The 44,503-nt window shown below is 63.4% G+C and carries 42 protein-coding genes and 1 tRNA gene; 22 read left to right on the forward strand and 21 right to left on the reverse strand.

The window, feature by feature from the left end; all coding sequences use genetic code 11:
• Positions 1–492: 492 nt before the first annotated feature.
• Positions 493–663 carry a hypothetical protein gene (locus P1U55_RS09540; RefSeq protein WP_301047346.1) on the reverse strand — a complete coding sequence of 57 codons (171 nt, stop codon included), beginning with the start codon at positions 661–663 and terminating at the stop codon, positions 493–495.
• A gap of 127 nt (positions 664–790) precedes the next feature.
• Here P1U55_RS09540 and P1U55_RS09545 point away from each other — a divergent pair, with 127 nt between their 5' ends.
• Positions 791–1,180, forward strand: coding sequence for a metalloregulator ArsR/SmtB family transcription factor (locus P1U55_RS09545; RefSeq protein WP_301047347.1), 390 nt, complete (start codon positions 791–793; stop codon positions 1,178–1,180).
• Entirely contained in the window at positions 1,177–2,244 is a 1,068-nt protein-coding gene (arsB, locus tag P1U55_RS09550) for an ACR3 family arsenite efflux transporter (protein ID WP_301047348.1), read from the forward strand. Before P1U55_RS09545 ends, arsB begins: the two co-directional genes overlap by 4 nt.
• Before the next feature lie 288 nt (positions 2,245–2,532).
• Here arsB and P1U55_RS09555 read toward each other — a convergent pair whose 3' ends face one another.
• Positions 2,533–3,090 (reverse strand): TIGR00730 family Rossman fold protein, encoded by a 558-nt coding sequence (locus P1U55_RS09555; protein WP_301047349.1) that lies wholly within the window; start codon positions 3,088–3,090, stop codon positions 2,533–2,535.
• A 117-nt stretch (positions 3,091–3,207) separates the two neighbouring features.
• Between P1U55_RS09555 and P1U55_RS09560 the strand changes: the two genes are divergently transcribed.
• Entirely contained in the window at positions 3,208–4,386 is a 1,179-nt protein-coding gene (locus P1U55_RS09560; protein ID WP_301047350.1) for a LysM peptidoglycan-binding domain-containing protein, read from the forward strand.
• A gap of 56 nt (positions 4,387–4,442) precedes the next feature.
• Positions 4,443–6,245 (forward strand): ABC transporter ATP-binding protein/permease, encoded by a 1,803-nt coding sequence (locus P1U55_RS09565; RefSeq protein WP_301047351.1) that lies wholly within the window; start codon positions 4,443–4,445, stop codon positions 6,243–6,245.
• A gap of 279 nt (positions 6,246–6,524) precedes the next feature.
• On the opposite strand, the gene P1U55_RS09570 is transcribed toward P1U55_RS09565, so the two are convergent.
• The 3 genes from P1U55_RS09570 to P1U55_RS09580 all read right to left on the reverse strand — a co-directional run bounded on the left by P1U55_RS09570 (position 6,525) and on the right by P1U55_RS09580 (position 9,305).
• Positions 6,525–7,067 (reverse strand): sel1 repeat family protein, encoded by a 543-nt coding sequence (locus P1U55_RS09570; RefSeq protein WP_301047352.1) that lies wholly within the window; start codon positions 7,065–7,067, stop codon positions 6,525–6,527.
• Between the two features lie 74 nt (positions 7,068–7,141).
• Positions 7,142–8,128, reverse strand: coding sequence for a YVTN family beta-propeller repeat protein (locus P1U55_RS09575; RefSeq protein ID WP_301047353.1), 987 nt, complete (start codon positions 8,126–8,128; stop codon positions 7,142–7,144).
• A 4-nt stretch (positions 8,129–8,132) separates the two neighbouring features.
• Positions 8,133–9,305: an ABC transporter substrate-binding protein gene (locus tag P1U55_RS09580; protein ID WP_366943041.1), complete on the reverse strand. Its 1,173-nt coding sequence runs from the start codon at positions 9,303–9,305 to the stop codon at positions 8,133–8,135.
• 167 nt (positions 9,306–9,472) lie between these two features.
• On the opposite strand from P1U55_RS09580, the gene pedF reads away from it, so the two are divergent.
• The gene (pedF, locus tag P1U55_RS09585) at positions 9,473–10,159 is read left to right on the forward strand and encodes a cytochrome c-550 PedF (protein WP_301047354.1); all 687 of its coding nucleotides are present in this window, start codon (positions 9,473–9,475) and stop codon (positions 10,157–10,159) included.
• Positions 10,160–10,175: 16 nt separating this feature from the next.
• The gene (locus P1U55_RS09590) at positions 10,176–11,081 is read left to right on the forward strand and encodes a transporter substrate-binding domain-containing protein (protein WP_301047355.1); all 906 of its coding nucleotides are present in this window, start codon (positions 10,176–10,178) and stop codon (positions 11,079–11,081) included.
• A 226-nt stretch (positions 11,082–11,307) separates the two neighbouring features.
• On the opposite strand, the gene P1U55_RS09595 is transcribed toward P1U55_RS09590, so the two are convergent.
• Together P1U55_RS09595 and P1U55_RS09600 are read right to left on the reverse strand one after the other, a co-directional pair.
• Entirely contained in the window at positions 11,308–12,186 is an 879-nt protein-coding gene (locus tag P1U55_RS09595) for an FAD:protein FMN transferase (RefSeq protein ID WP_301047356.1), read from the reverse strand.
• Positions 12,183–14,255 carry a 4Fe-4S binding protein gene (locus P1U55_RS09600; protein WP_301047357.1) on the reverse strand — a complete coding sequence of 691 codons (2,073 nt, stop codon included), beginning with the start codon at positions 14,253–14,255 and terminating at the stop codon, positions 12,183–12,185. The genes P1U55_RS09595 and P1U55_RS09600 overlap by 4 nt, the downstream gene beginning before the upstream one ends.
• Before the next feature lie 407 nt (positions 14,256–14,662).
• Between P1U55_RS09600 and P1U55_RS09605 the strand changes: the two genes are divergently transcribed.
• Together P1U55_RS09605 and argE are read left to right on the forward strand one after the other, a co-directional pair.
• Positions 14,663–15,547: a LysR family transcriptional regulator gene (locus tag P1U55_RS09605; protein ID WP_301047358.1), complete on the forward strand. Its 885-nt coding sequence runs from the start codon at positions 14,663–14,665 to the stop codon at positions 15,545–15,547.
• Positions 15,548–15,724: 177 nt separating this feature from the next.
• Positions 15,725–16,885 (forward strand): acetylornithine deacetylase, encoded by a 1,161-nt coding sequence (gene argE, locus P1U55_RS09610; RefSeq protein WP_301047359.1) that lies wholly within the window; start codon positions 15,725–15,727, stop codon positions 16,883–16,885.
• Between the two features lie 49 nt (positions 16,886–16,934).
• Here argE and P1U55_RS09615 read toward each other — a convergent pair whose 3' ends face one another.
• A complete protein-coding gene (locus P1U55_RS09615) occupies positions 16,935–18,350 on the reverse strand; it encodes a diguanylate cyclase (protein WP_301047360.1) in 1,416 nt (471 codons plus the stop codon).
• Positions 18,351–18,452: 102 nt separating this feature from the next.
• On the opposite strand from P1U55_RS09615, the gene P1U55_RS09620 reads away from it, so the two are divergent.
• From P1U55_RS09620 to P1U55_RS09635, 4 genes are all read left to right on the forward strand, one after another.
• Positions 18,453–18,731 carry a DUF3572 domain-containing protein gene (locus P1U55_RS09620; protein WP_301047361.1) on the forward strand — a complete coding sequence of 93 codons (279 nt, stop codon included), beginning with the start codon at positions 18,453–18,455 and terminating at the stop codon, positions 18,729–18,731.
• Between the two features lie 4 nt (positions 18,732–18,735).
• Complete coding sequence (locus P1U55_RS09625; protein WP_301047362.1) at positions 18,736–19,431, forward strand: HAD family hydrolase; 696 nt, start codon at positions 18,736–18,738, stop codon at positions 19,429–19,431.
• Between the two features lie 74 nt (positions 19,432–19,505).
• The gene (locus tag P1U55_RS09630; protein WP_301047363.1) at positions 19,506–20,117 is read left to right on the forward strand and encodes a heme NO-binding domain-containing protein; all 612 of its coding nucleotides are present in this window, start codon (positions 19,506–19,508) and stop codon (positions 20,115–20,117) included.
• A 2-nt stretch (positions 20,118–20,119) separates the two neighbouring features.
• Positions 20,120–21,160: a diguanylate cyclase gene (locus tag P1U55_RS09635; protein WP_301047387.1), complete on the forward strand. Its 1,041-nt coding sequence runs from the start codon at positions 20,120–20,122 to the stop codon at positions 21,158–21,160.
• Between the two features lie 371 nt (positions 21,161–21,531).
• On the opposite strand, the gene P1U55_RS09640 is transcribed toward P1U55_RS09635, so the two are convergent.
• From P1U55_RS09640 to P1U55_RS09660, 5 genes are all read right to left on the reverse strand, one after another.
• Positions 21,532–21,606: transfer RNA gene (locus P1U55_RS09640), tRNA-Glu, on the reverse strand.
• Between the two features lie 288 nt (positions 21,607–21,894).
• Positions 21,895–23,646 carry a single-stranded-DNA-specific exonuclease RecJ gene (gene recJ, locus P1U55_RS09645; protein ID WP_301047364.1) on the reverse strand — a complete coding sequence of 584 codons (1,752 nt, stop codon included), beginning with the start codon at positions 23,644–23,646 and terminating at the stop codon, positions 21,895–21,897.
• Positions 23,646–24,617, reverse strand: a complete 972-nt coding sequence (gene glpX / locus P1U55_RS09650; protein ID WP_301047365.1) for a class II fructose-bisphosphatase — start codon at positions 24,615–24,617, stop codon at positions 23,646–23,648. Before glpX ends, recJ begins: the two co-directional genes overlap by 1 nt.
• A gap of 107 nt (positions 24,618–24,724) precedes the next feature.
• Positions 24,725–26,011, reverse strand: a complete 1,287-nt coding sequence (locus P1U55_RS09655; protein ID WP_301047366.1) for a homoserine dehydrogenase — start codon at positions 26,009–26,011, stop codon at positions 24,725–24,727.
• Between the two features lie 79 nt (positions 26,012–26,090).
• On the reverse strand, positions 26,091–26,387 hold the full coding sequence (locus P1U55_RS09660; RefSeq protein WP_301047367.1) for a hypothetical protein: 297 nt from the start codon (positions 26,385–26,387) through the stop codon (positions 26,091–26,093).
• Between the two features lie 119 nt (positions 26,388–26,506).
• On the opposite strand from P1U55_RS09660, the gene P1U55_RS09665 reads away from it, so the two are divergent.
• Entirely contained in the window at positions 26,507–27,094 is a 588-nt protein-coding gene (locus P1U55_RS09665) for a TetR/AcrR family transcriptional regulator (protein ID WP_301047368.1), read from the forward strand.
• A gap of 42 nt (positions 27,095–27,136) precedes the next feature.
• Here P1U55_RS09665 and P1U55_RS09670 read toward each other — a convergent pair whose 3' ends face one another.
• A complete protein-coding gene (locus P1U55_RS09670; RefSeq protein WP_301047369.1) occupies positions 27,137–28,048 on the reverse strand; it encodes a pirin family protein in 912 nt (303 codons plus the stop codon).
• A gap of 218 nt (positions 28,049–28,266) precedes the next feature.
• Between P1U55_RS09670 and P1U55_RS09675 the strand changes: the two genes are divergently transcribed.
• Positions 28,267–28,683: a hypothetical protein gene (locus P1U55_RS09675; protein WP_301047370.1), complete on the forward strand. Its 417-nt coding sequence runs from the start codon at positions 28,267–28,269 to the stop codon at positions 28,681–28,683.
• A gap of 276 nt (positions 28,684–28,959) precedes the next feature.
• Here P1U55_RS09675 and P1U55_RS09680 read toward each other — a convergent pair whose 3' ends face one another.
• The 4 genes from P1U55_RS09680 to P1U55_RS09695 all read right to left on the reverse strand — a co-directional run bounded on the left by P1U55_RS09680 (position 28,960) and on the right by P1U55_RS09695 (position 33,287).
• Positions 28,960–29,538, reverse strand: a complete 579-nt coding sequence (locus P1U55_RS09680; protein WP_301047371.1) for a pilus assembly protein — start codon at positions 29,536–29,538, stop codon at positions 28,960–28,962.
• A 4-nt stretch (positions 29,539–29,542) separates the two neighbouring features.
• On the reverse strand, positions 29,543–30,109 hold the full coding sequence (locus tag P1U55_RS09685) for a TadE/TadG family type IV pilus assembly protein (RefSeq protein ID WP_301047372.1): 567 nt from the start codon (positions 30,107–30,109) through the stop codon (positions 29,543–29,545).
• Between the two features lie 12 nt (positions 30,110–30,121).
• A complete protein-coding gene (locus tag P1U55_RS09690; protein WP_301047373.1) occupies positions 30,122–31,573 on the reverse strand; it encodes a TadE/TadG family type IV pilus assembly protein in 1,452 nt (483 codons plus the stop codon).
• 301 nt (positions 31,574–31,874) lie between these two features.
• The gene (locus tag P1U55_RS09695) at positions 31,875–33,287 is read right to left on the reverse strand and encodes a TadE/TadG family type IV pilus assembly protein (RefSeq protein ID WP_301047374.1); all 1,413 of its coding nucleotides are present in this window, start codon (positions 33,285–33,287) and stop codon (positions 31,875–31,877) included.
• Between the two features lie 568 nt (positions 33,288–33,855).
• Here P1U55_RS09695 and P1U55_RS09700 point away from each other — a divergent pair.
• From P1U55_RS09700 to P1U55_RS09715, 4 genes are all read left to right on the forward strand, one after another.
• Positions 33,856–34,215 (forward strand): hypothetical protein, encoded by a 360-nt coding sequence (locus tag P1U55_RS09700; protein WP_301047375.1) that lies wholly within the window; start codon positions 33,856–33,858, stop codon positions 34,213–34,215.
• A complete protein-coding gene (locus P1U55_RS09705) occupies positions 34,212–34,532 on the forward strand; it encodes a helix-turn-helix transcriptional regulator (protein ID WP_301047376.1) in 321 nt (106 codons plus the stop codon). Before P1U55_RS09700 ends, P1U55_RS09705 begins: the two co-directional genes overlap by 4 nt.
• Positions 34,519–34,809: a hypothetical protein gene (locus P1U55_RS09710; protein WP_301047377.1), complete on the forward strand. Its 291-nt coding sequence runs from the start codon at positions 34,519–34,521 to the stop codon at positions 34,807–34,809. The genes P1U55_RS09705 and P1U55_RS09710 overlap by 14 nt, the downstream gene beginning before the upstream one ends.
• A gap of 195 nt (positions 34,810–35,004) precedes the next feature.
• Complete coding sequence (locus P1U55_RS09715) at positions 35,005–36,438, forward strand: Glu/Leu/Phe/Val dehydrogenase (protein WP_301047378.1); 1,434 nt, start codon at positions 35,005–35,007, stop codon at positions 36,436–36,438.
• A 357-nt stretch (positions 36,439–36,795) separates the two neighbouring features.
• On the opposite strand, the gene xseA is transcribed toward P1U55_RS09715, so the two are convergent.
• Positions 36,796–38,346: an exodeoxyribonuclease VII large subunit gene (xseA, locus tag P1U55_RS09720; protein WP_301047379.1), complete on the reverse strand. Its 1,551-nt coding sequence runs from the start codon at positions 38,344–38,346 to the stop codon at positions 36,796–36,798.
• A 68-nt stretch (positions 38,347–38,414) separates the two neighbouring features.
• On the opposite strand from xseA, the gene purD reads away from it, so the two are divergent.
• Positions 38,415–39,677, forward strand: a complete 1,263-nt coding sequence (gene purD, locus P1U55_RS09725) for a phosphoribosylamine--glycine ligase (protein ID WP_301047380.1) — start codon at positions 38,415–38,417, stop codon at positions 39,675–39,677.
• Position 39,678: 1 nt separating this feature from the next.
• On the opposite strand, the gene P1U55_RS09730 is transcribed toward purD, so the two are convergent.
• Both P1U55_RS09730 and P1U55_RS09735 read right to left on the reverse strand, forming a co-directional pair.
• A complete protein-coding gene (locus P1U55_RS09730; protein WP_301047381.1) occupies positions 39,679–41,019 on the reverse strand; it encodes a cytochrome c peroxidase in 1,341 nt (446 codons plus the stop codon).
• Positions 41,012–41,599 (reverse strand): DUF6151 family protein, encoded by a 588-nt coding sequence (locus P1U55_RS09735; protein ID WP_301047382.1) that lies wholly within the window; start codon positions 41,597–41,599, stop codon positions 41,012–41,014. Before P1U55_RS09735 ends, P1U55_RS09730 begins: the two co-directional genes overlap by 8 nt.
• A gap of 291 nt (positions 41,600–41,890) precedes the next feature.
• Here P1U55_RS09735 and ftsW point away from each other — a divergent pair, with 291 nt between their 5' ends.
• The 3 genes from ftsW to P1U55_RS09750 form a co-directional block, all read left to right on the forward strand.
• Positions 41,891–43,054, forward strand: coding sequence for a putative lipid II flippase FtsW (gene ftsW, locus P1U55_RS09740; protein WP_301047383.1), 1,164 nt, complete (start codon positions 41,891–41,893; stop codon positions 43,052–43,054).
• Between the two features lie 4 nt (positions 43,055–43,058).
• The gene (locus tag P1U55_RS09745; RefSeq protein WP_301047384.1) at positions 43,059–44,183 is read left to right on the forward strand and encodes a UDP-N-acetylglucosamine--N-acetylmuramyl-(pentapeptide) pyrophosphoryl-undecaprenol N-acetylglucosamine transferase; all 1,125 of its coding nucleotides are present in this window, start codon (positions 43,059–43,061) and stop codon (positions 44,181–44,183) included.
• A gap of 93 nt (positions 44,184–44,276) precedes the next feature.
• Positions 44,277–44,503 (forward strand): Mur ligase domain-containing protein (locus P1U55_RS09750; RefSeq protein ID WP_301047385.1); only part of this gene is annotated, 227 nt, incomplete at its 3' end.

A 44,503-nucleotide genomic window follows, 5' to 3' on the forward strand; every position in this document is an offset into this window, starting at 1 on the left:
TGAGGTCGCTGTGGGGTAACACCCGTGGAAGTTCGAGTCTTCTCGACCGCACCATACTCACAAGGTCGAACGGCGTGTCCGGACTTTGACCTGAGTTCGAACAGGGTGCGAACGAGCGCCCCCAAAACACCCCCTGAGGGCGCTGTTTTTCAAGCATAACATGATATCGCGCCCCTCCTGAGAGCCAAGCAAGGCCCTTGGGGGCGCTTCGCATGGGCGCTGTGATGAGGTTGGCATAGGTTGACGCACTGGCAGGGGCCATAAACGGGCTCGCCGGAGGTATCCGAAAGCCGGGCCGCAAGTGCTGGGTGATACGGTATTTCAGGTGGCAATGAAGGCCCGTGAGGGTGCTGTGCTTTCCAAAAAACACGCCAAACCCCTAGCCGAATATGACGGGCGCTCAGGGCACCTTCGCCGGGCCTGACCGGACGCATAGGCGAAGGAATGGGCAGGGCGGCGCGGGGTCGCCCTACGGGCTGGGTCAACGCAGAATCAGGCTTTGTGGCCGCGCTCGATGCGGGCGTATTGGCCCGCGCGGGCCGCATCGGGGGCCAGCGGGTGGCGCAATGCGGCCTTGGTTGCGGGGTGAGACCCTTCCGGGCCACCGCGTTTGGCAGCGTCGATCATGTGCTTGAGGTCTTGAGCCTTGGTTTTGTCGTCCATGCGGAATCCTCCTTTGGCTACCTTTTAAGGGTAGGTCCGCATCGGGCCTATTGCAAGGTGGGGTTGTGTCGCAGACCACCGCAGAAGCGGCCTTGACGGGCGCGTATATACCGATATTTCAGGATATATGGATATGAAGCAAGCCCTTGATGCATTCGCCGCCCTCAGCCAGCCCACGCGGCTGGATGTGTTTCGCCTGCTGATCAAGGCGGGTGAGGCGGGGATGCTGGCGGGAGAGATCAGTGACAGGCTCGGCGTGCGCCAGAACACCATGTCGGCCAACCTGGGCGTTTTGGCCCGCTCTGGCCTTGTGCGCAACACCCGCGAGGGGCGCAGCGTGCGCTACCAGGCGCAAATGGAGGGGGTGCGCGGGCTGCTCGCCTTCCTGATGGAAGACTGCTGCGGCGGCCACCCGGAACTGTGCCAGCCGATCATTCAAAACCTCGCCTGCGGCCGCGACGAAAGCGAAAGCGACCGCGCCCCATGCCCACCGATACACCCAAAGAGGCAAATATGAGCGACACACCTTCCCCATCGGCTGCGGCAGGCCTGGGCCGTTTTGAGCGCTGGCTTTCGCTTTGGGTGGCGCTGGCGATTGGCGCGGGGCTGGTGCTGGGCAATCTGTTTCCGGCGCTGTTTTCCATGCTGGCGGGGCTCGAAATTGCCAAGGTCAACCTGCCGGTGGCGGTGCTGATCTGGGCGATGGTGTACCCGATGATGGTGGGCGTGGATTTTGGCGCATTGCGGCAGGTGGGTGACAAGCCAAAGGGGCTTGTGGTGACGCTGGTGGTCAACTGGTTGATCAAACCTTTCACGATGGCCGCCCTCGGCGTGCTGTTCTTTGAGCATGTCTTCGCCGGGTTGATCCCGCCCGACGATGCGCAGGCCTATCTGGCCGGGGTGATCCTGCTGGGCGCGGCGCCCTGCACGGCGATGGTGTTCGTGTGGTCAAATCTCACCCGGGGCGACGCGACCTATACGCTGGTGCAGGTCAGCCTGAACGATGTGGTGATGGTGTTTGCCTTTGCGCCGATCGTCGCCTTCCTGCTGGGGGTGACCGATATCGTGGTGCCGTGGGACACGCTGCTGCTGTCGGTTGCGCTATATGTGATGCTGCCGCTGCTGGCGGGATACCTCACGCGCCGCCGCCTTGTGGCCCGGGGCGGAGAGGCGGCGGTGGCGGCGTTCAAGGCGCAGGTGCAGCCATTTTCGATCATCGGGCTGCTGGTGACGGTGGTGCTGCTGTTTGGCTTCCAGGGCGAGGTGATCCTGGAACGCCCTCTGGTGATCGGGCTCATTGCGGTGCCGTTGCTGCTGCAAACCTACGGGATTTTCTTTGTGGCTTACGGCGCGGCGCGGGCCTGGCGCATCCCCTTCAACGTGGCCGCACCCTGTGCGCTGATAGGCACCTCCAACTTTTTTGAACTGGCGGTGGCGGTGGCGATCAGCCTGTTTGGGCTAGGCTCCGGCGCGGCGCTGGCTACGGTGGTGGGCGTGCTGGTGGAGGTGCCGGTGATGCTGTCCCTCGTGGCCTTCGCCAACCGCACGCAGCACTGGTTCCCCAAGGAAGCGGAAGACTGAACCTTGAACGACTCTGTTTGGTCCGGGCGCTTACCTATGCGACGGTGGGCCTTGGCCAGTGAGTTGAGAACACAGCATATTTATCAAAGATTAGCCTCGCGCCTGAAAGGCCGACCGTTGCCATATAGTGCGCTACCGCGCATTTCTGATCAGAAATCTTCAGGCGCGACGCAAGGGTCCGGGGGCGGCTTTTTTCATGCCTGCCAGCTTCCCGGTCGTTAATCTTGCAACACCGGCAGGGTTTTCGGCGCGCAACGGCGGTGCATTGCCGTGCCGCGTTGCCAGCGGCTACCCGGCACAGTCTTCCAGCGCGGTGATGAGTTCTGGCACGGTTTCAGCCACCGTGAAGTAGCCCAGCAGATCGTCGCCCGCGAACCCTTCGCTCACCAGATGGTGGATCAGTTCGATGAGCTTGTCCCAGTAACCTTCTGTATTCAAAATGAAAACCGGCTTGCTGTGCAGGCGGATCTGCCGCCATGTCAGCGCTTCGAACAGCTCATCAAGCGAGCCCGCGCCACCGGGGAGCACCACCACCGCCTGCGCGTTCATGATCATCACCTTTTTGCGCTCATGCATCGTTTCGGTGACGATAAAGTTGGTCAGGTCGGTCTTGCCCTTCTCAGCCGCGCGAAGATGCTCCGGGATCACCCCGAAGGTCTCTCCCCCGGCAGCCTGCGCGCTGCGGGCAACGCGCCCCATCATCCCCACATCTCCCGCGCCATAAACCAGCCGCCAGCCGTGCTGCGCGATCTCGGCGCCAAGCGCTTCGGCGGCCTCGGCATAGGCAGGCCGCGCCCCATCACGCGAGCCACAGTAAACGCAAACCGACAGGGGAGAGGGGGCCATGACCGTTCCTTTTTCAACTTGGGAAATCAAAGGTGTTTTGACCCGTGATAGCCGGGAAGCTATGCTGCCTCAACCCGCGCCACGGTGCGCGGGGAAAGGCACGATTGGAAATGGGCGATGTCTGCTGAAAATGGAAAACCCGGAGCCGTCGCCGGTGCCGCCGTTGCGCTGGTGCTGGCGGCGCTGGGCGTTGTTGGCTGGGTCTGGCTCTCGCCGCCTGAAAAACCGGGGAAGCCAGAGGCGGTGACGGGTGCGGAAAGCCCCGGCACCACCACACCTGCTGCTGAGGCCACGGCCGCGCCCCCTGAGGCTGATCCAACGCTGCCCAGCCTTGATACCCTGCGCGTTGAGCGCGATGGCTCCACCGTGCTGGGGGGCCATTCCGCGCCGGGCGATCAGGTGGTGCTTTTGCTTGATGGGCAGCCGCTGGTTGAAACCTCGGCTGAGGCTGATGGCAACTTTGCCGCCCTCACCACCATCCCCCCCGGCGAGGACCGCCGCCTGCTGACGATGGTCGCCCGTGGCCCGGAGGGTGAGCGGCGTTCTGAACAGGTGGTGATCGTTGAGCCGATCCGCCCCTCGGAGCCGCAAGGCGGCGGCGCGCCCGATGCCACCGCAGAGGCCACGCCGCCCGCCGAAACCACCGCCAGACCCGCCCCCTCAATCACACCAGACACAGGAAGCACCGCAGACACGGAGAGCACCGCCACTGGGAGCACCGCCACTGGCCCCGCAGGCGCGGCGAACTCCCTTCGCCCAAAACTGCTCGTCGCCACAAAGGACAGCCTGCGCGTGCTGCAACCGGATGAGAACGCTGACACATCCGCGCCGCTGCGGGTGGAAACCATCGGCTACGCCGAAGGCGGCGTGCGCCTTTCGGGGCGCGGCATCGGCCCCGCCGAAAACCTGCGCATCTATCTTGACAACGCCCCCATCGCCACCGCCCCGCTGGCCGACGATGGCACCTGGGATGCGCAGCTTGAGGGCGTTGCGCCCGGCACCTATCAGCTGCGGGTTGACCAGATCGGCGCGGGCGGCAAGGTCACCCGCCGGTTTGAAACCGCTTTCCTGCGCGAGAGCGAAGAAAGCCTTGCCCGCCAGGCCGCCAGCCAGACCGATGCCGAGGGGCTCAGCGTTTCGGTCATCACGGTGCAGCCGGGCTATACGCTTTGGGCCATTGCCTCGGATCGCTACGGCGACGGGCTGGCCTATCACAAGGTGCTGGAAGCCAACGCCGGACTGATCCGTGACCCCGATCTGATCTACCCCGGACAGGTCTTTGACTTGCCGGAATGAGCCACACGGGCTAGATGCGCAGAACCCTAGACCAATCCCCAAGGATAGCCCGGCCCATGGCCCAGCCAGAAACCACCACGCCCGACAGCGGCTGGAGCATTATCCGCCGTGTCATGCCCTACCTGTGGCCCGAAGGCCGGACAGACCTTAAAGCCCGCGTGGTGCTGTCCATGGCGGCGCTGATTTTGTCAAAGGTGATCTCGGTGATCACCCCGTTCTTTTACAAGGCGGCGGTCGATGGGCTGGCAGGCGAAGCCCCCTCGACCGGCCTGCTGGTTGGCCTCACGGCGGTGGCGCTGACGGTGGCCTACGGGGTGGCACGGGCGGCGAATGTGGGCTTTCAGCAGTTGCGCGATGCGCTCTTTGCGCGGGTCGGGCAGCGGGCGCTGCGGCAACTGGCGCTGGAAACCTTCGAGCATATCCACGCAATGAGCATGCGCTACCACATCACCCGGCGCACCGGCGGGCTGAGCCGGATCATCGAGCGCGGGGTCAAAGGCGTGGAGTTTCTGCTGCGCTTCCTGCTGTTTTCCATCGGTCCGCTGGTGCTGGAGCTGCTGCTGGTGGCCGGCATCCTCGCCTTTGTCTTCGACATGCGCTACCTCGCCGTGCTGGTGGTGACCATCGCGCTTTATGTCTGGTTTACCTTCAAGGTCACCGAATGGCGGGTGCAGATCCGCCGCGAGATGAACGAACAGGATAACGACGCCACCCAAAAGGCGATCGACAGCCTGCTCAACTTTGAAACCGTGAAGTATTTTGCCGCCGAGCGCTGGGAGGCCGACCGCTATGATACCGCCATGGCGGGCTACCAGAAGGCGGCGATCAAGACCGCCTATTCGCTGGCGTTTCTCAACTTTGGCCAATCGCTGCTCATCACCACCGGATTGGTGATCGTTATGGTCATGGCGGCGCTGGGGGTGCAGGAGGGCAGGCTGACGGTGGGCGATTTCGTGATGGTCAACGCCTATATGATCCAGATCACCATGCCGCTCAATTTCCTTGGCTCGGTTTACCGTGAAATCCGCCAGGCGCTGGTTGATATGGGCCAGATGTTTGGCCTGCTGGGCCAGCCCACCGAGGTGAATGACAAGCCGGGTGCTGCGCCCTTGCAGGTGAACGGGGCCGAGGTGCGCTTTGAGGGCGTGAAGTTTGGCTATGACAGCGAGCGCGGCATCCTCAAGGGCGTGGATTTTGCGGTGCCCGCCGGATCGTCACTGGCGATTGTCGGCTCCTCCGGCGCGGGCAAAAGCACCATCGGGCGGCTGCTCTTTCGGTTTTATGATGTGACCGCCGGGGCGATCACCATTGATGGGCAAGACCTGCGGGATGTGACCCAGGAAAGCCTGCACAAGGCCATCGGCGTGGTGCCGCAGGATACCGTGCTGTTCAATGACACGATCCTCTATAACATCGCCTATGGCCGCCCCGATGCCACCCGCGAAGAGATTGAAGAGGTGGCCCGCGCGGCCCGCATTCACGACTTCATCCAAAGCCTGCCGGAAGGGTATGATACGATGGTCGGCGAACGCGGCCTCAAGCTTTCGGGCGGCGAGAAACAGCGCGTCGGCATTGCCCGCACCATCCTGAAGAACCCGCCGATCCTGCTGCTGGATGAGGCGACATCGGCGCTCGACACCGAGACCGAGCAGCAAATCCAGGGCGCACTGGCCCGCGCCGCCGAAGGGCGCACGGTGATTATCATCGCCCACCGCCTCTCAACCGTGGCCGCTGCCGATGAGATCATCGTGCTTGATGCAGGCGAGGTGGTGGAACGCGGACGCCACGATGACCTGCTCGCCAAAGGCGGCCGCTACGCCGACCTCTGGGCGCGCCAGCAACGCGAAGACGCCGCCTGAGCCATCCAATCGCGCGCCTGCGGCGCATTCCATATTTGATTGGGCCAGGCCGCGGGCGTTAGAGCGTGTCGCGTTCATTCGAATTCACGCGACACGCTCTAACTTATTGATTTCGCATGTTCGAGAAGCTCAAAACCGGTTCCCACTTTTGAGCAACATGCTCTAACGCGCAACTCTGCCAGCCTGCGGGGGTGGAGGGGCAGGGGATTTGGATATTTAGAGCAAGAAAATGCGTGGATCTGTGCGCCGTTGGCCCCCTTTGCGCTGGGCCGGGAGGGTTTAGAAAGAGGGCGCGTATTTCCAGTTGTCGGCATCGGGGGTGACTTCATCAAGGTCATAATCGGCCCCTTGCAACCGGCGGGCGATGGGTAGCCCTTGCGCGGCGGCGCTATCGACCATTGCCCTGCCTGCCGCCTCGTCGCGCGCCACGCCCCGCCCGCGCATCAGGTGCAGCCCGTAGTTGAACATCCCCACCGAGTCGCCCGCCTCGGCGGAGCGGCGCGACCATTCGGCGGCTTCATCGGGGTTTTCTGCCGCGCCAAGGCCATTGTCGGCCAGAGCGCTCATCCAGTTCATTGCGCCAGTGTAGCCCGCATCGGCGCAGGGGGTGAAGATTTCACGCGCCGCGCCGTGATCGCCCTTCTTGGTGAAAGCATAGCCAATGGCGCAGTTCATCATGTTGGTCTTGCCGCGCTGCACGTCCGAAAGGGCGCGATCAAGGGTCATTTCCTCGGGGTTGGTGGTGCCGTATTCGCCCGCCCACGCGGCGGCTGCGGCAAGGCTTGCGGCAAGGATGATGGCTGGGCCAAGGGCAGGGTGCATGGGGTCTCCTCCTGGCGGCATCCTACCAAACAACGCGCCTTTTGTCGGCAGGCTTATGGTCGTAGAGGCGCGGGTCAGTCCACCGGGCGGTAGGCGGCCCCCCATGGGAAGCGTCCCACCTTGATGGATTTCACTGCTTTGCGCGCCGCCACATCCACCACCGTCACATCGCCCGACACCCCGTTGGTGGTCACCAGCAAGGAGTGGTCGCGGTTGAACGCCATATGCCACACGCGCCGCCCGACAAGGATGTAATCCTCTACCTCGTAGGTTTCGGCGTTGACCACGGCCACGTGGTTGGCCGGCCCCAGCGCCACGAAGGCCAGGCCTTCATCGCCGTCAAATTCAAAGCCGACGGGCTGCACCTTATCGGGGTGGATGCCGGGCAGATCGAAGCGGATCTTGCCCAGCTCGGCCTGGCTTTCGGTGTCAAACACGGTGACCGTGCCGCCAATCTCGGAGGAGACCCAAAGCTCGGCGCCGCCCTTGGCAAATTCGGCGTGGCGCGGGCGGGAATCGACCAGCGTGTTGGCAAAGATCTCCTGCGTTTCGGTGTTGATCCAATGGGCCATGTTGGTGGTTTCGGAGGTGGTGATCACCACCTTGCCATCGGGGCTTACGGCCATGCCCTCTGGCTCGATCCCCACGTTGATCTGCGCCACCACGCCCCGGCTTTGCACATCCACCACCGTTGTCACCGCGTCGTCCTCATTGGCGATGTAAAGATGGCGGTTGTCTGGCGCGAGGACAAATTGCTCGGGGTCTTCGCCCGAGGGCAACTCATGCAGCACCTTGCCGGTGGCCGGATCAATCACCTGCACCGTGTCACTGTCGGAGGCGCAGACATAGGCCACCGAATAATCGGTCGCAAAGGTGATGCCACGGGGCCGCTCACCCACCGGGATCGTGCGGCTGACCTCTAGTGAGGTGAGGTCAATCACGCTGATCGTGTCATCCGCCTCATTGGTTATCCATATCTCATCGGCCACGGCGGGGGTGGCCAGCAGCATCGCCAGGGCCACGGGCGCGCCATGGCGCATGATCGGGCTTCGTTTGCTCATGGTTTTACTCCTCATAGGCCGCACAAGCGCTCTCTGGCTTGTCGAGGCCCAATGTGTCCAACTCATTGCGCTGATGCAAAAAACCTTCCAGCGGGGCCTGCGCCACCACCGCGCCGCCATGTACCAGCGGCACCGGCTGGCGCAACTGGCCGTTCCAGCGGCGAAACGACAGCGGGCGCCCCTTGAACCCGGCCAGCTCAAACGCATCCGACAGCATGAAGGCGCGCAAGGCGGCGGGATCATCGCTGTTCACCCGCGTCACCGCCTCGCCAACCGCCCTGAGAGCGGCCCAGGCGGCGTAATCCTCATTCTGCATGTCGCGCCCGGCCAGATCGCCGAAGCGCGATTGCAACTGCGCCGCGCCCCATTGCTCAACCACCCGGTCCCAGCCCACGGGGCGCAGCCCCTCCGCACCGCCAACAGGGCGAGGGAGGACGGTGTTATAGGCGATGTAGCGGGCGTAATCATTGGCCTCGTCGGCAAGGATCAGCAGATCGTAATCGCCGAGACCTTGGGTAAACAGCGGCACTTCGGCACTGGCCGAACGGCGCAGATCGGTATCAACCTGCCAGTCCTTGCGGGCAGGGGGCTTGAGGCCAAATTTGGTGAGGCTGCGCTCAATCGCTGTGGCCAAGGCGCGGTCATTCTCGCGCGGGCCTGCGATCAACGCGGCCTTGCTCCAGCGCCGCTGCACCAGAAACTGCGCCAGCGCATCGGCCCACATGGCGCGGCTGATCCCGGTGTGGAACAGATTGGCCCGGCAGCCCTCGCCCCTGAGCGCCATGGCAGGATCGGCCACGTTGAAGATCAGCGCGCCCTCGGCCTCGGGCATATCGGCAATGGCCTGCAACAGCGGCGCGCGCGCATCCGTAACCAGAAACGTCGCGCCTTGAAGCGCGGCCTTCGCAGCCTCCAGCGCCTCTTCGGGCGGGGCGGAAATCGTTTGCAGCTCATAACTGTGGCCCAAAAAGCTGCCGGTGGTCTGGTTGTCCTTGATCGCAAGTTCAGCGCCCGCGCGGCCAAGGTCTTCCGGCACGGGATCAAGGTTGGAAAGGGTCGGCGCGGGGGGCAGATCAACGTGCAGCCACGTGGCTGTCACGCTCAGATCATCCGCCATGGCCGCACTACCGGCCAGCCAGCCGGCTGCTACCGCCGCAATGCAGTGACGCATGGTCATGAAGCTCCTCCTCGCTGCTACGCTGGCATGGGTCTCGGGGGCTGGCCAATCCGACCTTGGTCCTAGGGGCAGCGCCGCCGGTTTGAACCAAAGTCGCATTTGCGCCGCACCCGGCAACCTCTAGGACTGTAGCTAACGCGAGATGGGACCAGGGAGGAACCAAATCCATGACCACAACCAAGCTTGCTGCCATCGCGGCGCTCCTGATGCTGCCCGCAGGCTGGGCCGCCGCGCATGGCGATGTCGCCCCGCAACCTGTCAACACCGATGCCCTGCCGGACGTGGGTGAGGAATGGCTGATCGAAAACCCCTACCGCGCCGCCGGGGCGGAAACCTACGCCAAGGCGATCGAGATCGGCAGCTCCGGCTACAACCAGAACTGCGCACGCTGCCACGGGCTTGAGGTGATCTCGGGTGGGCTTGCCCCTGATTTGCGCTACCTTGAGGCCGAAGAATATGGCGACGAATGGTACATGGAGCGCTTCCGCCTCGGCTATACCCAGAACGGCACCACCAAGATGCCCGCCTTTGAGGAGGTGCTGGGCCAAAAGGCAGGTTGGGCGATCCGCACCTATATCGAAACCCGCCCCGATCAGGACATGCTGGATGAGTTCGGCGATGAGCTTCACAAGATCCGCGATGACTTGAAAGCCTGGGGCGAGGCCGGTGAGGCCGCAGGCGAAGTGAGCGCGGTGCAAACCCGCTTGGCCGAAATCGCCGCCAAGGTGGATACGCTCTCGGGCGCCGACCTGGCCGACAGCGTCGCCCATCGCGCCTCCGAGCAACTCAAGGCAGACCCAACGGCCTTTTCCAAAGCGGCGGAAACGCTGACCATTGGCCTCTCGGTCAACTGAGGTGGCGCGCCAAAGGATGCGCCGCGCCCTCTGCGCAGGGCTTCTGGGGCTGGCCGTGGCAACGGCTGGCCTCTCGGCGCATGCGCAATCGCGCTGCGCCGATTACATCCCCCAGCCAAAGCCGCAAAACACCGGGCGCGATATCGTTGGTGCCGACCTCGATACCATCGTCGAGCGCGGCTGGATCGACATCGTGCTCTATGAAGATTTTCCCCCGTGGAGCTACGAAAAGGCCGGCAAGCCCGCAGGCGTCGATGTGGACATTGGCGCTCTGGTGGCCGAAGCGCTGGGCGTAAAGCCCCGCTTCCGCCTCGTGGCAGCGGGCGAAAACCTTCAGGCAGACCTGCGCAATTGGGTCTGGAAAGGCCCGGTGGTGGGCGGGCGCGTCGGCAACCTGATGATGCACGTCCCCTATGACAGCGATTTCGCCTGCCGGGTCGAGCAGGTGGTGTTTACCGGCCAATACGCCACCGAACGCGTGGCCATCGCCTATAGCAAAGCCGCCTACCCGGATGAAAAGCCGGTGCCCGCCTACTTCCGCTACGATACCGTGGGCGTGGAAAACGACAGCATCGCCGATTTCTACCTTACCGCCTTCCCCGGCGGACAACTCAACAAAAACATGCGCCGCTACCCCAGCACCGCCGCCGCGATGGAAGGCCTCGCCAAGGGCGAGGTCATGGCGGTGATGGCCCCCCGCGCCCAGCTTGAAGCGGGGTTGAACGATGGCCTCGCCGTCCACGAACCACCGCTGCCCGGCTTCGCCGTTGGCAGTTGGGTGGTGGGCGTGGCAACCCATTTCTCCTACCGCGGCCTAAGCTACGCCGTGGATGACGCGATCGCCGCCGCCCTCACCGATGGCCGCATCCCCGAAATCTTCGCCGCCCACGGCCTCACCTTCGAACCCGCCCCCTACCGCTAGAAAACAGCGCGCCTGCGGCGCATTCCATTCCTTGTCTGCTCCAGGCCACCAGGCCAGCGCCTTGCCCCAAAAACCTGCTCACACATCCCCCGCAGGATTTGGATATTTAGAGCAAGAAAATGCCTCATCCGGCCTCTGTCAATGCTCCAGAAATATCCCCGCCGGAGGCCCTAAATCTCTTTGGCCCACGCGAGGAGCGCAACACGACCGATCTTATACCACCCCCTCAACTGGCCAAGGTTTTCACTTCACCCGCCAGCGTCACCAGAACCACCCGCCGCAGCCCGCCAACCCCGTGCAGCACGGCGGCAATTTCAGCCTCGGTCATATGGATGAACCCGGTGGAGAACCCATCGGCCTGCCAGCCGGTCTCCGCCTCTACCGTCACCGATGACCAAAGCGGGCGGCGCTCTGCGCGCGGGTCGAGGATATGCGCCTCCGTCCCAAGCGACATAGCCGCCGGAGATGAGGTTGCCAAAGCGCCATCACTCAGGCTGCGCCAACCGTGCAGGCCAAGCTCAGGGTCCAACAGCCCAATGCGGAACGGCCCTCCAGTGGCAAGAGGTTCGCCCATATCCACCAACACCCGGCGGGCACCATTTGCCCGCAAATGGGCTGTCACCACATCCGCCGCCCAGCCCTGCGCAATGCCGTTGAAGGTGAGCGCCTGGCCCGGCGCGAGGCGCACAAGTTGCCGATCAATCCGCAACTTCTCCCAGCCAATCCCTTGCCGGTCCACCCGCTCCCCAAGCGCCAACGCCCGCCACACCGGCTGCACTGTCGGGTCAAACCGCCCGCCCGTGGCCTGCCACACCTGCTCTGATGGCCCAAGCAAGGCGGCAAAGCGTGGCGACGCCGCAAGCCGCCCCTCCCGGTTGAGCCGCACCAACTCGCTCTCACGATAAAGGCTGAACGCGGCTTCGATCTGGTCCAGCAACTCAGGCACCCGCGCCAGCGCCGCCTGGCCCATCCCGTGCAGGGTGATCTGTGCCTCCGCCCCAAACGCCCGCCCGTGCCACCGCGCCGGGGCAGGGCCGCCCACCGCAGGGGCGGCGACACCCGCCGCCAGCACCGTGAGCGCGCGCCGTCTTGTTATCCCGCTCATGCCGCCCGCCTCCGCTTTTCGGCCAGAACAAGCGGCACGCATTGGGCCGGGTCATCATGGATCGTCACGCAATCAAGGCAGGCGAAACACTCATCATAGGAGATCTTGCCGCTCTTTTCGATGGCCCCATAGGGGCATTTGACCCGGCAAAGCTGGCAAGGGCTGCCACACTCCGCCCGCCGCTCAATCCAGTCGCGCCCCCTCAGCATTCCGCCAATCGCCATCAACGCGCCCAGCGGGCAAACATAGCGGCAAAACCCCTTGAACAGCACCATCCCGGCGAGCAACCAGCCCACCGCATAGGCCACATAATACCATTCGCGCATGAAAAAGGTGGTGATCGCGGTCTTGAACGGCTCCACCTCGGCGGCCTTGTCCACCGCACCGGGCCGCAACACGATCACCCCCACCAACCCCGCTAGCACAAGGTATTTCAACCATTTCAGCCGCCTGTCCCACGCGGCGGTTGGCTCTACCTGCGGCAGGCGCAACAGCCGCCCGAGCTTGTCGGCAAATTCCTGCAACGCACCAAACGGGCAGAGCCAACCGCAAAACAGCCCGCGCCCCCACAGCACGAAAGACAAGATCACCGCACCCCAAATCAACAGCGAAAACGGATCATACAGCAAAAACGCAAAGCTGCCGCCATCCAGCCCCGCCCGCAGTGCCGCCAGCGGGGTCACGATGGAAAGCTGCCCTTGCCCCCACCAGCCCACAAAGCCCGTCATCACCGCCAGATAGCCAAACCGGATCGCACTATAATACCGATGCCCCGCCAGCCAGTGCTGCCCAGGCCCAAGCGCCAGCATCAACCCCACCAACAGCCCGGCCAAAAGGCCCACATCCAGCGCCCGCCCACGCAGCGCCTCCAGCCAGGGCGGCGCGGGCTTCACCACCTCGGGGCGCATGAAAAACCGCTCCGGCGTTGCCTGTTCCAGTGCTAACGCCACATCGCCTATCTGCGGCTGAAAGCTGCCATGGGCGCGCTCGGCCTGCACGGTGATTTCCCAGGGCGCGGCAGGGTCAAACCCCAGCCGCCGGTCGGTGCGCAGGATCATCGCCACCCCGTCACGCAGCGCCTCGGGCACACCCTCCCCAAGCTCGGTAAAAATATCGGCGTCCCTTATGGCCACCGGCAGCCCGCCCTGCACCACGCTCACCAACCGGGGCGTGGTGTTGCGCACAAAAGCCTCCGTCACCAACCCATGCCGCCCGGCCTCGATCACAAGCATCGGCTCATCATCGGGCGAGATTTCCATGAAGCGGCCAAGCTCGGCCAGGCTTTCGGCACTCAAAAGTGCCCGTGCCACCGAGTTCGGACCAATATCCGCAACATACAGGTCCAGATACACGCCCTCCGGGTCCGCCGCCGCCTCCGGGTCATCCTCGGCCCAGATCGTGCCCTCAAATTCCGCGTTGATCTCGGCGTTGCTCACCCGCAAATGGCCCACAATCCCATCTGCCAGCATCGCGGCCCAATCCAGGGCCTCGTCATGCGCCGGGTCAGGCCGCGCCGGTGGCTCCAGCGACAGGCCTTGCATCTTTTCGCGCGCCACCGCGAGCGAGGCCGCAAGCAGGCTCTCATGGGCAATCCGCACCGAGGCCGTCGCCTTTGTCACCCCGTCCAGATACACCGGCCCCGCCCCTGCCGCCTCGCTCCCATAGGGTGAGCCCACCACCATGGGTTGCGAAATCGAAAGGCCCGGATACTGCTCGAAAAACGCATGAAACGGCGCTTGCCCAAGCCCGCTCACAAAGATCGGCTCATTGTGGTTCACCAGTTGAACGTCAATGAACTTGCCTTCCAGATCCATCATCACAAAAAGCTGGATCGGCTGGCCGGAAAAACCGGGCAGGGGGGCAAGCTGGCCGGTTTCAAAGGCATATCCCGCCGGTGCCCCGCCAGAGTTCAGAACCTGCCAAACGCCCTTTTCGTTCACCACATCGCCAAGGCTGTAAGGCGGCACCACGCGGGCGGCGGCCTCTTCTGCGGTCATCGGATCAGCCGCAACCGCCCCGCACCACATCAGGGCGAGCGCGGCCATCACAACCCCAAGCGCGTGTCGCATGTTCTTCCTCCCAAGGCCGAATGTGCCGCGCCCCGCCACGCCAAACCATGCGACCAAAGTTGGGGGGCGCCCGCGCGCCCGCATTTTCTTGCTGAAAATATCCCATCCCGCCACATGCCCAAGGCGCACCACAGCCCCAAAAGCGCAGCCGCAAACCACCCAGCACTCTGGCCCCGTTGATCTGGTCCTCAGCCCCATCGGCGGGTAAACAGCCGCGCCCACCAACCACCAGAATGCGCCTCGTAAAAGGCTTGTATCTCCCGTTCACTGGCTGGCGTGTTGCGCCGAACCCTGCGGATAACAATCAAAACCGGTGTCACGGCCGCACCCCTTTCATTGCTGTAGTGAAAAGATAGCACCAAGAAATGGCTTGATAATTGGCCAATACCGCAGCATCCTTTTCACCTATGAAAAGAATCAACTGGGATGATCTGCGCCTCTTTCTCCATGTGGCCGAGGCAGGCGGCCTGTCTGGCGCCGCCCGTCAAGGCGGGGTCAGCCCGGCCACCGTGGGCCGCCGCATTCTCGCCCTCGAAGCGGCGCTGGGCGTCACGCTCTTCACCCGTTCGGCGCGGGGCTACGCGCTCACCAAAGCTGGCGGTGCGGTGCTGGAGCGTAGCCGCCCGATGCTCGCCGCCGCCCGTGCGCTCGATAGTTGGCGCAGCGCAAAGGCCAGCCGCCCGGTGCTGCGAATTTCTGCTGGCACCGCCACCGCTGCCTTTCTGGCCGACCGGTTTTCTGAGCTTTGGCACCCTGATGATGCCTTCCAGATCGCTTTCGTCACCACCGAGGCGCGGCTCGACATTGCGCACCGCGAGATCGACATCGGCATTCGCAACAGCCCGCCTGAAAGCGGCAATCTGGCCTCGCGCCCGTTGCAAACTCTCCGCTTCGCCCCGTTTCGCAACCGCCACGCCGCGCCGCCCGCAGGATGGGTTGCGGTAGAGGCCGCTCACGCCCGCCACCCCGCCGCTCTTTGGGTGCTGGCGCAGGAACTTCCGGTTTCGGCCTGGGCCACATCGGTGGCAACGGTGCATGAGCTGGTGCGCGGCGGCGCAGGCATCGGCGTGATGCCCTGCCTGCTGGGTGACGCTGATCCCTCGCTCACCCGTGCCGGCCCGCTGATTGATACGCTGACCGAGCGCCAGCACCTCATCACCCACAATGATGACAGGCACCGCCCTGAACTGCGCGAGCTAAGCCGCCGTTTGGCCGCGCTCTTTGCCCGTAACGCGCCGCTTCTGGCAGGCGAGCGCCCCATGGCAGAAGGGGCGAGCACCCCGGTGGATTAACTGGTTAATCCGGCTTAACGGCGCGAAATCTCATGCGTATCGGTTGTGCATCACATGTGCATCCCTTGTGGCTGTGGTCTTTTTGCAATTAACGCGCCGCCATTCACCGCACTTTGCCCTGCGTGCGCTGCGTGAACGGGGCTTTCACCCGGCCCTCTGCGCGGCTACCCTGCGACCATGGATGCCTTGCAAAACACCCTCGATCTTCTGGCCGATCTGGTGGCCTTTCCCACCGTGTCGTCCGAAAGCAATCTTGCGATCATTCACCTGCTCGCAGACCGGCTCGAAAGTGCTGGTGCGCGGGTGGAGGTCATGGTCGATGACAGCGGGAAAAAAGCAAACCTTTACGCAACCTTAGGCCCTGATGAGCCGGGCGGCGTGTTGCTCTCGGGCCACTCTGATGTCGTGCCTGTTGCCGGGCAAGACTGGTCGTCGGATCCGTTCCGCATGGAGGCCCGTGAGGGGCGCCTTTATGGGCGGGGCACCTGTGACATGAAGGGCTTCATCGCCGCCGCCGTCACCATGGCCCCGCGCCTCGCCCCGCACTGCACCGCCCGCCCGCTTCACTTCGCCTTTACTCATGACGAGGAAGTTGGATGCCTCGGCGCCAAGGCCCTCGCCGAAATTCTGGCCACCAAACAAACCCTCCCCACCATCGCCGTGATCGGAGAGCCAACGGGGATGCAGCTGGTCGAGGGGCACAAGGGGTGCTGTGAGTACACCACCCGCTTTGAGGGCCGCGCGGGCCATGGCTCTGATCCGGCGGCGGGGGTGAATGCGGTGGAATACGCGGTGCGCTATGTGGCGCGTCTGATGGAAATTAAGGAGGCGTTAAAGGGCCGTGCGCCACCCGAAAGTCGGTTCGATCCACCTTGGACCACGGTAAATACCGGGGGATTACAGGGTGGTAGCGTCCACAACGTTATCCCGTCCCAAGCTGAGGTGTTGTGGGAGATGCGCCCGGTCATTGAGGCTGACGCCCAATTTGTAAGGGGAGAGATGCGCCGCTACGCTGAAGAGGTTTTGCTGCCTCTCATGCGCGAGGTGGCCCCCGAAGCAGCGATAACCACGGAGGTGGTGGGCGAGGTCGGCGGCCTCGAACCCATGGACGACGGCGCTGCCGCAGCTTTAGTGCGTGCTCTGACCGGAGCCAACGGCGGCGGGCTGGTGCCTTTCAATACCGAGGCCGGGATTTTCCAGAACCTCGGGATGGATGTGGTTATCTGTGGCCCCGGCCATATAGAACAGGCTCACAAACCGGATGAATACTTGGAAATTTCGCAGTTGTCCCAATGTCTTGCAATGCTGGATCGGCTCGCCCCAAGGCTCACGTCCTGAGCACATTCAAAGGCTCGTTGAGCGCCGCGGCACCCCGCTACTCAGCCGGTCATGCGGCAGATTTCCCAAGGGTCACGGTATTGCGTCCCTGCGCTTTGGATGACATCAGCGCCTGATCCGCCCGGTCAATCAGCGCGTCCAAAAGGACCTCTGTCGGCAGGTCAGGGGCATCGGTTGCATCCGGTGCCGTGCCGCCGATAGCCACCCCGATTGAAACGGTTTGGTGAAGCTCATTGTTATCGGGTAGGCGAATTGGTTCCGCTTCGATCAATCTGCACAGGCGCAATGCCGCTGCCTTGGCCTCCTCGGAGGTGGTATTGGGCATGGCGATGAGAAACTCCTCGCCGCCAATCCTTGCCACCAGATCAACGCTGCGCATATTGCGCGCGATCCGCCCTGCCACGGTGCACAAGACCGCATCGCCCGAGGCATGGCCCCAAGTATCGTTGACCCGTTTGAAGTGATCGAGATCAAGGACCATCACCGCGAAGGGTTGGTTTTTCAGCAGGGCTGATTCACGCATCCGGGCCAGGTGGGGCAGAGCGTAACGGCGGTTGAAGAGGCCGGTCAACGGGTCAGTCAACGCCAGTTTAAGCCCATCACGCACCCGGCGGCGCAACTGATCGGCCTCGTGCTTCCTGATGAGTTGCTGCGCGACCCTCAGGGCAAATCCCTCCCCTTCCAGCGGCAGCTCAGCCACATCGGCGGCCCCGAGATCCAGTGCCATTGCCGCCATGGCGGGGTCGGACTGTGGCAGGAGTACTACGGCGGCAGAATGGCGAGACCATCGCCGCGCCCGCAGCTCACTCATCAATTGCAGCCCGTCGCCCGGCTCATCGAGGGTGGCGGCGATGACGTAAAGGTCCTGCACATTGGGGTTGCTGTCTTTCAGGGCGGAGGCGCGGCTGAGAACGGTAATGCGATGTGATAGGTGAGGTGCCAAAGCATGCTTCCAACGCAGCGCTTCCGCAGGATCCCTCGCCACCAAGCCAATCCGTGCAGGCCGGGTAAAGCTGCTACCGGCCTCGGCCAGCCCCAAGGCTTGGCTTGTCGTGCCGCGCAGCCGCAATTCATCAGAAATTTCGCGTGTTCGCAGCAGGTTACGAATGCGCGCGAGCAACAAGGCTTCGTTCAGCGGCTTGGGGTGAAAAGCATCGGCACCGGCAGAAAGCGCATCGCGCGCCATGCTTTGCGCAGTCATCTCAGCGTTGGGGGTGCCGGTTACAATCACCGGCAAAGCGGCGGTTTCACGGTTGTTGCGAAGCGCCCGGACGCTGTCAAGTGCCGTGCACTCACGGCCAGTATAGTCGAGAATCACCAGGCGCGGCCGCACCCGGCGCACCTCGGTCAGCACGTTGGTTGCACTGTCACGCGCACAAACGTCGTAACAGGCTGTCGACAGCTTGACCTTGAGCACAATGCGGTTGGTCGCCACATCGTCCACGATCAGGATACTTCCCGGCATCGCTTATTTCCTTCCGTGGATATCCGCGACCTTTTCCCTATTCCGCCTACTCTGTATGCAGATTGGTTAAGAAAACCTTTCCAAGCGTCAACGAGGTGGAAAATGAAGCGGGATGTGGCCGAAACAATAGCGCTCAAGGCCTTGGGCTGGCTGGCCGGAAATGATGATCTATTGCCCGTTTTCCTTGGTTCCACTGGCGTTTCGGAGGCCGATTTGCGGGCGCGGGCAAGTGAGCCGGAGTTTCTTGCCTCTGTGCTGGATTTCCTGACGATGGATGACCAATGGGTGACCGAGTTCTGCCAATCGGAAGGCTTGGACTACACCACACCCATGCAGGCGCGGACCTATTTGCCCGGCGGCGACCTGCCAAACTGGACCTGAGCCGGTGAGGCGCGCCGCAGGTTTGCTGTTTGATAAAGACGGCACGCTTTTTGACTTCCAGAAGAGCTGGGCGCGCTTCACGCTTCGGCTCATTGATCGCTTGGCAGAGGGGGATGGCATGGTTAGCGCCAGGCTGGGTGTTGCCCTTGGGATCGCGCCGGATACAGGCCGCTTCTTGCCCGACAGCCCAATCATCGCGGGCACACCTGATGCGGCTGTGATTGCGGCTCTGCCCCACCTGCCCGGTTGGACGGCCGCGTCGCTGACGGATTTGATCAACACTGAAGCTGCGCAGGTGCCGCAAGTTGAGGCCGTTCCTCTGCAGCGGCTTTTCACCGCTCTTGCAAGCGCGGGCCACCCGCTTGGGATTGCCACAAATGACGCTGAGAATAGCGCGAAGGCCCACCTTCAAGCCGCTGGAATAGAGGAATATTTTGAGTTTATCGCCGGTTATGATAGCGGCTTTGGTGCCAAGCCAGAACCCGGTCAATGCAACGCCTTTACAAAGGCCGTCGCCCTGCCGCCAGAGAGCTGCGTAATGGTTGGCGACAGCCTGCATGATCTCATCGCCGGGCGCGCTGCCGGGATGCGCTGTGTTGCCGTCCTTACCGGCGTTGCGGATGCAAAAACCCTCGCGCCGCACGCCGATGCTGTTTTTCCTGATATCGGCCATCTGCCCGCATGGCTGGCGCAAATCTAACTCTTCTGTCGCATCTTCGCGCTTTGTTAACGCGTATCTCCTAGTCTGGCCAACGAGTTAACTGTGGTGATTGCATGCATGGGCTGATCAATCGGGCGGTGCAGTGCTTCGTGCGCGATATCTACGGGCCGCAGGCCTGGGCAGAACTGGCCGCTTCGGTTGGTGTGGGTATCGAGGGTTTCGAGGCAATGCTGGTCTATGAAGACAAGGTAACGGAGCAACTGGTCTCCGATCTGGCACGGCTGCGCGGGCGGCCCGCCTCGGATATTCTGGAGGATCTGGGCACCTATCTCGTTACCCATGAAAACACCCGTGCCATTCGGCGACTGCTTCGCTTTGGTGGTGAGACCTTTCTGGAGTTTCTCTATTCGCTGGATGATTTGCCCGATCGGGCCCGCCTTGCGGTGCCGGAGCTTGACCTGCCGCAACTGCGCCTGAGTGAATTGGAGCCGGGGCGCTACATCCTGCATGCAAGCTCTCACCACATCGGGTTTGGCGCGGTCTTGGTAGGGATTCTGCGCGCTTTGGCAGATGACTATGGCACCTTGGCGTTGCTCGAACTCACAGGGGAGCATCCGCACGAAGAGCTGCTGGCGATCGAATTGCTCGACGCCGATTTTGCCGAAGGCAACAGCTTTACGCTCGGGAGCGGGCTGGCCTCTTTCAGCCAGGAAGGTGCGGCGTGAGCATGAATCCCGGCCAGGAACTACATGGGGGCGATGGCGAAGCCCAAGGCCTGCCGATCATGCCCGAGGCGCTTGATCGGCTGATGCCAATGCACCTTTTGCTCAACCAGGCAGGCCATATCACCCGCGCCGGGCCAAGCCTGCAAAAACTGAGGCCAGATCAACAGCTTGCAGGCGCGCGGTTTCTTGAGGTCTTTGAGTTGAAACGCCCTGCCGGAGCAACGCGGGTTAGCGACTTGCTTCGCGCTGAAGGGGGGCGACTGCGGCTCACTTTTCGCTCGTGTCCCCGGACCGGTTTTGTTGGGCTGGTCTCCAAGCTGCCGGGGGACGCCGGGCTGATCGTCAACCTTTCTTTCGGGTTCAACGTGATCGAAGCCGTGCAGGACTATGCCCTTACCGGGGCGGATTTCGCGGCCACCGATCTGGCGGTTGAAATGCTCTATCTGGTTGAGGCCAAAACTGCGGCGATGAGCGAATCCAGAGCGCTCAACCAGCGGCTTCACGGGGCCAAGCTCGCCGCTGAGGAGCAGGCCTATACCGATATCCTCACCGGCCTCTCCAATCGCCGCGCCATGGATGAGGTGCTTGAACGGCTTACCACATCCGCAAGCCGGTTTGGGTTGATGAACCTCGATCTCGACTTTTTTAAATCCGTCAACGACACCCTTGGGCATGCCGCCGGGGATCATGTGTTGCGAGTGGTTGCAGAGGTGCTGCGTGCCCAGACCCGCGAAAACGATTTGATCGTGCGGGCGGGAGGGGATGAGTTTGTGCTGATCTTCGTGGGCACATCAAACCTCGACCAGCTTTGCGATCTGGGGCGCCGGATCATCGCGAGCCTTGAAGAGCCGATTCCCTTTGAGGGTGAAGTTTGCCGGATATCGGGGAGCGTTGGCCTTACGGTTTCGGATTTTTATACGGTGCCCTCCGTCGAGCAAATGATGCAGCACGCTGATGCCGCTCTTTATGCGTCCAAACGGGGAGGGCGCGGGCGGGTCACGGTTTACACGCCTGAGTTGGATGGCATGGCACCAGCTGGCTAGGTGTTCAGCCCCAACATGTGGTGGTTTATTGATATATGACCATCAAAAGACTGCCCTATGGGGCAGGTTCGTCGCGGCAGCGCCCTAAACATTTTCCGGCAGGCGATTTGCGCAGCTGATCTGCCGAGAGGGCTCCCAAACCGCCAGATCTGGAAAACAGCGATTTCAGATTTCGCCCGCAAAGCCGGATCCCTCCATAACCTTATACCCAGAGTATCTATCTGGAACTCGGGGTCGGATCGGTTCATCCTAAATCCGCTCCGGAAAATGCCGGGACTGATCAACTGGCTGTGCAGGTTCAGCACCTACAGAGGCACCCATTCGGCGTGCAACTGCGTGAAGCACTGTCGGCTCAGGGGAGGTAAAACGGCTGGTACCCCGTAGGGGAATCGAACCCCTCTTTCCAGGTTGAAAACCTGGCGTCCTAACCGATAGACGAACGGGGCAGGGTCCAGCCGTGGGGCGCTGTGTAGGCAAAGCAGCGGGGCGGCGCAAGAGGTTTTTATCCCGCTCTTGCGTTATTTTTCGCGTGGCCTTTCCCACCTTGTCCCTCAACATGACTGGGGATTGCCGGGTGGTGGAGGTGACGGGGTTGAAAGCCTGGCCTCAAGTCCAGGATAGCCGGTCAGAGAGGCCGTTTCGGTGGCTCTTCAGGGGGCAATCTGGGGTTGTATCAACCCGTTGCGGAAGGTGTGATCCGGGTTTTGCAAACTTCGGGCAACCCTAACGCCCGGTCAAACGGGTGAGGCGTCTTCAAGCCGGAGTTGCGGGCGCTGGCGGCCCTGCCAACTGTTCACTTCAAGCCGTCCCGCAAGGTGAAATGCGCCGCCGCGATGCTCTAGCAGGGCCTTGCCAAGCGGACCATCGGCGAGGCGAAAGCCGATGGCATCCAAGCGATGGCCCATCGCGGTGCGGATCGAGAGCTTCAGGTGGCCGTCGCCCACCACGCGGGCATCGGCGATGGCAACCTCGGGCAGCGCGAAGCGGGGGGCGGGGGCGGAGGCACCAAATGGTCCTGCCTGTTCCAGCTGTTCAATCAGGTCAACGGTGGCGGCGGTGGGCAGTAGCATCCCGTCCAGCCGCAGATCGCGCGGGCCGCTGGCGCCCGCGCCCTGGCGGGCCAGCAGGTCACTCAGGCGCTCCATCGCAGGCTCAAGCTGCGCCTCGGAAAGCGACAGGCCAGCCGCCATTTTGTGCCCGCCGCCGCGCTCGATCAGCCCCTCGGCCTGCAATCGGTGAACCGCAGCGCCAAGATCAACCCCGGCCACAGACCGCCCCGAGCCCTTGCCAAGCCCGCCTTCCAGCCCGATCACGACGGCGGGGCGGTTGGTGGCCTCCTTCAGGCGCGAGGCGACGATGCCCACCACGCCGGGGTGCCAGCCCTCGCCTGCGGCCCAAACAAGCGGGGCCTCAACGCCACGCGCCTCTGCCTGCGCCATGGCACCTTCCTGCACCTGCGCTTCAATTTCGCGCCGCTCATGGTTGAGCGCATCAAGCCGTTCGGCCAGCGCCTGCGCCTCGGCGGTGTCATCTGTCGCAAGCAGGCGGGCGCCTAGATCGGCCTTTCCCACCCGTCCGCCTGCGTTGATCCGCGGCCCGAGCAAATATCCAAGGTGATAGGACGTTGGCGCGCGGTCCATTCCGGCCACATCGGCAAGCGCGGCAAGGCCCGGATGGGCGCGGTGGGCCATCACCCTCAGCCCTTGGCGCACCAAGGCGCGGTTAACGCCAATCAGCGGGGCGACATCCGCAACCGTTGCCAAGGCCACAAGATCCAGAAGTGTCATCAGGTCGGGCAGGGGCGCGCGACCGATGCCGCGCATCTGGCGATTGGCCTCGACCAGCGCCAAAAACACCACCGCCGCCGCGCAGAGATGCCCCAATTCGCCGCTTTCGTCCTGTCGATTGGGGTTTACCACAGCGAGGGCGGGCGGCAGGGTTTCACCGCCGAGGTGATGGTCAAGCACCAGCACATCGGCGCGCCCCTCAGCCGCTGCGAGGGCCTCGTGAGACAGGGTGCCGCAATCGACGCAAATGATCAGGCTGTGACGCGCCGCCAGCTCACCAATCGCGGGGGCGTTGGGGCCATAGCCTTCTTCGATCCGGTCGGGGACATAGAGGGTCGCGGCCATGCCGAAATGGCGAAACCAGCGGATCAGCAGCGCCGCAGAGCTGCCTCCATCCACATCGTAATCGGCAAAAACGGCAACATGTTCAGAGGCTTCTACCGCAGCGTTTATCCGGGCGGCGGCTTTTTGCATGTCTTTCAGTCTGCGCGGATCTGGCAACAGATCGCGCAGGCTGGGGGCCAGGAATGGCTCTGCCTCTTCCGGGGGAACGCCGCGTTTGACCAGCATCCGCGCCAGCGGGCCGGGCAGCCCGGTGCCTTGCGCCATGGCCTCCGCCAGCCGGTCCTCATCGGCGCTGGGGCCGACCCAGCGGCGGCCTGTGAGGGAGTGTTCAACGCCGAGGTAGGCGGCAGCCATCACATCGCGGAGGTGGGGTTGCGGTAGATCATGTGACGCACCGAGCCGGTTTTGGAGCGCATCAGGATCGTTTCGGCGGTGAGATAGCCCACCTCGCGCTTGATCCCGGCGACCAGCGAACCATCGGTCACGCCGGTGGCGGCAAAGATCACGTCGGCCCGCACCATCTCATCGCGGCTGTAAATCTTGTCGAGATCCTTGATCCCGGCCTTCTTGGCACGGCCGCGCTCATCATCATTGCGGAAGGTGAGCCGGCCCCACATTTGCCCGCCCATGCACTTCAGCGCCGCGGCCGCGAGCACGCCTTCGGGCGCACCGCCGGAGCCCATGTACATGTCGATCCCGGTTTTTTCCGGCTCGGCGCAGTGCATCACCCCGGCGACATCACCATCGGTGATCAGGCGAATGGCGGCCCCGGTGGCGCGGACTTCGGCGATCAGATCAGCGTGGCGCGGGCGCTCCAGGATGCACACGGTTATATCCGCCGTGGAGGCCTGGCGGGCGGCGGCCAGCAGGCGCACCCGCTCAGAGGGGGTTTGATCAAGGCTAACAATGCCTTTGGGATAGCCGGGGCCGATGGCGAGCTTGTCCATATAGACATCGGGGGCATGCAGCATCGAGCCGCGCGGGGCCATGGCGATCACGGTGAGCGCGTTGGGCATGTCCTTGGCGGTGAGCGTGGTGCCCTCCAGCGGATCAAGCGCGATATCCACGGCGGGGCCTTCGCCGGTGCCAACCTCTTCGCCGATGTAAAGCATCGGCGCTTCATCACGCTCGCCTTCGCCGATCACCACCACGCCTTTGATGTCCAGCGCGTTCAATTGCTCGCGCATCGCGTTGACGGCGGCTTGGTCGGCGGCCTTTTCATCACCGCGCCCGATCAGGTTGGCCGAGGCCAGTGCCGCAGCTTCGGAAACGCGGGCAAGGCCCAGCGAGAGCATACGGTCATAAAATTCGGGTTTATCGGTCATCTGGGGGGCCCTCGGTGTGAATTTGTTGCTGCTTGGGTAGCCTTCCCCCCGTGGCGGCGCAACCCCGCAGCCACCCTGCAAAGCCCTGTTAGCGCCAGCGTTAGCGCCTAGATGTGCTCAATCCGCAGCGCAACCGGCTCTCCCAGCACAACGCCCGTGCCAGCAACACCTTCCAGCGCGGCGGCGAGGGACTGCGAGGTGGTTTTATGGGTGACAAACAGCACCGGTGCCGCCTCATCGACGTGGCCGTATTGGCGCATCCGGTCAATCGAAACTCCGGCCTCACCAAGGGCTGCGGCAACCTTGGCCATGGCGCCGGGGCGGTCCTTCAGGTCCATCCGCAGGTAGTAGGGCGCGGCGGAGGCGGACATGGCGGCGGGGGCTTTTTCAAGCGTTTTCGAGGGTTTGCCAAAGACCGGCAGGAAGGAGCCGCGTGCAAGATCGCAGATATCGGAGAGCACGGCAGAGGCGGTGGGCCCCTCGCCAGCGCCCGGCCCGCTCAGCACGATCTGCTCGACCGCGTCGCCCTCGATCACCACCATATTGGTGCCGCCTTCAAGCTGGGCGATGGGCGATTCCGATGGCACGAGGCAGGGTTTCATGGATTGCTCCAGCCCGCGGCCTGTCATCTGGGCAACGCCCAAGAGCTTGATTCTAAAGCCCATATCGGCGGCGTGGCGGATATCTTCGAGGGTGATCCTCTGGATGCCCTCAATCTCGATGCCGTCAAAGTTGACCTGCGTGCCAAAGGCCAGCGACGACAGGATCGCCAGCTTGTGGGCCGCATCAATCCCGCCAACATCAAGGTTGGGATCGGCCTCCAGGTAGCCAAGCTCGGCGGCCTCGACAAAGAGCGCGTTATAGCCCTGCGCGGTGCTTTCCATCCGGGTGAGGATATAGTTGCAGGTGCCGTTCATCACACCCATCACACGGGTGATCTCATTGCCTGCAAGACCCTCGGCAAGGCATTTTATCACCGGGATGCCTCCGGCCACGGCAGCCTCGTAACGGATTGATCTGCCTGCATCTTCCGCAAGTTCGGCCAAAGCATGCCCGTGGATGGCCAGCATCGCCTTGTTGGCGGTGATCACATGCTTGCCCGCCGCCAACGCGGCCTCGGTGGCATCCTTGGCGGGGCCGTCTTCGCCGCCCATCAGCTCAACGAACACATCCACATCCGCGCGGGTGGCCAGCGCAACGGGGTCATCCTCCCAGGCGTAGGTGGAGAGCGGCACGCCACGGTCCTTGCTCTTGGAGCGGGCCGAGACGGCGGTGATCTCGACCGGGCGGCCGCAGCGGGCTTCGATCAGCGCGGCGTGGCGGCGGATGATCTTCACCACCCCAACACCAACGGTGCCAAGACCTGCAATTCCTAGGCGAAGCGGGTCACTCATGGGGGGCCTCCGGGCGCTGGGATCAACTGTTGCGCTGGGCTTTAGCCGGGATCACGCCGGGGTGCAACGCGCGGCGGGCTCAGGAGGCGTGGCGGCGCACCGCAGCGGCCATGCGCGCCCGGGTTGGCGGATCAACCACCGGGCGCTTGAGGCGGGCGGCGCGGGCGCGCAGGGCGGCGGTGCGCGCGGCGAGGCTTCCGGCAACGGCGACGGGATCAGCCATGGGCGCATCGGCGCGGGTCAGAAGGCTATCCAGCGGCACAAGTGTTGGAAAGCCCGCATCATTTGCCGAGGCACTTACGGCTGCGTCCAACTCGGGGAACTGGGCGCAGCCAAAGCAGGCAAGGCAGGCAGCAAGAAGGGCAAAGCGGCGCATTATGGCTCCGGTTGAGGCTGGAGAGACCTTAGCGGGGCTGCACGGGGGAGGGCAAGGCGGGCGGGGGTTGCGCTATCATTTCGGTTGAATTGAACGCTCGTTCAGTAGAAAGTGACGGGATGGCCCGCAAAGCAGGTTCCCACGCAGAGATCACAGGCCCCAAGGTTCGCGAGGAGGCGTTGCGGCTGTTCGCGCAATATGGCTATGCCGCCGTGTCGATGCGCCAGATCGCCAAGCATGTGGGCCTTCAGGCGGGCGCGCTTTACACCTACACGCCCGACAAGCAGGCGCTGTTGTTCGACTTGATGCGCGACCACATGCAAAAGGTGCTTTCGGGCCTTGAAGACCTGCCAGAGGGCGGCCCGGTTGAGCAGCTTGAGTGGATGGTGCGCTATCACATTTCCTACAATTTGAGCCACAAGGATGGTGTCTTCATCAACTACATGGAGTTACGCAACCTAAGTGAAGAGAATCATTTAGAAATTTCCCGTTTGCGTGGGGTGTATGAAGACGCGGTAGAGGCCATTTTGATTGCCGGTCAGGAGCGCGGACTCTTTCAAATTCCCGACACGCGGCTTGCCACGATGGCCGTGATCGCCATGCTGAACGGTGTGAACACCTGGTATCGCGAAAGCGGGCGGTTGAGCCTGGAACGCGTGGAGCAGATTCACTGGAACATGGTGCGCCGCGCCGTGACGGGAAGTTAACCCGCCGGGGTTAACGGCGGGTTTCCGGGGCGTTGCGCGTGGCTAGTGGGCAGGTTTCACGAAGGTGCCGTTGCGCAGGTCTGCCATGGCCTGGCGCAGTTCTTCGGGGCGGTTCATCACGATGGGGCCGTGCCAGGCGACCGGTTCCTTGATCGGAGCGCCCGAAATCAGCAGGAAACGCAGGCCTTCCGGCCCCGCTTGCACTGTCACCTCGTCGCCGGTGCCAAAGCGCACAAGGGTGCGGTCCCCTGACATATCGCGGATGTTAACCTCCTCGCCGCGCACCTCTTTTTCCAGCAACACACCGGCGGGTTGAGAGGCATCGGCAAAGCGACCGGACCCGTCAAACACATAGGCGAAGGCGCGGCGATAAGTGTCGATCCTGAAGGTTTTCTTGACCCCCGCAGGCACCTGGATATCAAGATACTGCGGGTCGGCGGCGATGCCATCAACCGGGCTTTTACGGCCCCAGAATTCACCGATGATCACCTTCACGCGAGTGCCGTCATCGTCAATGATTTCAGGCAGTTCGCTGCCTTCCATGTCCTGGTAGCGCGGCGCTGTCATCTTGAGCGAGGCGGGCAGGTTGCCCCATAGCTGGAAGCCGTGCATCTGGCCCGAAGCGTTCCCCTCGGGCATTTCCTGGTGCATGATCCCGCTGCCCGCTGTCATCCATTGCACCGAGCCTGCGCCAAGGGTGCCGGTATTGCCCAGAGAGTCTGCGTGGGTGACGGTTCCGGAGAGCACATATGTGATGGTTTCGATGCCGCGATGGGGATGCCAGGGAAACCCCTTTTCAAAGTCTTCCGGGCGCTCGTTGCGAAAGTCATCGAACAGCAAAAAAGGGTCTAGTTCCTTAGGGTTATGGAACCCAAAGGCACGGTGTAGCTTGACGCCAGCGCCCTCAACCGTGGGGGTGGCGGGGCGAAGTTCGGCGACGGGGCGAATAGACATTTTGCTGAGCCTCCTTGTTGCAGGATGCTCAATAGGTAGGGGCGCAGGGGTTGGGTGACAATGCGCACAAGGCTGCCAAATATAGCCCGGAGGCCTGCGATAGCGCACAGGCGTTGCGCCCTGAGGTGGGGCTGCTATGAGGGGCTATGAGACAAGAGCCTGATATCCGCCTGCACGCCTCCTTGCCGCGCCGCTTTTTTGCCGCCGCGATGTTCGCGATGCTTGCTTTTTTCCTGTATAAACAGGGCTTTGATGGGGGTGGGCCGGCTTGGGTTCGGATTGTTCTCACATTGGCTGGAACCGCCGTAATGGTGATGGGCGTTTGGCTTTGGAGCGCGACGGAAGCCACGATTGTGCTGGAGGACGGCGAGTTGCGCACCTCTAACGGGCGGCTTTTGGCGCGGGTGGACCAGGTTTTGCGCGTCGAAAAAGGCGCGATGTCGATCAAGCCTGTGGGTGGTTTCACCTTGAAACTAAAGGAAAAAGGGCCTCGTGGATGGGCGCCCGGCCTGTGGTGGAGCTTGGGGAAAACGGTGGCCGTGGGCGGCGTGACGCACCCGGCGATGGGCAAGGCGATGGCGCAGCTCATCGAGGCCGAGATGCTGGCGTTGCGTCAGGCGGACGAGGCCGATTAACCCTGAAAAGCAAGGGGCCACAACCGATACACGTCCCATGCACAAGTGATGCACATGTCATTTGACATAGCGGCGACGGGTTAACCCGCCGCGCGGTTGGCACGGCGAAGGGCCTTCACCCCGCCAGCAAATGCCCCCTTTGGACACCACATCAGCCCGCCCGGCGCCACGGCGCGAGCGGAGCGCAGAACCGCCCCGGCCGCAAAACGAAAACCGCCCCGCTGCCCTGTGATCGGGCGGCGAGGCGATGATTGCCGGTGAGAGTCCCGTTCAGGATTAGCTGCCAGCGCCGCCGTAATCCACTTTCGACGAAAAACGGGGGCGGGTGACGATGTAGTTTTCGAAGCTGGACGCCGGGATGCCGGCGTTGAACAGCGGTTCATAAGCCATGAAGGTTTCGAGCAGGATCACCGTGTCGCCCTGTGGCATGAAGGGGATCTTGTCCTTGTAGGTTTGAATGCCGGCATGGTCGATCGGGGCGCGGCCTTCGGTGGCATAGGACCAGTCAACATGCAGGTGGCGGGCGGCGTTCGTGCAGTCTGACATGCATTTCACCGTCGTCACCCGGATATAGGTGGGGTGGCGCGTGTTGGTGAGGTAGTCATAAACCCCGTTGAGACCGGTCAGGTAGGTGTCGGTCACGGTTTCGGTTTCACGGCTCAGCATGTCGGCCAGCGTATAGCTTGCCTTGAGGTTGACGTTTTGGGTTTTGAAGGCATCAAACCAGACGAAGCTGGCAACGTAGAACCAGCAGAGCAATGGCAGGATCAGCGCTGCTTCCACCGAGAGAGTGCCGGTGGCATCTTCGCGGAAGCTCTTGAGGCGTGCCGTGAGCAGATTGATCGAGGTCAGCATGGTGTTATCCTCCTGCGCCGGGTTCGTTGACGAAGGCCGAGGAGGAGACAATGGCGTAGTGCTCGCCATCCACCAGCGGCAGCTTGAGGCCAAGGCCGGTTGCGTAGAACCAGGGCTTCGTGATGGCGCAGGCGCGCACGATCATCATTTCGTTCTCGGCGCCGCCAGCGAAGGCGGGGGTGATCGGGTTTGACTTGTCCTGACAGGTGACCTGCGGCGGCAGTGGGGTCCAGGTGGATTTGGACACCGGCTGAAGCTCGACCAGCAGGGCGTTCATGCAATCGGGGATGATGCCCGCGCGGTTGCAGATGGTTTTCTTGATCTCGTCGTGGGTGGGCGGTGTCCAGTGGCCGAGGCGCAGGTCGCGCACCGAAAGGTCAACCGCGCGCTCCAGCATCACCTGGCGCGTCATCAGCATACCCGCTTCGAAGCAGGACATGAAGATAATGATGAAGATTGGAAACAGGATCACGAATTCGATCGTGGAGCTGCCGTTATCGGCTTTTCGAAAGCGACGAAGGCGGGCGGCAACTGCGCCCAGCCTTGTGCTTGATGGATCAAATTTTGGCATTGTCTTCCCCATTTACAGCAGCAGCCGAAGCATGTTGATTTGCCGCGCGATGGCGTTGAACGCGTCGGAGATCTCGGTGCCTTCCACGCGGAAGAAGTGCGAGGGCGAGGTGGCGCAGCTTTTCATCACCCCGGCGGAGTAGTTGGTGACCTCAAAGCCGATGGTGAACACCAGGATGCCTGCGTCTTTGGCGGCGGTGCAGATGTTATCGAGCATCCCGTCAGCCTGTGAGGCGGAGTATTTGCGGTAGTAATAGTTGCCGCGGTTCGAGCGGTTCACATAGCGGTAGAGGTAATCCCACAGGGTGTAGCGGTTCCAGTGGTTATACTCGGACGTGGAGTTATAGGCCCAGTTTTGGATGCGGTAGGTATCCACGTTTTCACCGTCGGTCATCAGCACCACAACCTTGAGGGTTTCCTCATCGGAGTAAGCGGCGGGGCGGGCGGAAAACACGTTGTCTACCGTGCCGCCTGCGGCCAGTTGCGAAACGATCGGGCGGGTCGAGGGATCAAGCAGGGCGGTGCCCCATTTCATGCCAAGGTGGATCGCCGTGTTGGCGCGGGCGCTGTAGTTATCAATCGTGGTCTTCAGCGCGTCCCGGTTTTGCGAGAGCGGCACGATGCGCTCATAGGTTTGCATCGGGCAGCCCGGGTTCCGGATGGGGCGATAGCTGCTTGAAGACCACTCGAAGTGCTGCATCTGGGTGTAGGACTTGGTCATGCTGATCGAGGTTTCTTCAAAGTCCTCCTCATCAAAGTCGATGCAGTGCGAGTAGTTGTGCGAGGGCTGCGACGATGTGTTGAGCTGGTTGAAGATCTCCGGCCCTGCATTGACCTGCGCGGTGTAGGGGATCAGCGACAGCGAGATCAGGTCCTGGCTTTCGTCGCGCAACACGGTATCGACAAAGTCCTTGGCGGCGTCGCGCAGGTGCCCGATCTTGCCGTTCGAGCCCATGGAGCCGGAGATATCGAGCACCAGCGAGATTTCCACGTTCGAAACCCGCTCTTCGGCGGTGCCGACGGCGGGGGCGCTAAATTCGCTTATGCCCGCCAGGCCCAGAAGGAGGGTTTGGACTTCGGCCTCGGTGGTGGCCGAGACGGTGCGGTAGTTCAGGCCCTGCTTCACTTCAACGTCGACGAGGAAGTTCGAAAGCCCGGCTTTCTGGAAGTAGTCTTCCACCACCTCGGTTGGTTCAAGGGTTTGGTCGAGGTCGGCGGCGGCCAGCACCGCGCGGTCAAGGGTGTTTTGCAGTTTGGTGCGGGTCACCTCATAGCGCATCACATCGACGGCGATGCCAACCGCGAGCGCCATGCAAACGATGAGAAACAGCGAAAAGACCACCAGGGAGCCTCGTTGATCTTCAACGAAGTCGGCAAGGCGATGGCGCAGGCCGGGAGGGGCGGTTGCCTCATTGGCCTCCGGTGTCATCGCCCCCGCGATCTGTTTGGTCTTGGTGTCGGCCATTTTGTCCGCCCTTTCCATTCCCTGTGCCCGCGGTCTCTACCTGATGTCAGGCCGGAGTCGTGGCAGACGCATTAAGCGCTGATATGGCGGTGTGACGGTGGCTAAATTGGGGCAAAGGGTTGGTGGAAGATGGGTCATTTCACGTAGATCCGGTGGCTTTCAGGGTTGGAAATGGCGGCTGGGGACGGGCTTTCCCAATCCATCCAGCCAGCCGCCATGCCCCCAGGGTGCCCCCATCCAGTGAGCTGTCCGCCGGGGCCGGGAATGCCTGTGGCACCGCGCCGGCCCGTCGCTCCTCCCCTTAGTTGGTGAGGCGCAGGGTCGAGATTTGGCGGGCGATCGAAGCGAAGGTGTCGGTCATCTCTTCGCCTTCAATGTCGAAGTAGTGCGACGGCGAGGTGGCGCAGCTTTTCATGACGCCTGCCGAGTGTGACGAGACTTCCACGCCGATGGTGTAGATCGTGATCTTGGCGGCCTTGGCGGCTGTGCAGATGTTGTCGAGCATGCTGTCGGCTTGTGACGCGGTGTATTTGGTGACGGCGTAGTTGGACCAGTTGGTCCCGTGTGCGCTGGCCCATTGGGAGAGCGAGTACTCGTTCCAGCGCGCGATCTCTTCGGCGGTGTCGTAGTATTGCGGCTTCAGGCGCGTGGTGTTCACGTTCTTGCCGTCGGTCATCAGCACGATCACCTTGGTGGTGTTGTCGCGCCCATAAGCGTAGGGGCGGCCAGCGAAGGCGGGGTCCACCTCGCCCGAGAGGGCCATGTCGGCGATCAGCGGCTTGAACTGCGGGTCGAGCAGGCCCACGCCCCACTTCATGCCGAGGTGGATCGCGGTGTTGGCGCGCGGCTGGTACTGGTTGATCGCGGCCTTCAGCTCGGTGATGTTTTCAGAGAAGGGGATGATCTCTTCGAATGAGCGGTTGGGGCAGCCGGGGTTGTCGATCGGGTTGGTCGAGGAATAGTAGGCCTGGAAGTGTTCCATGTGGTCGTAGCTAGTGCTCATCGAAATGCCGGTTTCGTCAAAGTCGGACTGCTCGAAATCAACGCAGGACGAGAAGCTGTGCTCGCGCGACACGTTAAGGCGATCCATGATGCCGGCGCTGGCGTTCACCTGGGCGGTGTAGGGCACCAGCGACACGGAGACGGTGCCGGGCTGTTCGGTGTTGATCACGATGTCAACGAAAGAGCTGGCGGCGGTGCGCAGGTGCTCGATCTTGGTCTGGCCGCCAGACGAGGCCTGCTCGCGCATTGAGCCGGAGATATCGAGAACCAGCGAGATTTCGACGTCGGTAAAGCCCGAGGTGGCGGTGCCGGTGGACTTGGCTTCCATCTCGTCAATGCCAACCATGCCCAAGAAGTACATTGGCATCTTGGTGTTGGTGTGCGCGGTAACTGTCTTGTGGTTCACACCCTGAACAACCTGCACACCTTCAAGCTGGTTCGAAAGGCCCGCTTTTTCGAAGTAGTCCTCAACCACCACTGTGGGGTCCATGGTCTGCTCCATGGAGGCGGCGGCCAGCACGGCGCTGTCGACGGTGTTTTGCAGGCGGGTGCGCGCCATCTCGGTGCGCATCACATCAATCGCGAGGCCGACGGCCAGCATCATGCAAATGAAGAGAAAGAGCGAAAGGACGACCAGGCCCCCTTCGTCATTCCGCGCAAAAGCGGCAAGGCGGTTAGGACGCTTGTCGGGGGTGTTTGCAGTCACGGTCATGGGTCGCACCAGTTCTCTCAGGTGCCCCCACCGATGAACTTGAAACGAATATGACCTATCTTTTGCCTAAATTTAAGAGGTCAGGCGGGAAAAGGGCCGATTTTCAGCAAAAACTGCCTCAATTAAGGCGAAACCGTCACAATTGGAGGGGGGATTAAATCTACCCCGGAAACAGTGGCTTGGCGGGGTATGAACTGTTGCTTGGGCCGTTAGGTAATGCCCCGAATCGCGCTGCCGCAATTTCACCTGAATTGGCTTCAATTCGGACCGAAATCGCTTCGATGCGGCGGTTTTTCTGGCCATTTGGGCGCGCTGACCCAGCGGCACTTTCGCCAACTGCGGCGCTGGCGCGGCGGCGAGGGGGGAATTGGGGGCAGAATGTGACAAGGTTAATATTGGGATAAGCTAGGTGAATTGAGCGGTGCTTGGAATTGGCAGCGCGGCGTGTCCGCTCAAGTCTTGCCAGCCCAAAGGCGGCGGGGCAGGGTGCGCGCACGGTGGGGTAAGGGCCGCTTTGGCGCCGGACTTGAAAATTATCGCATAAGTGCTATATTGAGGAACAGAAGAGATGGCCCAGTATGAGGTGGCCCCCTTGCCAGACTATATAGATGTGATCCTGAAAGAGTATGAAGGCCTGTCGCTGCCCTGCGCCGACGGCTTGCACACCATGATCGAACGTCTGGGCGAGCGCGAGCCATCGCTGCGGGATCGTTGCGGCCTTATGGCCGACCGCCATGAGCTATATGCGATCACGCTGCCGGACTGCCCGCGCCGGGCGCTGGTGGTGAGCATTGATGCCCGCGCCACGCCCCGCCCAAGGGTGGTGCATGGCACGCTGGCCATCGCCCCCGAGCTTGCCACCCGCGCGCGTGATCTAGCGCGCAGCCAGCTCGGCCTGATCAACCCCACATGGGAGCCTGCAAGATGACCAAGCACAGCAGCAAGACCACCTTTCATGAGCGGATGCGTGAGGCCCGCCCCGATGTGGCGGAGCGCCAGCAAGCGCATGCCACCAAGCGCGCCATTGCCAACCAGTTGCGCGATTTGCGTGATGCGCGTGGCCTGACGCAGGCCGATGTGGCCCGCGCCTCGGGCCTGAAGCAATCGACCGTATCGCGCCTTGAAGCGCTGACCGGGCCGGTGCCGACCATGGCCTCGATCGAGCGTTATGTGGCCGCCTGTGAGGGGCATATGGCGCTGGTGATTTCGGCGCAGGAGATCAGCCTGCCCGATGCCGCTGCCTGACTTGCTGTGGTGGCTCAACTTTGCGGCCTTTTGCGGGGTCGCGGTGCTTTCGGTGCCGGTGTGGTCGCTCAACTTTCGCCGCAAGCGCCTGCAAGCCCTGCGCGATGCGGACCGCGCCGCCGGGGCGGATGATGGCGATTTTCGCACGCGCGCGCGCCAGCTTTTGATCACCCGCCATCAGCGCAATGTCGAGGACTGGCGCCGCCTTGACCAGGCCTGCCTTGCGCTGGGCTACGCGCTGCTGCTTGGTTCGTCCTTCATGCGGCTTTGGCTGTAGGTCTTGCGCTCTCCACCAGTGGCCCGGTGGCCGTTACACGCCCGTTAACCACTCTTGCGTTACGAAGGCGTGAGAAAGTGGCGGGGCGCTCTGGGTCTTGCAAGAAATCATGTGTCATGCTGCCGCACCCCGGCTAGGGTCAGGGGGCGAATCCCGTGCCAGAAGGTGCGGCCAGCGAACAGGGGAGGAGCCGCCATGCAGCAGCCCGTAAACGAACCGACATTCCGCCAATCTGTAGATGTGATGTTCAACCGCGCGGTCGCGCTGATGGACCTGCCGCCGGGCCTCGAACAGAAGATCCGCGTGTGCAACGCCACCTATACAGTGCGCTTTGGGGTGCGCCTGCGTGGCAAGATCGAAACCTTCACCGGCTACCGCTCTGTCCATTCCGAGCATATGGAGCCGGTCAAGGGTGGTATCCGCTTTGCTCTTTCGGTGAACCAGGATGAGGTTGAGGCGCTGGCCGCGCTGATGACCTATAAATGCGCCCTGGTTGAAGCGCCGTTTGGCGGCTCCAAGGGCGGGCTGTGCGTGAACCCGCGGGACTATGACGATCACGAGATGGAGCTGATCACCCGCCGCTTCGCCTATGAGCTGATCAAGCGAGACCTGATCCACCCGGCGCAAAACGTGCCCGCCCCCGATATGGGCACCGGCGAGCGCGAAATGGCGTGGATTGCCGACCAGTATCAGCGGATGAACACCACCGATATCAACGGGCGCGCCTGCGTAACCGGCAAGCCGCTGAACAACGGGGGCATTCACGGCCGGGTGGAGGCAACGGGCCGTGGGGTGCAGTATGCGCTACGCGAGTTCTTCCGCGAGTCCGCCGATATGGAGGCCGCCGGTATGAAAGGCTCGCTGGATGGCAAGCGGGTGATCGTGCAGGGCCTTGGCAACGTGGGCTACCATGCGGCCAAGTTCCTTTCGGAGGACGATGGTGCGTTGATCACCGGCATCATTGAGCATGACGGCGCACTCTATAGTGACACCGGCCTTGATGTAGAGGCGGTGCGGGCGTGGATTCTGGGGCATGGCGGGGTGAAGGATTACCCCGATGCCAGCCACACCGCCGAGGGCGCCAAGGTGCTGGAGCATGATTGCGATATCCTGATCCCCGCCGCGCTGGAGGGGGTGATCAACCTTGAAAACGCCGAGCGGATCAAGGCTCCGCTGATCATCGAAGCGGCCAACGGCCCGATCACGGCGGGGGCCGATGAGGTGCTGAACGCGAAGGGCACGGTGATCATTCCGGATATGTATGCCAACGCTGGCGGTGTGACAGTGAGCTACTTTGAGTGGGTGAAAAACCTGAGCCATATCCGCTTTGGCCGGATGCAGCGCCGCCAGGAAGAGGCCCGCCACGAGCTGATCGTGAGAGAGCTGGAGCGGCTTGACCGGCATCTGGGCGATGCTTGGTCGATGACGCCGAATTTCAAGCAGAAGTACTTGCGCGGGGCCGATGAGCTGGAGCTTGTGCGCTCTGGCCTGGATGACACGATGCGCATTGCCTACCAATCCATGCGCGAGGTTTGGCACGGGCGCTCGGACGTTAGCGATTTGCGCACCGCAGCCTATCTGGTCGCGATTGACCGGGTGGCCTCCAGCTACCGCGCCAAGGGGTTGTAACGCGTTTGCGCCCCTCGCGGTGCTCGGGATTTGCTGCCGGTGGCCTCGCTACGCTCGGGGTTTTCTTCCGGTGACCTCGCTGTGTTTGGCCTTGGCCTCCGGTCGCCTCGCGGGGCTCGGCGCCTGATGGGGTTGTGCTTGATTGGAGGCTTTGGAGCGAGCTTTTGAGCAGGCAGGTTTTTAGCTGGAGGGTTTCAGGGCGGGTTTCCGCGGGCCTGCCGGCCATGTTGGGCCCGGCGCAGGAGGTGCGGGGCGATTGCTTGGCGTGGATTGACCGTGCGGAACATCTGGCTGCGCACCTTTGGCTGCGGCGATCACCACCCGGAGGTGGATCAACGAAAACCCGGGGTTCTTGGCTTAGAACAGGTCGCCCTGTTCGGGGGGCGGGGCCTTGGGTTTGGGGGGCTTCTTGGTGGCGCTCCGGCCAAGGCTGTGGCGCCCATCCTGGAACTCGATCTCCAGCGGCGAGGTGGCCTTGGCGGCGCGGGCGGCGGTGGTGATGACGGCTTCGCCCTCGCGGACCACGGCGAAGCCGCGCTTCAGGGTTTCTTCATAGCCCAATGAGCCGAGCAGGCGGGCGAGGCTTTGCAGACGTTTGGTGCGGGCCTCGGCCTGGCTGCGCTGGTTGGTGGCGAGCCGGGAGGTGAGGGCGGTGAGCCGCTCTGACTGGTGGCGCGTGCGGGCGGTAATGAGCTGAGGGCGCAGCATGGCGGTGCGCTGGGCGAGGCGTTCGCGCTCGCGATTGGTGCGGCGCATGAGCGCCGGGGCAAGGCGGGCGGCGCGGGCATCAAGCGCTTCGCGGCGGCGGCCAAGGCTGGCGTGGATCGACTGCGGGCGCAGGCCGGCGGCGGTGGTGGCCAGCTCGCTGCGCCGCTTCAACAGGCCTGCACGTAGCGCCGGGGCGAGGCGGGCGGTGAGATGATCGAGCCGTTGCTGGGCCTGCGCGATGAGCGCCTCGGGGCGGGGCAGGGCGCGGGAGAGGTCCTGAAGGCGCTGGCGGCGGCGGGTGATTGCCTCGTTCACGCCGCGCTTGAGGCGGGCGCCGGATTGATCGACGGTGGCCATCAGTTCCAAGCGCACCGGCACGGCGATTTCGGCGGCGGCGGTGGGGGTGGGGGCGCGCCGATCTGCGGCGTGGTCGATCAGGGTGGTGTCGGTTTCGTGGCCGACCGCAGAGATCAGCGGGATGGCGCTTTCGGCGGCGGCGCGCACGACCTCTTCTTCGTTGAAGCCCCAAAGGTCTTCGATCGAGCCACCGCCCCGCGCGACGATCAGCAGATCAGGCCGGGGCAGCTTGCCGCCCGCTTTCATGGCGTTAAAGCCCCGGATCGCGCGGGCAACCTGCGGCGCACAGTCCTTGCCCTGCACCGCCACCGGCCAGACCAGCACCTTGCGCGGAAACCGATCCCGCAGGCGGTGCAGGATATCGCGGATCACCGCGCCCTGGGGCGATGTGATGACGCCAATGACCTCTGGCAGGAATGGCAGTGGGCGCTTGCGCGAGGGGTCAAACAACCCTTCGGCGGCCAGCGCGACGCGGCGCTTTTCAAGCATCGCCATCAGCGCGCCGACCCCGGCGACCGAAACCTCGACCGCGTTCATCTGGTATTTTGACTGGCTGGGGAAGGTGGTGAGCTTGCCCTGGGCAACCACTTCCATGCCCTCTTCGGGGATCACCGAAAGGTTTGAGACCTGCCCTTTCCAGGTGGTGCAGGCGAGCACCGAGCGATCATCCTTGAGGTCAAAGTAAAGGTGGCCGGAGCGCGCCCGCACCACGCGGCCGACCTCGCCCTTGACGCGCACGAAGCCAAACTCGCCCTCGACCACGCGTTTGACCGCGCCGGAGAGTTCGCTGACCGAAAACTCAGGCGTGTTTTCGCCGGGGGAAGGATCGTCGATCAGGTCCATGCGCCTGCCTTGTGCTGCTTTGGCGGTGAGCTTAGAACGCCCGGTAACAAAGGCCAAGGGAGCAAGCGATGAACATTCTCATTCTCGGCGGCGGCGGGCGCGAGCATGCGCTGGCCTGGGCGGTGCAGCAAAACCCTAAGTGTGACCGGCTGATCGTGGCGCCGGGCAATGCGGGCATTGCGCTGATCGCGGAATGCGCCTCGCTGGATATCGAGAATGGCGGTGCTGTCATGGGGTTTTGCGAGGAAAACGCCGTGGATTTCGTGGTGATCGGCCCCGAGGCCCCGCTGGCGGCGGGCGTGGCGGACCGGCTGCGCGAGGGGGGAGTTTTGTGCTTTGGGCCTTCGGCGGCGGCGGCGCGGCTGGAGGCCTCGAAGGGCTTCACCAAGGAGATATGCGATGCTTGCGGCGCGCCAACGGCGGGTTATGCGCGGTTTAGCGAAGCGGGCGCGGCGAAGGACTATATCCGCCAGCAAGGCGCGCCGATTGTGGTGAAGGCCGATGGGCTGGCCGCGGGCAAGGGCGTGATCGTGGCGATGGACGAGGCCGAAGCGCTGGCGGCGGTTGATGACATGTTTGGCGGGGCCTTTGGCGGGGCCGGGGCCGAGGTGGTGATCGAGGAGTTCATGGAGGGGGAAGAGGCGAGCTTTTTCATCCTGTGTGACGGTGAGAACGTGCTGCCGATGGGCACCGCGCAAGACCACAAGCGGGTGGGCGAGGGCGATACCGGCCCCAACACCGGCGGCATGGGGGCCTATTCTCCCGCGCCGATCATGGATGAGGCGGTGACGCAAAAGGCGCTGGAGGAGATCGTGAAGCCCACGGTGGCCGAGATCGCCAGGCGCGGCACGCCCTACCAGGGGGTGCTTTACGCGGGCTTCATGATCAAGGACGGCCAGCCGAGGCTGGTGGAATACAACGCGCGGTTTGGCGATCCGGAGTGCCAGGTGTTGATGCTGCGGCTCGGCGCGCAGGCGCTGGATTTGCTGCTGGCCGCTGCTGACGGACGCCTCGAAGAGATGCAGGTGACATGGGCCGAGGACCACGCGATGACGGTGGTTCTGGCCGCCAGGGGCTATCCGGGCAGCTACGAGAAAGGCTCGGTGATTGGCGGGCTGGAGGGCTTGCCGGAGGACAGCATGAACATGATGTTCCACGCGGGCACCATGGCAGATGGCGGCAAGGTGCTGGCCAATGGCGGGCGGGTGCTGAACGCCACCGCGCGGGGGGCAACCCTGCAAGAGGCCCGCGACCGCGCCTATGCGCTGGCCGAGGCGGTGGAGTGGCCCGAGGGGTTTTACCGCCGCGATATCGGCTGGCGGGCGCTTTAGGCTATTTGTCGAGCGGCAGGCCGGAGGGCACGGCAACGGGGATGCCGAGCGTGCCGGTGATTGCGCCGCTGTCGGTGAGGCTTTCGAGGAAGGCCATGAGCGCGGTGAGGTCACTTTCGCTCAGCGGGCGGTCTTCAACCTCGATGGCGGCGAGGAGGGCGGCGCGGTCTTCTTTAATGGTCAGCGGGTAGAGGGCATCTTCAAGGTGATCGGTGAGTGCGGCGAGTTTGACGCCGTCGCCGGTGAAGGCTTGAAGCGCGGCGCGCGGCGCGCTGTGGGCTTGCAGAAAGCTGCGCAACTCGGCGTAGGCCCCGGTGTGGCCGTAGGGCGCGGTGGCGGTGACGTTGCGCAGCGAGGGCGTGCGGAAGGCGTAGGCATCCGAGGCCTGTCCGGTAACGCGCATTCGGCCCAGATCGCGGCGGTGGTTTTCAAAATCGGCGTGTTTGCCGGGGCCAAGCTGGGGCACGCCCATCGCGTGAAAGCTGTGATCGGTGAGCAGCGCACCGGAGTGGCATGAGGCGCAGCCAAGTTCGCCGTAAAAGAGCTGCATTCCGGCGAGGGCCTCGGCGGAAAGCGCGGTTTTATCGCCGCGCAGATAGGCATCGAACGGCGCGTTATCGGCCCGCCACTCCGCGGCCATGAAGCCCGCGATGGCGTTGGAGATATCAGTGAAGTGGATCGCGCGCCCCTGCCGGATATCGGGGTAGGCGGCGGCAAAGAGGGCGGGGTAGCCCTTGGTTTCGGCCACGCGGCGGGCGATGAGATCCCACGCGCCGCCGGGGCCGGTGATGCGCCCTGAGCGCACCGCTTTGGCGATGTCGTTCTCGTGCACGTGGCCGGCCATTTCTGAAGGGGAGAGCACCGGGAACATGGTTTGCGCCGAGAGCACGCCGGAAAAGCCCGTCTCCATATCCGCGCCCATCGGGGTGCGAAAGCCGTGCGGGCGGCTGGGGTCTTTCTCAATCCGGCCATCGTGGAACAGCGCGGTGATCTCATGGGCCCCAAGGTTGAACAGCGCGGGCGCGTTGCGGGGGATGAACTCTTCTGGCGGGTTGGCGGGATCAACCACGCGCGCCGGGCCAAGGCCAAGCCCGCCTTCGCCCATGCCAAGCGCCAGCCCATCCGAGGTGCCAAGCGTGGGGTGGTGGCAGGTGGCGCAGGCGATATTGCGATTGCCCGAGAGGATCGGGTCATAAAACAGCAAGTGGCCCAGCTTGGCCTCGGCCGCGCTGACGGCCATGAAATCTGCATCACGTAGCGGGGCGGGAAGCGGCAGATCATCGGCGGCACTTGCGCCATTGGCGGCGAGCAGCAGGGCGAGGGCGAGCAGGCGCCTAGGCATAGGCGGTTTCTTTTTCGGCCAGGGAAACAAGGCGCGGGGGGGCAAGCGGCTTGCCATTGGGAAAGAGCGGATTGCGCTTTTGCGCCCGCGCCAGCCATCCGCTGAGCATGATGGTGAAGACCCCGGCAAAGGCGGCGGTGGTGCGCCCTTCGGTCGCTGGCAGGCCTTGGGGCAGCGGGCGCTCTTTGGGGATGTTCACGCGGGCCAGCACCGGGCCAAGGGTGTCTTTCGCGACGATGCCATGCACCAGCGCCCCAAAGAAAGGAAAGCCGGGGCCGCCGGTGGTGTTGCCCAGCGGGGTGTTGCAGCAGGCGGCATACCAGCGCGAAAGGCCCTTGGGAGAAAGCTTGAGCGCGGCGATATCCTCGGCTCCCTTGGCGATGGAGAGGCGGTCACAGCGGATTTGCAGGATGTCGCTGCCATCGGCGCTGTCCAGCACATCGGTGCGGCCAAGCAAACGGGCGAAAGCGCGGCAGGAGTTGCAGTGGCAGATGATGCGGTTGCCCTGCGGCGGCGCGGGCCGGGGGGCAATGTGCAGCACGACATTGCCGCAATCGCAGGCAAGGCTGATCGGGGTCATGGCGCTCTCCTGTTTGGGGAAGACTTTAGGCGAGGCAGGGGGCGCATGCAAACTGCGGGCGCGCATGAAGCATGACAGGTTGGTGCCGCAGATTTGTGCCACAGACTTGGGCCGCAGATTTGTTCCACAGTGTGCAATGGTTCCGATATCTGGGGTCATCGGGGTAGCGCGGAGCGGGGAGCCGCCGGATGGGTGAAAAGTGATTCGCTTATCCCTTCCCATGCGAATCACCTTCTGTTACGCTGCCAACAGACCCGGAAAACCGGGCGCAACGGCAGGTCAGGCAGTCTGATGACAGAAATGGTATTTGGCACGGCTCCCGTCCGCACGGGCGATCCGGTGCTTCCCCGATGGTGGCGCACGATCGACCGGTGGTCGATGTCGTCGATCCTTATTCTCTTTGGCATTGGCCTGCTTTTGGGCCTTGCGGCCTCGCCGCCTCTGGCCGCGCGCAACGGGCTGGACCCGTTTTACTATGTGCAGCGGCAGGCGTTTTTTGGCGGGGTGTCGCTGGCGGTGATGTTTGCCGTGTCGTTGATGAGCCCGCTGATGGTGCGCCGTTTGGCGGTGCTTGGCTTTTTGGGGGCTTTCGTGGCGCTGTTGCTGCTGCCTTTCCTTGGCACAGATTTTGGCAAGGGCGCGGTGCGGTGGTATTCGCTGGGCTTTGCCTCGGTGCAGCCTTCGGAGTTTTTGAAGCCCGGATTCGTGGTGTTTTCGGCGTGGCTTATGGCCTCCAGCCAGGATGTTGGGGGGCCGCCGGGCAAGATGTTTTCCTTCCTGTTGGCGGTGATCATCGTTGGCCTTCTGGTGTTTCAACCTGACTTTGGCCAAGCCTCGCTGATCCTGTTTGCCTGGGCGGTGATGTATTTTGTGGCCGGGGCGCCGATCACCCTGCTGGTGGGCGTGGCCGGGATGGTCGTGCTGGGCGGCTTTATGGCCTATGAAGGCTCTGAGCACTTTGCGCGCCGGATTGATGGCTTTCTTTCTCCCGATCTCGATCCGCGCACCCAGCTTGGCTATGCGACCAATGCGATCCGCGAGGGCGGCTTTTTTGGTGTGGGTGTGGGCGAGGGGCAGGTGAAATGGTCACTCCCCGATGCGCATACCGATTTCATCATCGCGGTGGCGGCTGAGGAATATGGGCTGGTGCTGGTGGCCTGCATCATAGCGCTTTACGCGACCATCGTGGTGCGCTCGCTGCTGCGGCTGATGCGTGAGCGCGATCCGTTCATCCGGCTGGCGGGAACGGGGCTGGCGTGCATTTTTGGGGTGCAGGCGATGATCAACATGGGGGTGGCGGTGCGCCTGCTGCCCGCCAAGGGGATGACGCTGCCGTTTGTGTCTTACGGCGGTTCCTCGATGATTGCAGGGGGCATCCTTGTGGGGATGCTGCTGGCCTTTACCCGCACAAGGCCGCAGGGCCAGATCGGTGACATCCTATTGAGGCGGCGGTAGCGGCATGGCAGGCAAGGCTCCCCTTTTGATCATCGCGGCAGGCGGCACCGGCGGGCATATGTTCCCGGCGCAGGCGCTGGCCGAGGCGATGCTGGAGCTGGGCTGGCGGGTAAAACTTTCGACCGATGAGCGCGGCGCGCGCTATACCGGCGCCTTCCCCGAGGCGGTGCAGATCGAGAAGGTCGGCTCGGCCACCTTCGCCCGTGGCGGCGTGCTGGCCAAGCTGGCGGTGCCGTTCCGGATTGCCGGGGGCACGCTGGCGGCCGCGGCGCAGATGGTATCAGACAAGCCCGCCGTGGTGGTGGGCTTTGGCGGCTATCCCTCGATCCCGGCGCTGGCGGCGGCCACCTTGCTGGGCCTCCCCCGCGCGATCCATGAGCAAAACGGCGTGCTTGGCCGGGTGAACGAGCTCTTTGCCAAGCGGGTGCAGGCGGTGGCTTGCGGCACATGGCCCTCCGCGTTGCCCGAGGGCGTAGAGGGCCGTGACATTGGCAACCCGGTGCGCGGCGCGATCTTTGAGCGGGCCGGGGCACCTTATATTCCGCCCGGCGATTACCCGATGTCGATCCTCGTGATGGGCGGCAGCCAGGGCGCGCGCATCCTTTCGGATGTGGTGCCGGAAGCGCTGACCAGCCTGCCCGAGCCGCATCGCCACCAGTTGCGCATCTCGCATCAGGCGCGCGCCGAAGACGCTGAGCGCGTTACCCAGCATTACGCAGAAGCCGGGATGGAGGCCGATGTGCAGCCGTTCTTCCATGATGTGCCAGAGCGCATGGCCGAGGCGCAGCTTGTGATCAGCCGCGCCGGGGCCTCTTCGGTGGCCGATCTTTCGGTGATTGGCCGCCCGTCGGTGCTGATCCCCTATGCCGCCGCCACCGGGGACCACCAAAGCGCCAATGCCCGTGGGCTGGTTGACGCAGGTGCCGCCGTGTTGATCCCCGAAAAACGGCTTGACCCGGCATCCCTTGCAGAGCAAGTGCAGGCCATTCTCGAAAATCCGGGCGGGGCGGCGCAAATGGCGATGGCCGCGCTCAGGACCGGCAAGCCCGATGCAACCGAGCGGCTGGTGGCGCTGGTACTGGAGCTATCGGGGGCGGAGGCGATCACGCAGGATACGACGACGGGTTAGGCGGAATAGGCGGCGACGAAGCAGGCGGAGACGAAACCGACCGGGGACAACCTTGGCGTGCAGTGGTAACGATAAGAAATTGGGGCAAGTGAGATGGACGGAAGCAATATCATGCAGGGTGTAACCAAACTCCCCACACAGTTGGGCGCAATCCACTTTGTGGGCATCGGCGGGATTGGCATGTCGGGGATTGCCGAAGTGCTGCTGAATTTCGGCTACCAGGTGCAGGGCTCTGACCTGAAGAAAAGCAAGATCACCGAGCGGCTCGAAAGCCTGGGCGCGACGATCCATGAAGGCCAGCGTGCCGAAAACCTTGAAAA

The sequence above is a fragment of the Vannielia sp. genome (genome assembly GCF_029212645.1).
In the GTDB taxonomy this organism is placed as follows: Bacteria; Pseudomonadota; Alphaproteobacteria; order Rhodobacterales; family Rhodobacteraceae; genus Vannielia.

Excerpts from the sequence above, each read along its gene's own strand:
- P1U55_RS09540 (WP_301047346.1), bottom strand. The coding sequence starts at position 663 with ATGGACGACAAAACCAAGGCTCAAGACCTCAAGCACATGATCGACGCT.
- P1U55_RS09545 (WP_301047347.1), top strand. The coding sequence starts at position 791 with ATGGATATGAAGCAAGCCCTTGATGCATTCGCCGCCCTCAGCCAGCCC.
- arsB (WP_301047348.1), top strand. The coding sequence starts at position 1,177 with ATGAGCGACACACCTTCCCCATCGGCTGCGGCAGGCCTGGGCCGTTTT.
- P1U55_RS09555 (WP_301047349.1), bottom strand. The coding sequence starts at position 3,090 with ATGGCCCCCTCTCCCCTGTCGGTTTGCGTTTACTGTGGCTCGCGTGAT.
- P1U55_RS09560 (WP_301047350.1), top strand. The coding sequence starts at position 3,208 with ATGTCTGCTGAAAATGGAAAACCCGGAGCCGTCGCCGGTGCCGCCGTT.
- P1U55_RS09565 (WP_301047351.1), top strand. The coding sequence starts at position 4,443 with ATGGCCCAGCCAGAAACCACCACGCCCGACAGCGGCTGGAGCATTATC.
- P1U55_RS09570 (WP_301047352.1), bottom strand. The coding sequence starts at position 7,067 with ATGCACCCTGCCCTTGGCCCAGCCATCATCCTTGCCGCAAGCCTTGCC.
- P1U55_RS09575 (WP_301047353.1), bottom strand. The coding sequence starts at position 8,128 with ATGAGCAAACGAAGCCCGATCATGCGCCATGGCGCGCCCGTGGCCCTG.
- P1U55_RS09580 (WP_366943041.1), bottom strand. The coding sequence starts at position 9,305 with ATGACCATGCGTCACTGCATTGCGGCGGTAGCAGCCGGCTGGCTGGCC.
- pedF (WP_301047354.1), top strand. The coding sequence starts at position 9,473 with ATGACCACAACCAAGCTTGCTGCCATCGCGGCGCTCCTGATGCTGCCC.
- P1U55_RS09590 (WP_301047355.1), top strand. The coding sequence starts at position 10,176 with ATGCGCCGCGCCCTCTGCGCAGGGCTTCTGGGGCTGGCCGTGGCAACG.
- P1U55_RS09595 (WP_301047356.1), bottom strand. The coding sequence starts at position 12,186 with ATGAGCGGGATAACAAGACGGCGCGCGCTCACGGTGCTGGCGGCGGGT.
- P1U55_RS09600 (WP_301047357.1), bottom strand. The coding sequence starts at position 14,255 with ATGCGACACGCGCTTGGGGTTGTGATGGCCGCGCTCGCCCTGATGTGG.
- P1U55_RS09605 (WP_301047358.1), top strand. The coding sequence starts at position 14,663 with ATGAAAAGAATCAACTGGGATGATCTGCGCCTCTTTCTCCATGTGGCC.
- argE (WP_301047359.1), top strand. The coding sequence starts at position 15,725 with ATGGATGCCTTGCAAAACACCCTCGATCTTCTGGCCGATCTGGTGGCC.
- P1U55_RS09615 (WP_301047360.1), bottom strand. The coding sequence starts at position 18,350 with ATGCCGGGAAGTATCCTGATCGTGGACGATGTGGCGACCAACCGCATT.
- P1U55_RS09620 (WP_301047361.1), top strand. The coding sequence starts at position 18,453 with ATGAAGCGGGATGTGGCCGAAACAATAGCGCTCAAGGCCTTGGGCTGG.
- P1U55_RS09630 (WP_301047363.1), top strand. The coding sequence starts at position 19,506 with ATGCATGGGCTGATCAATCGGGCGGTGCAGTGCTTCGTGCGCGATATC.
- P1U55_RS09635 (WP_301047387.1), top strand. The coding sequence starts at position 20,120 with ATGAATCCCGGCCAGGAACTACATGGGGGCGATGGCGAAGCCCAAGGC.
- recJ (WP_301047364.1), bottom strand. The coding sequence starts at position 23,646 with ATGGCTGCCGCCTACCTCGGCGTTGAACACTCCCTCACAGGCCGCCGC.
- glpX (WP_301047365.1), bottom strand. The coding sequence starts at position 24,617 with ATGACCGATAAACCCGAATTTTATGACCGTATGCTCTCGCTGGGCCTT.
- P1U55_RS09655 (WP_301047366.1), bottom strand. The coding sequence starts at position 26,011 with ATGAGTGACCCGCTTCGCCTAGGAATTGCAGGTCTTGGCACCGTTGGT.
- P1U55_RS09660 (WP_301047367.1), bottom strand. The coding sequence starts at position 26,387 with ATGCGCCGCTTTGCCCTTCTTGCTGCCTGCCTTGCCTGCTTTGGCTGC.
- P1U55_RS09665 (WP_301047368.1), top strand. The coding sequence starts at position 26,507 with ATGGCCCGCAAAGCAGGTTCCCACGCAGAGATCACAGGCCCCAAGGTT.
- P1U55_RS09670 (WP_301047369.1), bottom strand. The coding sequence starts at position 28,048 with ATGTCTATTCGCCCCGTCGCCGAACTTCGCCCCGCCACCCCCACGGTT.
- P1U55_RS09675 (WP_301047370.1), top strand. The coding sequence starts at position 28,267 with ATGCTTGCTTTTTTCCTGTATAAACAGGGCTTTGATGGGGGTGGGCCG.
- P1U55_RS09680 (WP_301047371.1), bottom strand. The coding sequence starts at position 29,538 with ATGCTGACCTCGATCAATCTGCTCACGGCACGCCTCAAGAGCTTCCGC.
- P1U55_RS09685 (WP_301047372.1), bottom strand. The coding sequence starts at position 30,109 with ATGCCAAAATTTGATCCATCAAGCACAAGGCTGGGCGCAGTTGCCGCC.
- P1U55_RS09690 (WP_301047373.1), bottom strand. The coding sequence starts at position 31,573 with ATGGCCGACACCAAGACCAAACAGATCGCGGGGGCGATGACACCGGAG.
- P1U55_RS09695 (WP_301047374.1), bottom strand. The coding sequence starts at position 33,287 with ATGACCGTGACTGCAAACACCCCCGACAAGCGTCCTAACCGCCTTGCC.
- P1U55_RS09700 (WP_301047375.1), top strand. The coding sequence starts at position 33,856 with ATGGCCCAGTATGAGGTGGCCCCCTTGCCAGACTATATAGATGTGATC.
- P1U55_RS09705 (WP_301047376.1), top strand. The coding sequence starts at position 34,212 with ATGACCAAGCACAGCAGCAAGACCACCTTTCATGAGCGGATGCGTGAG.
- P1U55_RS09710 (WP_301047377.1), top strand. The coding sequence starts at position 34,519 with ATGCCGCTGCCTGACTTGCTGTGGTGGCTCAACTTTGCGGCCTTTTGC.
- P1U55_RS09715 (WP_301047378.1), top strand. The coding sequence starts at position 35,005 with ATGCAGCAGCCCGTAAACGAACCGACATTCCGCCAATCTGTAGATGTG.
- xseA (WP_301047379.1), bottom strand. The coding sequence starts at position 38,346 with ATGGACCTGATCGACGATCCTTCCCCCGGCGAAAACACGCCTGAGTTT.
- purD (WP_301047380.1), top strand. The coding sequence starts at position 38,415 with ATGAACATTCTCATTCTCGGCGGCGGCGGGCGCGAGCATGCGCTGGCC.
- P1U55_RS09730 (WP_301047381.1), bottom strand. The coding sequence starts at position 41,019 with ATGCCTAGGCGCCTGCTCGCCCTCGCCCTGCTGCTCGCCGCCAATGGC.
- P1U55_RS09735 (WP_301047382.1), bottom strand. The coding sequence starts at position 41,599 with ATGACCCCGATCAGCCTTGCCTGCGATTGCGGCAATGTCGTGCTGCAC.
- ftsW (WP_301047383.1), top strand. The coding sequence starts at position 41,891 with ATGACAGAAATGGTATTTGGCACGGCTCCCGTCCGCACGGGCGATCCG.
- P1U55_RS09745 (WP_301047384.1), top strand. The coding sequence starts at position 43,059 with ATGGCAGGCAAGGCTCCCCTTTTGATCATCGCGGCAGGCGGCACCGGC.